The organism is Aeromicrobium sp. Root236, from assembly GCF_001428805.1.
Taxonomy (GTDB): Bacteria; Actinomycetota; Actinomycetes; order Propionibacteriales; family Nocardioidaceae; genus Aeromicrobium.
The window spans coordinates 3405470-3457620 of record NZ_LMIS01000001.1 but is presented as its reverse complement, the minus strand read 5'-3'; the positions used below and the strand labels follow the sequence as shown (position 1 = coordinate 3457620).

67 protein-coding genes and 1 tRNA gene (2 of these 68 running past the window's edge) are annotated in these 52151 nt (G+C 69.3%); 29 read left to right on the top strand and 39 right to left on the bottom strand.

Annotation, left to right across the window (positions count from 1 at the left end; all coding sequences use genetic code 11):
• On the top strand, positions 1 to 1409 hold the 3' portion of the coding sequence (locus tag ASE12_RS17400; protein ID WP_056403511.1) for a polynucleotide kinase-phosphatase. It extends 1087 nt beyond the left edge of the window; the window shows 1409 of its 2496 coding nt (coding positions 1088-2496); its start codon lies beyond the left edge, outside the window; it ends in the stop codon at positions 1407 to 1409.
• Between the two features lie 4 nt (positions 1410 to 1413).
• Here the strand turns inward: ASE12_RS17400 and ASE12_RS17395 are convergent, their stop codons facing one another.
• Positions 1414 to 1599 (bottom strand): hypothetical protein, encoded by a 186-nt coding sequence (locus tag ASE12_RS17395; RefSeq protein WP_056403508.1) that lies wholly within the window; start codon positions 1597 to 1599, stop codon positions 1414 to 1416.
• 66 nt (positions 1600 to 1665) lie between these two features.
• On the bottom strand, positions 1666 to 2478 hold the full coding sequence (locus ASE12_RS17390; RefSeq protein WP_056403505.1) for a helix-turn-helix domain-containing protein: 813 nt from the start codon (positions 2476 to 2478) through the stop codon (positions 1666 to 1668).
• A gap of 60 nt (positions 2479 to 2538) precedes the next feature.
• Between ASE12_RS17390 and ASE12_RS17385 the strand changes: the two genes are divergently transcribed.
• Positions 2539 to 2976: a DUF3224 domain-containing protein gene (locus ASE12_RS17385; protein ID WP_056403502.1), complete on the top strand. Its 438-nt coding sequence runs from the start codon at positions 2539 to 2541 to the stop codon at positions 2974 to 2976.
• Positions 2977 to 3013: 37 nt separating this feature from the next.
• Positions 3014 to 3451, top strand: coding sequence for a DUF3224 domain-containing protein (locus ASE12_RS17380; RefSeq protein ID WP_056403500.1), 438 nt, complete (start codon positions 3014 to 3016; stop codon positions 3449 to 3451).
• On the opposite strand, the gene ASE12_RS17375 is transcribed toward ASE12_RS17380, so the two are convergent.
• Together ASE12_RS17375 and mca are read right to left on the bottom strand one after the other, a co-directional pair.
• On the bottom strand, positions 3448 to 4374 hold the full coding sequence (locus ASE12_RS17375; protein ID WP_056403497.1) for a cation diffusion facilitator family transporter: 927 nt from the start codon (positions 4372 to 4374) through the stop codon (positions 3448 to 3450). The two genes, ASE12_RS17380 and ASE12_RS17375, sit on opposite strands and share 4 nt — an antisense overlap.
• A gap of 4 nt (positions 4375 to 4378) precedes the next feature.
• Positions 4379 to 5272: a mycothiol conjugate amidase Mca gene (gene mca, locus ASE12_RS17370; RefSeq protein WP_056403495.1), complete on the bottom strand. Its 894-nt coding sequence runs from the start codon at positions 5270 to 5272 to the stop codon at positions 4379 to 4381.
• Positions 5273 to 5360: 88 nt separating this feature from the next.
• Here mca and ASE12_RS17365 point away from each other — a divergent pair, with 88 nt between their 5' ends.
• From ASE12_RS17365 to greA, 3 genes are all read left to right on the top strand, one after another.
• Positions 5361 to 6206, top strand: a complete 846-nt coding sequence (locus ASE12_RS17365) for an SDR family NAD(P)-dependent oxidoreductase (protein WP_162255518.1) — start codon at positions 5361 to 5363, stop codon at positions 6204 to 6206.
• 13 nt (positions 6207 to 6219) lie between these two features.
• On the top strand, positions 6220 to 6597 hold the full coding sequence (locus tag ASE12_RS17360; RefSeq protein WP_162255517.1) for a DUF4307 domain-containing protein: 378 nt from the start codon (positions 6220 to 6222) through the stop codon (positions 6595 to 6597).
• 64 nt (positions 6598 to 6661) lie between these two features.
• Complete coding sequence (greA, locus tag ASE12_RS17355) at positions 6662 to 7165, top strand: transcription elongation factor GreA (RefSeq protein WP_056403486.1); 504 nt, start codon at positions 6662 to 6664, stop codon at positions 7163 to 7165.
• 222 nt (positions 7166 to 7387) lie between these two features.
• On the opposite strand, the gene ASE12_RS17350 is transcribed toward greA, so the two are convergent.
• Positions 7388 to 8002, bottom strand: a complete 615-nt coding sequence (locus ASE12_RS17350) for an HD domain-containing protein (protein ID WP_056403483.1) — start codon at positions 8000 to 8002, stop codon at positions 7388 to 7390.
• A gap of 35 nt (positions 8003 to 8037) precedes the next feature.
• The gene (gene ilvA / locus ASE12_RS17345; protein ID WP_235508938.1) at positions 8038 to 9165 is read right to left on the bottom strand and encodes a threonine ammonia-lyase; all 1128 of its coding nucleotides are present in this window, start codon (positions 9163 to 9165) and stop codon (positions 8038 to 8040) included.
• 109 nt (positions 9166 to 9274) lie between these two features.
• Here ilvA and ASE12_RS17340 point away from each other — a divergent pair, with 109 nt between their 5' ends.
• Genes ASE12_RS17340 through ASE12_RS17325 form a run of 4 tightly spaced genes read left to right on the top strand, consistent with a single transcriptional unit; the run spans position 9275 to position 12211 of the window.
• Complete coding sequence (locus ASE12_RS17340) at positions 9275 to 9757, top strand: nucleoside deaminase (protein ID WP_056403476.1); 483 nt, start codon at positions 9275 to 9277, stop codon at positions 9755 to 9757.
• 22 nt (positions 9758 to 9779) lie between these two features.
• The gene (locus ASE12_RS17335) at positions 9780 to 10181 is read left to right on the top strand and encodes a VOC family protein (protein ID WP_056403473.1); all 402 of its coding nucleotides are present in this window, start codon (positions 9780 to 9782) and stop codon (positions 10179 to 10181) included.
• Positions 10182 to 10226: 45 nt separating this feature from the next.
• The gene (locus ASE12_RS17330; protein WP_056403470.1) at positions 10227 to 10670 is read left to right on the top strand and encodes a MarR family winged helix-turn-helix transcriptional regulator; all 444 of its coding nucleotides are present in this window, start codon (positions 10227 to 10229) and stop codon (positions 10668 to 10670) included.
• Positions 10667 to 12211 carry an MDR family MFS transporter gene (locus ASE12_RS17325; protein WP_056403467.1) on the top strand — a complete coding sequence of 515 codons (1545 nt, stop codon included), beginning with the start codon at positions 10667 to 10669 and terminating at the stop codon, positions 12209 to 12211. The genes ASE12_RS17330 and ASE12_RS17325 overlap by 4 nt, the downstream gene beginning before the upstream one ends.
• Here ASE12_RS17325 and ASE12_RS17320 read toward each other — a convergent pair.
• On the bottom strand, positions 12208 to 12540 hold the full coding sequence (locus ASE12_RS17320; RefSeq protein WP_056403464.1) for an MmcQ/YjbR family DNA-binding protein: 333 nt from the start codon (positions 12538 to 12540) through the stop codon (positions 12208 to 12210). The two genes, ASE12_RS17325 and ASE12_RS17320, sit on opposite strands and share 4 nt — an antisense overlap.
• Entirely contained in the window at positions 12537 to 13640 is a 1104-nt protein-coding gene (locus tag ASE12_RS17315) for an AI-2E family transporter (RefSeq protein WP_157413040.1), read from the bottom strand. The genes ASE12_RS17320 and ASE12_RS17315 overlap by 4 nt, the downstream gene beginning before the upstream one ends.
• 74 nt (positions 13641 to 13714) lie before the next feature.
• Between ASE12_RS17315 and ASE12_RS17310 the strand changes: the two genes are divergently transcribed.
• Positions 13715 to 14461 (top strand): ankyrin repeat domain-containing protein, encoded by a 747-nt coding sequence (locus ASE12_RS17310; RefSeq protein ID WP_200955047.1) that lies wholly within the window; start codon positions 13715 to 13717, stop codon positions 14459 to 14461.
• A gap of 31 nt (positions 14462 to 14492) precedes the next feature.
• A complete protein-coding gene (gene msrA / locus ASE12_RS17305; RefSeq protein WP_056403458.1) occupies positions 14493 to 15128 on the top strand; it encodes a peptide-methionine (S)-S-oxide reductase MsrA in 636 nt (211 codons plus the stop codon).
• Between the two features lie 105 nt (positions 15129 to 15233).
• Here the strand turns inward: msrA and ASE12_RS17300 are convergent, their stop codons facing one another.
• From ASE12_RS17300 to ASE12_RS17285, 4 genes are all read right to left on the bottom strand, one after another.
• Complete coding sequence (locus ASE12_RS17300) at positions 15234 to 16568, bottom strand: adenylate/guanylate cyclase domain-containing protein (RefSeq protein WP_056403453.1); 1335 nt, start codon at positions 16566 to 16568, stop codon at positions 15234 to 15236.
• A gap of 157 nt (positions 16569 to 16725) precedes the next feature.
• Positions 16726 to 19278, bottom strand: a complete 2553-nt coding sequence (locus tag ASE12_RS17295) for a DUF4153 domain-containing protein (RefSeq protein WP_056403452.1) — start codon at positions 19276 to 19278, stop codon at positions 16726 to 16728.
• The gene (locus ASE12_RS17290; RefSeq protein ID WP_056403450.1) at positions 19275 to 19964 is read right to left on the bottom strand and encodes a response regulator transcription factor; all 690 of its coding nucleotides are present in this window, start codon (positions 19962 to 19964) and stop codon (positions 19275 to 19277) included. Before ASE12_RS17290 ends, ASE12_RS17295 begins: the two co-directional genes overlap by 4 nt.
• 84 nt (positions 19965 to 20048) lie before the next feature.
• On the bottom strand, positions 20049 to 20585 hold the full coding sequence (locus ASE12_RS17285) for a cysteine dioxygenase family protein (protein ID WP_056403447.1): 537 nt from the start codon (positions 20583 to 20585) through the stop codon (positions 20049 to 20051).
• A 74-nt stretch (positions 20586 to 20659) separates the two neighbouring features.
• On the opposite strand from ASE12_RS17285, the gene ASE12_RS17280 reads away from it, so the two are divergent.
• On the top strand, positions 20660 to 21520 hold the full coding sequence (locus ASE12_RS17280) for a LysR family transcriptional regulator (protein WP_056403443.1): 861 nt from the start codon (positions 20660 to 20662) through the stop codon (positions 21518 to 21520).
• Here the strand turns inward: ASE12_RS17280 and ASE12_RS20155 are convergent.
• Positions 21509 to 21664: a hypothetical protein gene (locus ASE12_RS20155; RefSeq protein WP_157413038.1), complete on the bottom strand. Its 156-nt coding sequence runs from the start codon at positions 21662 to 21664 to the stop codon at positions 21509 to 21511. The genes ASE12_RS17280 and ASE12_RS20155 overlap by 12 nt on opposite strands.
• A gap of 30 nt (positions 21665 to 21694) precedes the next feature.
• A complete protein-coding gene (locus ASE12_RS20150; RefSeq protein WP_157413037.1) occupies positions 21695 to 21856 on the bottom strand; it encodes a hypothetical protein in 162 nt (53 codons plus the stop codon).
• A 116-nt stretch (positions 21857 to 21972) separates the two neighbouring features.
• On the opposite strand from ASE12_RS20150, the gene ASE12_RS17275 reads away from it, so the two are divergent.
• Together ASE12_RS17275 and ASE12_RS17270 are read left to right on the top strand one after the other, a co-directional pair.
• Positions 21973 to 22194, top strand: a complete 222-nt coding sequence (locus ASE12_RS17275; RefSeq protein ID WP_056403440.1) for a hypothetical protein — start codon at positions 21973 to 21975, stop codon at positions 22192 to 22194.
• A gap of 20 nt (positions 22195 to 22214) precedes the next feature.
• Positions 22215 to 22766 carry a mismatch-specific DNA-glycosylase gene (locus ASE12_RS17270; protein WP_056403436.1) on the top strand — a complete coding sequence of 184 codons (552 nt, stop codon included), beginning with the start codon at positions 22215 to 22217 and terminating at the stop codon, positions 22764 to 22766.
• Here the strand turns inward: ASE12_RS17270 and ASE12_RS17265 are convergent.
• Genes ASE12_RS17265 through ASE12_RS17255 form a run of 3 tightly spaced genes read right to left on the bottom strand, consistent with a single transcriptional unit; the run spans position 22730 to position 24606 of the window.
• Positions 22730 to 23344, bottom strand: coding sequence for a TIGR03086 family metal-binding protein (locus ASE12_RS17265; protein ID WP_056403433.1), 615 nt, complete (start codon positions 23342 to 23344; stop codon positions 22730 to 22732). The genes ASE12_RS17270 and ASE12_RS17265 overlap by 37 nt on opposite strands.
• A gap of 57 nt (positions 23345 to 23401) precedes the next feature.
• On the bottom strand, positions 23402 to 24202 hold the full coding sequence (locus tag ASE12_RS17260) for an SDR family oxidoreductase (protein ID WP_056403430.1): 801 nt from the start codon (positions 24200 to 24202) through the stop codon (positions 23402 to 23404).
• Positions 24203 to 24240: 38 nt separating this feature from the next.
• The gene (locus ASE12_RS17255) at positions 24241 to 24606 is read right to left on the bottom strand and encodes a helix-turn-helix domain-containing protein (RefSeq protein WP_056403426.1); all 366 of its coding nucleotides are present in this window, start codon (positions 24604 to 24606) and stop codon (positions 24241 to 24243) included.
• 111 nt (positions 24607 to 24717) lie between these two features.
• Between ASE12_RS17255 and ASE12_RS17250 the strand changes: the two genes are divergently transcribed.
• Together ASE12_RS17250 and ASE12_RS17245 are read left to right on the top strand one after the other, a co-directional pair.
• On the top strand, positions 24718 to 25569 hold the full coding sequence (locus ASE12_RS17250; protein ID WP_056403424.1) for an SDR family oxidoreductase: 852 nt from the start codon (positions 24718 to 24720) through the stop codon (positions 25567 to 25569).
• Between the two features lie 42 nt (positions 25570 to 25611).
• The gene (locus ASE12_RS17245; RefSeq protein WP_056403421.1) at positions 25612 to 26124 is read left to right on the top strand and encodes a hypothetical protein; all 513 of its coding nucleotides are present in this window, start codon (positions 25612 to 25614) and stop codon (positions 26122 to 26124) included.
• Here the strand turns inward: ASE12_RS17245 and ASE12_RS17240 are convergent.
• Positions 26108 to 27595, bottom strand: coding sequence for a cytochrome P450 (locus ASE12_RS17240; protein WP_082582363.1), 1488 nt, complete (start codon positions 27593 to 27595; stop codon positions 26108 to 26110). The two genes, ASE12_RS17245 and ASE12_RS17240, sit on opposite strands and share 17 nt — an antisense overlap.
• 75 nt (positions 27596 to 27670) lie before the next feature.
• Between ASE12_RS17240 and ASE12_RS17235 the strand changes: the two genes are divergently transcribed.
• Positions 27671 to 28288, top strand: a complete 618-nt coding sequence (locus tag ASE12_RS17235; protein WP_157413036.1) for a TetR/AcrR family transcriptional regulator — start codon at positions 27671 to 27673, stop codon at positions 28286 to 28288.
• An 86-nt stretch (positions 28289 to 28374) separates the two neighbouring features.
• Positions 28375 to 28827: a hypothetical protein gene (locus tag ASE12_RS17230; RefSeq protein ID WP_056403413.1), complete on the top strand. Its 453-nt coding sequence runs from the start codon at positions 28375 to 28377 to the stop codon at positions 28825 to 28827.
• 3 nt (positions 28828 to 28830) lie between these two features.
• On the opposite strand, the gene ASE12_RS17225 is transcribed toward ASE12_RS17230, so the two are convergent.
• From ASE12_RS17225 to ASE12_RS17210, 4 genes are all read right to left on the bottom strand, one after another.
• On the bottom strand, positions 28831 to 29649 hold the full coding sequence (locus ASE12_RS17225; RefSeq protein ID WP_056403410.1) for an SDR family oxidoreductase: 819 nt from the start codon (positions 29647 to 29649) through the stop codon (positions 28831 to 28833).
• A gap of 59 nt (positions 29650 to 29708) precedes the next feature.
• Positions 29709 to 31595: an ABC transporter ATP-binding protein gene (locus tag ASE12_RS17220; RefSeq protein ID WP_056404942.1), complete on the bottom strand. Its 1887-nt coding sequence runs from the start codon at positions 31593 to 31595 to the stop codon at positions 29709 to 29711.
• A gap of 93 nt (positions 31596 to 31688) precedes the next feature.
• Positions 31689 to 32591: a pirin family protein gene (locus ASE12_RS17215; RefSeq protein WP_056403407.1), complete on the bottom strand. Its 903-nt coding sequence runs from the start codon at positions 32589 to 32591 to the stop codon at positions 31689 to 31691.
• Positions 32588 to 33274 (bottom strand): tyrosine-protein phosphatase, encoded by a 687-nt coding sequence (locus ASE12_RS17210; RefSeq protein ID WP_082582362.1) that lies wholly within the window; start codon positions 33272 to 33274, stop codon positions 32588 to 32590. The genes ASE12_RS17215 and ASE12_RS17210 overlap by 4 nt, the downstream gene beginning before the upstream one ends.
• 86 nt (positions 33275 to 33360) lie before the next feature.
• Here ASE12_RS17210 and ASE12_RS17205 point away from each other — a divergent pair, with 86 nt between their 5' ends.
• Positions 33361 to 34287, top strand: a complete 927-nt coding sequence (locus ASE12_RS17205) for an SGNH/GDSL hydrolase family protein (RefSeq protein ID WP_162255516.1) — start codon at positions 33361 to 33363, stop codon at positions 34285 to 34287.
• 80 nt (positions 34288 to 34367) lie between these two features.
• Here ASE12_RS17205 and ASE12_RS17200 read toward each other — a convergent pair whose 3' ends face one another.
• The 7 genes from ASE12_RS17200 to ASE12_RS17170 form a co-directional block, all read right to left on the bottom strand.
• The gene (locus ASE12_RS17200; RefSeq protein ID WP_056403398.1) at positions 34368 to 35201 is read right to left on the bottom strand and encodes a Bax inhibitor-1/YccA family protein; all 834 of its coding nucleotides are present in this window, start codon (positions 35199 to 35201) and stop codon (positions 34368 to 34370) included.
• 84 nt (positions 35202 to 35285) lie between these two features.
• Positions 35286 to 36302, bottom strand: a complete 1017-nt coding sequence (locus ASE12_RS17195) for a hypothetical protein (protein ID WP_056403394.1) — start codon at positions 36300 to 36302, stop codon at positions 35286 to 35288.
• Positions 36299 to 36625: a PadR family transcriptional regulator gene (locus ASE12_RS17190; RefSeq protein ID WP_056403390.1), complete on the bottom strand. Its 327-nt coding sequence runs from the start codon at positions 36623 to 36625 to the stop codon at positions 36299 to 36301. The genes ASE12_RS17195 and ASE12_RS17190 overlap by 4 nt, the downstream gene beginning before the upstream one ends.
• Positions 36626 to 36690: 65 nt before the next feature.
• Complete coding sequence (gene fdhD / locus ASE12_RS17185) at positions 36691 to 37518, bottom strand: formate dehydrogenase accessory sulfurtransferase FdhD (RefSeq protein WP_056403388.1); 828 nt, start codon at positions 37516 to 37518, stop codon at positions 36691 to 36693.
• On the bottom strand, positions 37519 to 37776 hold the full coding sequence (locus ASE12_RS17180; RefSeq protein WP_157413035.1) for a DUF6457 domain-containing protein: 258 nt from the start codon (positions 37774 to 37776) through the stop codon (positions 37519 to 37521).
• A complete protein-coding gene (locus ASE12_RS17175) occupies positions 37769 to 38344 on the bottom strand; it encodes a molybdenum cofactor guanylyltransferase (RefSeq protein ID WP_056403382.1) in 576 nt (191 codons plus the stop codon). Before ASE12_RS17175 ends, ASE12_RS17180 begins: the two co-directional genes overlap by 8 nt.
• A 2-nt stretch (positions 38345 to 38346) precedes the next feature.
• Complete coding sequence (locus ASE12_RS17170) at positions 38347 to 38865, bottom strand: DinB family protein (protein ID WP_056403379.1); 519 nt, start codon at positions 38863 to 38865, stop codon at positions 38347 to 38349.
• Between the two features lie 18 nt (positions 38866 to 38883).
• Between ASE12_RS17170 and trmB the strand changes: the two genes are divergently transcribed.
• Both trmB and ASE12_RS17160 read left to right on the top strand, forming a co-directional pair.
• Complete coding sequence (gene trmB / locus ASE12_RS17165; protein WP_056403376.1) at positions 38884 to 39600, top strand: tRNA (guanosine(46)-N7)-methyltransferase TrmB; 717 nt, start codon at positions 38884 to 38886, stop codon at positions 39598 to 39600.
• 4 nt (positions 39601 to 39604) lie between these two features.
• On the top strand, positions 39605 to 39991 hold the full coding sequence (locus ASE12_RS17160) for a DUF3052 family protein (RefSeq protein WP_056403374.1): 387 nt from the start codon (positions 39605 to 39607) through the stop codon (positions 39989 to 39991).
• Here the strand turns inward: ASE12_RS17160 and ASE12_RS17155 are convergent.
• Genes ASE12_RS17155 through ASE12_RS17140 form a run of 4 tightly spaced genes read right to left on the bottom strand, consistent with a single transcriptional unit; the run spans position 39988 to position 42603 of the window.
• A complete protein-coding gene (locus ASE12_RS17155) occupies positions 39988 to 40449 on the bottom strand; it encodes a GNAT family N-acetyltransferase (RefSeq protein WP_056403371.1) in 462 nt (153 codons plus the stop codon). The two genes, ASE12_RS17160 and ASE12_RS17155, sit on opposite strands and share 4 nt — an antisense overlap.
• Positions 40446 to 40772: a hypothetical protein gene (locus ASE12_RS17150; protein ID WP_200955046.1), complete on the bottom strand. Its 327-nt coding sequence runs from the start codon at positions 40770 to 40772 to the stop codon at positions 40446 to 40448. Before ASE12_RS17150 ends, ASE12_RS17155 begins: the two co-directional genes overlap by 4 nt.
• 44 nt (positions 40773 to 40816) lie before the next feature.
• Positions 40817 to 41590: an SGNH/GDSL hydrolase family protein gene (locus tag ASE12_RS17145; protein WP_056403366.1), complete on the bottom strand. Its 774-nt coding sequence runs from the start codon at positions 41588 to 41590 to the stop codon at positions 40817 to 40819.
• Between the two features lie 32 nt (positions 41591 to 41622).
• Positions 41623 to 42603, bottom strand: a complete 981-nt coding sequence (locus ASE12_RS17140; protein ID WP_056403362.1) for an aldo/keto reductase — start codon at positions 42601 to 42603, stop codon at positions 41623 to 41625.
• A 127-nt stretch (positions 42604 to 42730) separates the two neighbouring features.
• On the opposite strand from ASE12_RS17140, the gene ASE12_RS17135 reads away from it, so the two are divergent.
• The gene (locus ASE12_RS17135; protein WP_056403360.1) at positions 42731 to 43189 is read left to right on the top strand and encodes a DUF4383 domain-containing protein; all 459 of its coding nucleotides are present in this window, start codon (positions 42731 to 42733) and stop codon (positions 43187 to 43189) included.
• Positions 43190 to 43205: 16 nt separating this feature from the next.
• Here ASE12_RS17135 and ASE12_RS17130 read toward each other — a convergent pair whose 3' ends face one another.
• A complete protein-coding gene (locus tag ASE12_RS17130) occupies positions 43206 to 43778 on the bottom strand; it encodes a GNAT family N-acetyltransferase (RefSeq protein WP_056403356.1) in 573 nt (190 codons plus the stop codon).
• A gap of 546 nt (positions 43779 to 44324) precedes the next feature.
• Positions 44325 to 44942, bottom strand: coding sequence for a TetR/AcrR family transcriptional regulator (locus tag ASE12_RS17125; RefSeq protein WP_056403354.1), 618 nt, complete (start codon positions 44940 to 44942; stop codon positions 44325 to 44327).
• A 69-nt stretch (positions 44943 to 45011) separates the two neighbouring features.
• Between ASE12_RS17125 and ASE12_RS17120 the strand changes: the two genes are divergently transcribed.
• From ASE12_RS17120 to ASE12_RS17110, 3 genes are all read left to right on the top strand, one after another.
• The gene (locus tag ASE12_RS17120) at positions 45012 to 46121 is read left to right on the top strand and encodes a hypothetical protein (RefSeq protein ID WP_056403350.1); all 1110 of its coding nucleotides are present in this window, start codon (positions 45012 to 45014) and stop codon (positions 46119 to 46121) included.
• A 172-nt stretch (positions 46122 to 46293) separates the two neighbouring features.
• Positions 46294 to 46914 carry a TetR/AcrR family transcriptional regulator gene (locus ASE12_RS17115; RefSeq protein WP_162255515.1) on the top strand — a complete coding sequence of 207 codons (621 nt, stop codon included), beginning with the start codon at positions 46294 to 46296 and terminating at the stop codon, positions 46912 to 46914.
• A gap of 66 nt (positions 46915 to 46980) precedes the next feature.
• The gene (locus ASE12_RS17110; RefSeq protein WP_056403344.1) at positions 46981 to 47658 is read left to right on the top strand and encodes an SDR family oxidoreductase; all 678 of its coding nucleotides are present in this window, start codon (positions 46981 to 46983) and stop codon (positions 47656 to 47658) included.
• Between the two features lie 840 nt (positions 47659 to 48498).
• Here the strand turns inward: ASE12_RS17110 and ASE12_RS17105 are convergent.
• Together ASE12_RS17105 and ASE12_RS20145 are read right to left on the bottom strand one after the other, a co-directional pair.
• Positions 48499 to 49134 (bottom strand): Fic family protein, encoded by a 636-nt coding sequence (locus ASE12_RS17105; protein ID WP_056403341.1) that lies wholly within the window; start codon positions 49132 to 49134, stop codon positions 48499 to 48501.
• Positions 49134 to 49289 carry a hypothetical protein gene (locus ASE12_RS20145; RefSeq protein WP_157413034.1) on the bottom strand — a complete coding sequence of 52 codons (156 nt, stop codon included), beginning with the start codon at positions 49287 to 49289 and terminating at the stop codon, positions 49134 to 49136. Before ASE12_RS20145 ends, ASE12_RS17105 begins: the two co-directional genes overlap by 1 nt.
• Positions 49290 to 49727: 438 nt before the next feature.
• Here ASE12_RS20145 and ASE12_RS17100 point away from each other — a divergent pair, with 438 nt between their 5' ends.
• Complete coding sequence (locus ASE12_RS17100; RefSeq protein WP_056403338.1) at positions 49728 to 49922, top strand: AlpA family transcriptional regulator; 195 nt, start codon at positions 49728 to 49730, stop codon at positions 49920 to 49922.
• Positions 49923 to 50039: 117 nt separating this feature from the next.
• Positions 50040 to 51110: a tyrosine-type recombinase/integrase gene (locus tag ASE12_RS17095; RefSeq protein ID WP_056403335.1), complete on the top strand. Its 1071-nt coding sequence runs from the start codon at positions 50040 to 50042 to the stop codon at positions 51108 to 51110.
• Between the two features lie 105 nt (positions 51111 to 51215).
• Here the strand turns inward: ASE12_RS17095 and ASE12_RS17090 are convergent.
• Positions 51216 to 51289: transfer RNA gene (locus ASE12_RS17090), tRNA-Leu, on the bottom strand.
• A gap of 151 nt (positions 51290 to 51440) precedes the next feature.
• On the opposite strand from ASE12_RS17090, the gene ASE12_RS17085 reads away from it, so the two are divergent.
• Positions 51441 to 51782 (top strand): hypothetical protein, encoded by a 342-nt coding sequence (locus ASE12_RS17085; protein WP_056403333.1) that lies wholly within the window; start codon positions 51441 to 51443, stop codon positions 51780 to 51782.
• Here ASE12_RS17085 and ASE12_RS17080 read toward each other — a convergent pair whose 3' ends face one another.
• Positions 51783 to 52151, bottom strand: partial view of an alpha-hydroxy acid oxidase gene (locus tag ASE12_RS17080; RefSeq protein WP_056403329.1) — the 3' end only. It continues 882 nt past the right edge of the window; 369 of the gene's 1251 nt are visible here — the last part of the coding sequence; its start codon lies off the right edge, out of view — the gene reads right to left on this strand; its stop codon occupies positions 51783 to 51785.

The window sequence follows — 52151 nt, the reverse complement described above, 5'->3', positions numbered from 1 at the left end:
ACTACCGCGGCAAGGCGATGGTGCTCTACGGCCACACGCCGGTTCCCGAGACCGAGTGGATCAACAACACCCTGTGCCTCGACACCGGCTGCGTGTTCGGCGGCGCGCTGACCGCGCTGCGCTATCCCGAGCGCGAGGTCGTGTCCGTCGACGCCCACGAGGTCTACTACGAGCCCGTACGCCCGCTGGCTCCGCCTCCGCGCGATCCCGACATCCTCCGGCTCGACGACGTGCTCGGACCGCGGGTCATCGAGACCGCGCACATGGGCCGGGTGTCGCTGCGTGAGGAGAACGCCGCCGGGGCGCTCGAGGTCATGAGCCGGTTCGCGGTCGATCCGTCGCGCCTGGTCTACCTCCCGCCGACGATGGCCCCGTGCGACACGTCGGCGCTCGAGGACCACCTCGAGCACCCGGTCGAGGCGTTCACCCACTTCGCCAGGACGGGGATCGACCAGGTCGTCTGCGAGGAGAAGCACATGGGCTCGCGGGCGGTCGTGCTCGTGCGCCGCGACGCGACCGGCGTGATCCACACGCGTACCGGCCGTTCCTTCTTCGACGCCGGCACCGAGTCGGCCATGCTCGCGGCCTGCGCCGCGGCGGCGACGTCGGCCGGGCTGTGGGACGAGCTCGGCTCCGACTGGGTCCTGCTCGACACCGAGATCATGCCGTGGTCGGCCAAGGCGATCGACCTGATCCGCAGCCAGTACGCCGCGGTGGGCGCGGCCGCCCGCTCAGCCCTGCCGGCCGCCCTCGACGCCCTGGCCGCCGCCGCATCGCGTGGCCTCGACGTCGGTGAGCTCGCCGCGCGTACGGGGCAGCGCGCCGACGACGCGGAGGCGTTCGCCGCGGTCTACCGGCGCTACTCCTGGCCCGTCGACGGCACGGAGGGCCTGCGCATCGCGCCGTTCCAGGTGCTCGCGAGCGAGGGCACCACGTACGAGACCCGCGATCACGGCTGGCACCTCGGCATCGCCGACCGGCTCGTCGATGCCGATCCGGCGCTGTTCGCGCCGACCCGCCGCCTGGTCGTCGACACGGCGGACGCCACGTCGATCGCTGCCGGCGTCGACTGGTGGCAGGCACTGACCGCCGAGGGCGGCGAAGGCATGGTCGTCAAGCCGCTCGCCAACCTGGTGCGCGGTCCCAAGGGGCTCGTGCAGCCCGGGGTCAAGGTGCGCGGCCGCGAGTACCTGCGACTGATCTACGGCCCCGACTACACGACGCCGGCGAACCTCTCGCGCCTGCGCAACCGCAACCTCGGCCACAAGCGGTCGATGGCTCTGCGCGAGTACGCCCTGGGGCTCGAGGCGTTGCGGCGACTCACCACCGGTGCTCCGGTGTGGCAGGTGCACGAGTGCGTGTTCGCGATCCTCGCGATGGAGTCCGAGCCGGTCGACCCGAGGCTGTGACCGGCTAGCGGTCCTCGTGCTCCCAGGGCTGCTGCGCCTTCTTGGAGTGACGGAGGAACGACCGCGCCAGGAAGTAGGTCGCGACGCAGAGGGCCACCACGATGCCGAGCGCGAGCCATCCGGGCTTGACGTCGTCGTCGGTGAAGGCCGGCTCGGCCGTGACGAAGGAGGCGATCGCGTACACGTTCATGCCTCCAGAGTAGTCGCCGCTGGTTTCGACGCCTCGGCCGCGGGCGGCTCAACCAACGGGCAACGGTCAGGCCTGTTTCGCGTACGTCGCGGGTGGCGTGCCCACCACGGCCGTGAACGCGCGGGTCAGGTGCGCCTGGTCGCTGAAGCCGAGCTCGGTCGCCAGCGCGGCCCAGTCAGTGCGCGTGCCGGCATGCGCGGCGGCTGCGGCGTCGAGCATCCGGAAGCGCTGCACGACCCACTTGGGACCGATCCCGAGGTAGGCCGTGAACTGCCGCTGCAGCGTGCGCAGGCTGACACCGGCGAGGTCGGCGAGCTGCTCGGCGCGGATCAGCGACCGGTCGTGCTCGGCACGATCGACGAGCGCGTTGAGCTCGTCGGCGTACGGATCGGCGGTGACGTCGAGCCGGTCGAGATAGGCCTCGAGCGCCGCGACCATCCCCTCGTCGGTGACGTCCGACCCCAGGATCTCGGCGGCAGCAGGTGAGTCGTCGTGACTCACCTGGTCACCGATCGGCACGGTCAGTCCCGACACCGTGCTCAGGTCGGCGCCGAGCACCGCACGGAAGCTCGCCGGCTTGAACGCCGCGCCCAGCACATGGCCCGTGCCGGTGAGCGTACGGACGAACGGCTCGCGGGTGATGCCGTTGACCAGCAGCCTGGGCGCACCGTCGAACGGCTCGGCCGACACGTGCACGAACGGCTGCGGGATGACCTGCTGGTCGAACGGCTCGGGGCACTCCCACCGGACGATCCAGTGGTACTGGATGAACGGCTGCCAGCGCTCCGCCGGCACGACCCGGCGGATGTCGATGTGCTGCGCGGCAGCGGTCGGCCGCACGATCGCGGAGTCTCCCCTGCCTGCCGGTTCTGACGTCATGGGACCCAGTGTCGCGTTTGTCCAAGACAGTTCCGGGCGCCGCCTCCTAGCGTCGGGGCCATGAGCAGAGCACACACCACATCAGGCACGTTCACCGTCACGTCATGGGAGGAGAAGGTCGTCGTCGACATCGACGGCGAGGGCACCGAGATCAACGGTGTCACCTATCCGAAGCGCGGCTTCTCGCGCGCCGACACGACGTACACGTACTCCGGCGACATCGAGGGCACCAGCACCGTCGCGTACCTCATCTCGTACAACGAAGGCTTCGCGCCGGTCACCGGTTTCGAGCGCTTCGAGGGCTCGATCGACGGGCACGACGGCTCCCTCGTGTTCCAGCACGTCGGCGACCACGACGCCGAGGCCGTGCGCGCGACGCTGACGATCGTCGAGGGACTCGGCACCGGCGGCCTCGAGCGCATGACCGGCGAGGCGACGATCGAGCTCGCGGGGCACAGCGACGACGGCTACCCGATCACGCTGAGCTACGACCTGTGAACGTGCCGACGGCCACGATCGGGAGGACAGTGATCGCATGAGCACCGAGACGACAGGACGATTCATGCCGACCGGCTGGGACGAGTCGGTCATCGAGGACATCGACGGCGAGGGTGAGACCAAGAACGGCACCTACTACCCCAGCCGTGGCGTCACGACCGCCAAGGTCACCTTCCGGTACACCGGCGACGTCGAGGGCACCGGTGCGACGACGTACCTCTTCGCGTACCGCGACAGCAAGGCCGGTCACGCCGACATCGTCGGCTACGAGCGCTTCACCGGGACGATCGGCGGCCGGACGGGGTCGTGCGTGTTCCGGCACACCGGCTCGTACGAGGACGGTGCCGTCAGCGACCACGTCGAGGTGCTGCCGGGTCTCGGCACCGACGAGCTGGCCGACCTCACCGGCTCGGCCGACGTCTCGATGGCCGGGCCGCCGCCCGAGGGCGGCTACGAGTTCACGCTGACGAGCTAGATCGAGTCGAGGTCGGGGTTGGGCGGCTGTCCGGGACGCGACACCGTCAGCACCGCCTCGACCACCGACTCGTCGGTCTCGAGCTCGCTCTCCAGCATGCGGAGGTGGTCGGCGACGCTGGACTCGACGTCGTCGCCGACCAGGTCGACGCTCGCGACGAGATAGACCCGGCGCGGGCCGACGAACTCCATGTGGAGGTAGCCGACGCTCGACACCCCGGCCATCGCCGCGAGCCGGGCCCGAGCGGCGTCGAGGAGCATCGGCGACGCCTCCATGCCGACGAGGAAGCGGCGGTTGCGGTCGATCAGCACGATCGCGACGACCGCGAGCAGGACGCCGACCAGGATCGAGCCGATCGCGTCGGGTGTCGGCGAGCCGGTGACCTGGTGCAGCGCGATGCCGGCCCCGGCGATGAGGATCCCGATCAGCGCGGCCGCGTCCTCGGCGAACACCGCCCGCAGCGTCGGGTCGGAGGTCTGCAGGGCGTGCTGGAGCAGCTCGCGGTCGATCGTCGACGCCTCGCGGCCGACCTGCCGGAACGCCTGCGCGAACGACACCCCTTCGAGCACGAACGCGATGCCCAGCACGACGTACGCGACGACGAAGTCCGACGCCTCGCCCGGGTCGATGAGCTCCTGGACACCGTGGGTGATCGACACCGCGGCGCCGGCGACGAACAGGCCGAGCGCCGCGAACATCGACCAGACGTACGCCTCACGGCCGTAGCCCAGCGGGTGCGAGTGGTCCGGGCGGCGCTGCGACCGCCGGTCGGCGACAAGCAGGAACACCTCGTTGCCGGCATCGGCCCACGAGTGCGCCGCCTCGGCGACCATCGACGCCGAGCCGGTGAACATCGCCGCGGCCGACTTCGCCAACGCGACGAGCGCGTTGGCGAGCAGGGCGATGACGACCGTGAGGTTCATGCGCCTAGGGCAGCGAAGCGTCCGTCTCGCGCAGCCCGGCGAACAGGTCGTCCTCGGGGACGCTCGTCTCGACCTTGGAGTCGACGAGCTGGTAGTCCTCGGTCGGCCACGCCTCGGCCTGGATCTCGTGCGGGATCGCGAACCAGAAGCCGTTGGGGTCGATCTGCGTGGCATGGGCCAGCAGCGCCTGGTCGCGGACGCCGAAGTAGTCGGCGCACTCGACGCGGGTCGTCAGGCGTGCCTCGTCCTCGGGCTTGCGCTCCCAGTCCTTGAAGCGGTCCTCGTAGGGGTTCTCGAGCCCATGGGCCACCATCGCGTTGGCGATCGCCTCCATGCGCTTCCAGCTCCAGCCCAGGTGGTAGTAGAGCTTGGACACCTGCCACGGCTCGCCGGCGTCGGGATAGCGGTCAGGGTCGGCGGCCGCCTCGTACGCGTAGACGCTGATCTCGTGGCACTTGATGTGGTCGGGGTGCGGGTAGCCGCCGTTCTCGTCGTACGTCGTGAGGACGTGCGGCCTGAACGAACGGATCAGGCGTACGAGCGGCTCTGCGGCCTCCTCGATCGGCACGAGAGCGAAGCAGCCCTCGGGCAGCGGCGGCTTCGGGTCGCCCTCGGGCCAGCCGGAGTCGACGAAGCCGAGCCAGTCCTGCTTGACGCCGAGGATCTCGCGGGCGCGCTCCATCTCCTCGCGGCGGATCTCCGTGATCAGCTCCGGGTTGTCGACGATGCCGGGGTGCTCGAAACCGGGGTTGAGGATCGAGCCGCGCTCACCGCCCGTGCACGTGGCGACGTGGACGTCGACGCCCTCGGCGACGTACTTCGCCGTCGACGCCGCTCCCTTGCTCGACTCGTCGTCTGGATGGGCGTGTACGTGCATGAGGCGCAGCTGGTCGACCACGGTTCTCCTTCGAAGGCTCGAGCAAAATCCTCGCACTGTCTCCAACATCGTGTGCAGCCCGGGTTGTTCCATCCGCCATACTCACGGAATGACAACTCCCGATGCCGTGATCGTGACCGGCGCCTCGACCGGGATCGGCAAGGCCATGGTCGACAACTTCGCCGCCAACGGCATCCGTGTGTTCGCCGCGGTGCGCGACCTGACCACGGTCGACGAGCACGCGCTCGTCACGCCCGTACGGCTCGACGTCACGTCGGCCCAGGAAGCCCTCGACGCCGCCGACCTCGTCCGCGGAGCGCTGGGGCCAGACACCCGCCTGCGCGGCATCGTCAACAACGCCGGCATCGCGGTCGGTGGCCCACTGGAGTTCCTCGACCTCGACGACCTGCGCCGCCAGCTCGAGGTCAACGTCGTCGGCCAGCTCGCCGTGACCCAGGCCTTCCTGCCGCTGCTGCGCGAGCACGGCAAGGGTCGCATCGTGTTCACCAGCTCGATCGGCGGACGCGTCGCCGCGCCGTTCATCGGGCCCTACGCCGCGTCGAAGCACGCCCTCAACGGCATGGCCGAGTCCCTGCGCCGTGAGCTCAAGCCGTGGGGCATCGGCGTCTCGGTGCTCGCCCCCGCGACGGTGTCGACCCCGATCTGGGACAAGGCCGGCGCCGACATCGACGAGATCGAGGGCAAGCTGCCGGCCAAGGCGCTCGAGCTCTACGGCGAGGCGATCACGGCGATGCGGTCGATCTCGGCGGACGCCCGGCACAGTGGCATCCCCGCGTCGAAGGTCGCCGAGGCGGCGCACCACGCGGTGTTCGCGCGGCGGGCCAAGGCGGAGTACCTCGTCGGCACCGAGGCCAAGATGATCGCCACCGCGTCGAACGTGCTGCCGTTCCGCACGTTCGACAAGGCCGTACGGAAGCAGATGTTCGGCTCCTGAGACAATGGCAGGCGTGACCGACCTCAGCTCCCGCTATGGCACCCGGACCCGACCCCGGTGGTTCTGGCCCGCCATCGCGGCGATCGGCATCGCGATCGGCGTCTCGTTCGCGGCGTGGGTGGGCTTCCAGGACGAGCCGGTCAAGGGCCGCCTCTGGGGATACGACGTCAAGAGCGACCACCTGGTGACCCTCAAGGTCGACGTGATCCGCCCCGATCCCCTCGCCGTGCGCTGCACCGTCTACGCCCAGGCGGCCGACCACTCGATCGTCGGCGAGAAGACCGTCGACGTCGCCGCCGGCAAGGCCGAAAAGACTCGCATCACGATCGATGTGCAGACCGAGCGAAAGGCCGTCACCGGCGTCCTGAAGACATGTGAACCTCGCGGTTGAGTGCTAACGTTGGAGGTTCACCCCGGGCGTACGCCTGGGGTGCAGCACGTAGAGGAGCGCTCACATGACTCAGCCCACAGAGACCGACACCATCTGGGTGACCCAGGAGGCTTACGCGCGTCTGCAGCAGGAGCTGGAGCACCTGAAGGGCGACGTACGCGCCGACATCACGGCCAAGATCGCCGCTGCCCGCGACGAGGGTGACCTCAAGGAGAACGGCGGCTACCACGCCGCACGCGAGGAGCAGGGCAAGACCGAGGCCCGCATCCGCCAGCTCGAGGACATGCTGCGGCGTGCCGAGGTCGGCGACAAGCCTGCCGACGACGGCCTGGTCGAGGCCGGCATGATCGTCACGATCCGCTTCAAGGGCGACACCGACACCGAGCAGTTCCTGCTCGGCTCGCGCGAGCTGCTCAGCATGGACTCGAGCGTCGACATCGACGTCTACTCGCCGACCTCGCCGCTCGGTGCCGCGATCCTCGGCAAGCACAAGGGCGACGAGGCGACCTACGAAGCGCCCAACGGCAAGAACATCACCGTCGAGGTCGTCGACGCCAAGCCGTTCTGACCCCGTGGCCGCTGGAGCGGTGACTCAGGTCGAACGTCGCGACGGTGCCGGTGACCTAGGTCGAATCGCGGACCAGAACCGGTGGCTGTGGTCGAACCTGGGCGCTGCCGGTTCGACTCAGGTCACCGCCCCTGCAGGACCGGTGACTCAGGTCGAACCACGCCGCGGCGCCGGTGACTCAGGTTGAACGAGAGACCTGCCGGTTCGACTCAGGTCACCGCCTCACCAGCCGAGGTCGCGGGCGGCGATCTCCATGCCGGTGATGCCATGCACCTCGCGCTCGTGGATGACGACGCCGGCCATCCCAAAACGCGGCGCTGCGGCCGAATCGTTGACCCGTTCGATGATGTGGTCGACCAGGACCGTCTCGAGGTTCAGCCGGGGCCATTCCGCGTGGACGGCGTCCTGGAGCTCCCGCTGCGGTTCTTCGGCCCGGCCGAAGTCGGCGACGATCCCGGCCCGGACGACCCTCGGCAAGGCACCGCGACGCTCCGCCAGGCCGCCAGAGGTGTGCAGGGCGATCGCGTCCCACACCTGCTCGGTGTCACCCTCGCTCACCCCCAGGCCGAGCAAGGTCTCGGCGGCGATGTCGGCACCCTCGATCTCGAACCGCTCCCGACCCGGGGCCAGTGCACTGGCGCCCAGCTCGTGCAGCAGCGTCGCCGCGAAGATGAGGATCTCCGGCGCCTGATCCAGGAGCCCCGCGGACTCGGCGTACGAGCGGGCATGCCAATAGCTGCGCATGCTGTGGTTGAACAGCGACACGTCCTGGCTGTCGCGCGACGTCGTGAGGATCGCGGCAGCGATCGGGGTGGCCGGCAGGTCGAAGGTACGCACAGAGGTCGCCTTTCGAGTGTCAAGCGGTCGTGGGTTCAGACGAGCTCGTAGCCGAGCTCGACCAGGCGGTCGTGGATCTCGGCGCGGTGCTGGGGCCCGCGCGTCGCGACCTGGACGTCGACGTCGACCTGGCCGACGCCCAACGTCTCGGAGGCCCGGTCATGGTTGACGTTGAGCACGTTGACCTGCATCTCGGCGAGATCGGTGAGCAGGCGCATCAGCTCGCCGGGCCGGTCGGAGATGCGGGCGCGGAACAGCAGGAACCGACCCGCCGCCGCCAGGCCGTGACGGATGACGTCGAGCAGCACGAGGGCGTCGATGTTGCCGCCCGACAGCACCGCGACGACCGGCCCCTCGAACGCGTCCGGCTGCTCGAGGATCGCCGCCACGGCAGCGGCGCCGGCGGGCTCGACCAACAGCTTGGCGCGCTCCAGCAACGAGATGAGCGCACTGCTCATCGACTCCTCGCTGACCGTCAGCACCTCGTGGCACAGCGACTCGAGGATCCCGTACGGGATGTCTCCCGGCATCGCGACCGAGATGCCGTCGGCCATCGTGATGCCCATCGGCGACGTGACCGGCTTGCCGGCCGCGAGCGACGGCGGATAGGCGGCGGCGTCCTTGGCCTGCACGCCGACGATCCGCAGGTCGGGCCGCTCGGTGCGCAGCAGCGCGATCCCGGCCGCGAGTCCCCCGCCACCGAGCGGGACCAGGATCGTCTTGACGTCGGGCAGCTGCTCGAGGATCTCGAGCCCGAGCGTGCCCTGGCCGGCGATGATGTCCTCGTGGTCGAAGGGGTGGATCAGCACGGCACCCGTACGCTCGGCGAACTCGCGAGCGGCGACCAGCGCCTCGGTCACGCCCGTGCCGTGGAAGTGGATGTCGGCGCCGTAGCCCTCGGTCGCCGCGACCTTGGGCAGCGCCGCGCCGATCGGCATGAAGATCGTGGCCTTGATGCCGAGCAGCGACGCCGCGAGCGCGACGCCCTGTGCGTGGTTGCCGGCACTCGCAGCGACGACGCCGCGGGCGCGCTCGTCCTCGCTGAGCCGCGAGATGCGGACGTACGCTCCGCGGATCTTGAACGAGCCGGTGCGCTGGAGGTTCTCGGCCTTGAGGAACACCTGCGTCGACGTCCGCGAGCTGAGCCAGCGCGAGTGCGCCATGGGGGTCACCTCGGTGACTCCTTGGAGTAGCTCGCGGGCGGCCCTCACATCATTCAGATCCACCTCTCCAACGTAGTGGCTGCGCCGGGGCGGCGGTACGTTCGACCCCATGGTGAATGACGACGACCTGCGACACCTGCGACGCTGCATCGAGCTCGCCGCCGAGGCCATCGAGGCCGGCGACGAGCCCTTCGGCTCGGTCCTCGTGGGCGGTGACGGCACGGTGCTCGCCGAGGACCGCAACCGCGAGACCTCCGAGCGCGACCAGACCCGGCATCCCGAATTCGCACTCGCGCGGTGGGCCGCCGGTCACCTGGACGCCGAGCAGCGTGCAGCCGCGACGGTCTACACGTCGGGCGAGCACTGCCCCATGTGCGCCGCGGCGCACGGCTGGGTGGGCCTCGGCCGGATCGTCTTCGCCAGCTCGTCCGCCCAGACCAGCGCCTGGCTCGGCGACCTCGGCGTCGGCCCCTCACCCGTCAGGGCGATCCCGATCCAGGACGTCGCGCCCGGCGTCGCCGTCGACGGCCCGGTGCCCGGTCTCGACGAGGAGGTCCACGAGCTGCACCGGCGCTACCGGCAGCGCACCTGACCCCCTGGCCTAGGCTCGCGCCGTGCACATCGAGCTCTTCACGATCGTCGTCGACGACTACGACCCTGCGATCGACTTCTTCGTCCGCGTCCTGCAGTTCGAGCTCGTCGAGGACACGCCGTCCCTGACGAACGACGGCCGCGAGAAGCGATGGGTCGTCGTACGCCCTCCGGGCGCCCAGACCGCGATACTCCTCGCCCGTGCCGATGGCGAGCGCCAGGCAGCTGTGGTCGGCGACCAGCTCGCCGGCCGCGTCGGGTTCTTCCTCCGCGTCGACGACTTCGACGAGGCGTACGAGCGGATGGTGGCCCACGACGTGAGGTTCGTGGGCGAGCCCCGCGACGAGGCGTACGGACGGGTCGCGGTGTTCCAGGACCTCGCCGGCAACCGTTGGGACCTGCTCGGACCTGCGGCGGTCCAGTAGCACCACCATTTGGTTGCACCACACAACCTGATATATGGTTGCAGCATGCAAACACAGACCCCGGAGGTCGGCGCGACGGCTGAGGACGCCCTCATGCAGCTGATGATGGCGGTCGGCCGGCGGTTCCGCTCGCGCATCGACGGCGACGGCGTGGACCCGTCGCAGGCCGCGCTGCTCTACACGCTGAAGTGCCGCGGCGCGATGCGGCTCGGCGACATCGCCGAGGTCATGCAGCTCGACGCCTCGACCGTCAGTCGCCACGTCCAGCAGCTCGGTGACCGCGGATTCATCGAGCGCGAGCCCGATCCGGTCGACGGGCGGGCCCGCATCATCGCCCTGTCGAGCACCGGGGCCGCCACCCTCAAGAAGACCTTCGACCAACGACGCGCCTTCCTCACTGCGGCCCTCGCGGACTGGGACGACGCCGACCGCGAACGCCTGCGCCACGACCTGACCCGCCTCACTGCCTCACTCGGAGCCACTTCATGACCGACGCAACACCTGCAACCGTCACACCCACCTACCTCTCGCACCGCCAGATCCTGGTGATCCTCGGCGGCCTCATGACCGGCATGTTCCTCGCCGCGCTCGACCAGAGCATCGTGGGCACCGCACTCCCCCGCATCACGTCGGACCTCAACGGGCTCGACAAGCTCAGCTGGGTCGTCACGGCGTACCTCCTCGCGTCGACCTCCTCGACTCCCCTGTGGGGCAAGATCTCCGACCTCTACGGCCGCCGGCTGATCTTCCAGATCGCGATCGTCACGTTCGTGGTCGGCTCCCTGCTGTGCGGCTTCTCGCGCAACATCGAGGAGCTCATCGGCTTCCGTGCGCTGCAGGGCGTCGGCGGTGGCGGGCTGATGGCCCTCGCGTTCGCGACGATCGGCGACGTCATCCCGCCCCGCGAGCGTGGCCGCTACATGGGCTACATGGGCGCCGTCTTCGGCACCTCGAGCGTCGCCGGCCCGCTGCTCGGCGGCTGGCTCGCCGACGGACCCGGCTGGCGCTGGATCTTCTGGCTCAACGTGCCGATCGGCATCGTCGCGCTCGTCGTCACCTCGTACGCGCTGAAGCTGCCGCACACCCGCCGCGAGCACGTCATCGACTGGCTCGGCGCCTCGGTGCTGGTCAGCGGCGTCTCCTCGATGCTGCTGTACGTCTCGTGGGCCGGACCGGACCACGGCTGGGGCTCGCGCCTCGGACTCGGCCTGCTCGCCGGTGCGATCGTGCTGACCGCGCTGTTCATCCTGGTCGAGCTGCGGGCCGCCGAGCCGATCATCCCGATGGAGCTGTTCCGCGGCTCGATCTTCCGCACGACCAACGCGATGTCGGTCGTCATGGGCATGTCGATGTTCGGCGCGATCATCTTCGTCCCGCTCTACCTGCAGATCGTCATGGGCATGTCGCCGACCAGGTCGGGCCTGGGCATGCTGCCGATGGTCACCGGCCTGTTCTGCACGTCGATCCCGTCGGGCAACTGGGTGACCCGCACCGGCCGCTACCGGCCGCTGCCGATCGCCAGCACCGTCGTGGTGTTCGTCGCCCTCCTGGTGCTGTCGACCGCCGACGCCGACAGCCCCTACTGGCGCATCGGCCTCGGCATGTTCATCCTGGGTGCCGGGCTCGGCCTGACGATGCAGCTCCTCACGGTGATCGTGCAGAACTCGGTCGACCCCCGCCACATGGGCATCGCGACGTCGACGATCACGTTCTTCCGTACGCTCGGTGGCGCGTTCGGCGCGGCGATCTTCGGCGCGGTGCTCAACACCCGGCTGACGCATCACCTCGCGGCGACCGTCGGCACCGGCGGCGATGCGCCCAAGATCAACACGAACGACGCCTCGGCGATCCACGCCCTGCCCCAGCCGTTGCAGTCCAAGGTCATCGAGGCGTTCGCCGACTCGCTGCACGACGTGTTCCTCGCGGCGCTGCCGATCGTGACGATCGCCTTCGTGTTCGCCTTGCTGATCAAGGAGATCCCGCTGCGGACGCGCGACACCCCGGTGCCGGCGGAGGCGACCGAGCTCTAGGGCCGGTCGCGGGCGGGGAGGTTGTCGACCACCAGGTCGTACGAGTCCTCGACCAGCTCCTCGACGAGGCCGGGCGGCAGCGCGCCGCCGACCTGCACGGTGATCCAGTGCTTCTTGTTCATGTGATAGCCGCGGGTCACCGCGTCGTACGTGTCGACGAGTCCGGTCACCTCCTCGGGCTCGGCCTTGAGGGTGACGTGGGTCGGTGACTCGGCAGCGGTGATCGCGAAGACCTTGCCGCCGACCTTGAACACCGCCGTCTCCTCGCCGAACGGGAACGTCATCGATGCTCCGGGCAGCGCCAGGCACACCGCGTGGATGTCGGTCATGCGAGTCCGGGCAGGGCTTCGCCGCCGTCGTCGGGTGGCTCGTCGTCGAACTGCTCGGCGACCGTGGCGAGGTGCCGCACGACGCCGTTGAGGCACGCCGCCAGCGGCACCGCGATGAGCGCGCCGACGATCCCTGCGACGACGACGCCGGCCGCGATGGCGAAGATGATCGCGAGCGGGTGCACCGCCACGAGCCGGCCCATGAGGAACGGCTGGAGCACGTGCGACTCGATCTGCTGGATGATGATCACGACGATGAGCATGAACAGGGCCGTCCACGGCCCCTGCGCGACGAGGGCCACGAGGACCGCGACCATGCCCGACAGCAGCGCACCGATGATCGGGATGAACGCACCGAGGAACACCAGCACGCCGATCGCGAACGTCAGCGGCACCCCGAGCACCCACGCACCGAACGCGATGCCCAGCGCGTCGGTCAGCGCGACGATGACGGTCGCGCGTACGAACGCCGTCAGCGACGCCCACGCGGTGTGACCCGACGAGTTGACCCGTTCACGCGCCGCGCGGGGGAACAGCGCGACGACCCAGCTCCAGATGCGGTTGCCCTCGTAGAGGAAGAAGAACGTCGAGAACAGTGCGATGAAGAACCCGGCGAACAGGTGGGTCAGCGTCGTGCCCACCTCGCTGACGCGGGTGATCACCGAGGTGTCGCTCGACTGGATCGACTCCTTGGCGTTGTCGATCCAGGTCTGGATCTGGTCGTCGCTGAGCTTGAGCGGGCCGGTCTTGGCCCAGTCCTGGATCTTGGAGATGCCGTCGACGACGCTCGAGCGCAGGTCGGTCGCCTGGGTCGCGAGCTGCTGGCCGACGAGCGTCAGCATGCCGAAGAACGCGACGAGCAGCGCGATGACGACGATGAACGTGGCGGCGAGGCGTGGCACGCGATGCGCCTCGAGCCAGTCGACACCGCTGACCGTCAGCGCCGTGACGAGCACCGCCACGGCGATCGGCACCGTGATCTCGGAGAAGTAGCGCAGGAAGAACACGCCCAGCAGCACGGCCGACGCGATCACCAGGATGCGCCAGGCCCACTGGGTGGCGATCTCCATGCCGATCGGCACCTGGTAGCGCTCCCTCACGACCCACACCTCATGCGGAGGAGCCTAGGCCATGCCGTGCGGAACCTCGCGGCGCTCCGAGGAGTTGAACCGGCGTGAACAAGGTCCTGGCCGCGGCGCCCGTGGTGGTCGCGCTGGCGGTGACCGCGTGCTCGTCGTCGCGTCCCTCGCCGGAGCCCGCGCACCCGGCCACGTCCCACTCGATCTCGACGCCGACACCCACCCCCAATCCGTACGCTGCGCTCTCCAAAGCCGAGCAGGGCCGACGCCTGCTGTCGGCCGTGACGAAGGGCCGGGCCACCGAGGTCGGCCAGCTGCTCGAGGCAGGCGCGGACACCGAGGTCCGCGATGCGCGGGACCGCACCCCGCTCCTGCTGGCTGTGACGCACGATCGCGTCGCGGCCGCTCGCGCGCTGATCGCCGCCGGTGCCGATCCGGATGCCTTGGACGATCGTCACGACACCCCGTGGCTCGTCACCGGCGTCACCGGCAGCGTCGCGATGGCCGAGGTCGTCCTGGCGGCGGACCCGGACCTCACGATCCGCAACCGGTTCGGCGGGCTGTCGCACATACCGGCGAGCGAACGCGGCCACGCGGACTACGTGGCGTACGTGCTGGACCACACCGACATCGCCGTCGACCACGTCAACGACCTGGGCTGGACGGCCCTGCTCGAGGCCGTGATCCTCGGCAAGGGAACAAGACCGTGGCAGCGCATTGTTGAGTCATTGGTCGACCACGGTGCGGACGTGTCGATCGCCGATCGCGCCGGCGTGACTCCCCTGGAGCATGCACGGCGTCACGGCTTCGTCACGATCGCTCGAATCCTCGAGCGGGCGTGAATCCGTAGACTCGACACGAGAGGTGGAACGCATGATCTTCAACCGCAGCAAGTCAGAGCTCCCCGGCGCCGAGAGCGCCCTCCCCGGCCGTGAAGGCCGTCCCTACCAGGTCGGCGGCACGCACCTCACGCTCGGCAATCCCGTCGAGACCCAGGCACCCGAAGGATTCGGTGTCGCGGTGTTCGGCCTCGGTTGCTTCTGGGGCGAGGAGAAGACGTTCTGGGAGGTTCCCGGCGTCTGGTCGACGTCCGTCGGGTACGCCGGCGGCGTCACACCGAACCCCACGTACGAAGAGGTGTGCACGGGTCGCACGGGGCACGCCGAGGTCGTACGGGTGATCTTCGACCCGGCCAAGGTGACGTACGAGGACCTGCTCAAGGTGTTCTGGGAGAACCACGACCCGACGCAGGGCATGCGCCAGGGCAACGACCGCGGCACGCAGTACCGCTCGGTGATCCTGACCACGACCCCCGAGCAGCAGGCCCAGGCCGAGGCGTCCCGCGAGGCCTACCAGGTACGGATGACGGAGGCCGGCTACGGCGAGATCACCACGTCGATCCTGCCTCTGGAGACGTACTACTACGCCGAGGACTACCACCAGCAGTACCTGGTCAAGAACCCCTTCGGCTACTGCCCGCTGCACGCCACCGGTGTCTCGTACGCCTGATGTTGCTGCGGGAGCGGTGACTCAGGTCGTACCCGCGAGGTTGCGGTTCGACCTGACTCACCGCTGCCTGGCCTGAAACCTCGGCGTCTCACCCGCCTGTTGGGCTCAGCCTCCCGCACCTGACGGGGAGTAGACCGGCACCGGGTAGTGCACGCCCTTGCACTGGACCTCGCCGACCGGCTCGCACGAGATGCGGTCCTTGACGAGGTGCCAGCAGTAGTCGCTCAGCAGGATCCGTCCCGGCTCGCACTGCGCCTGGAGGCGGGCCGCGATGTTGGTGTGCAGCCCGATCGCGGTGTACGTCATCCGCCCCTCGGAGCCGAAGCTGCCGACGCTCAGGACACCGGTGTCGATGCCGATCCGCATCCGCATCGGCCCGCTGACACCGAGCCGTCGCCACTGCCCGTTGAGGGCCGGGAGACCGTCCTGCATCGCCTGGGCCGCCAGCACCGCGCTCGACGCCTGTTCCTCGACGTCCATCTCGTCGGGCGCCCCGAACAGGGCCATCAGGCCGTCGCCCGCGAACTCGTTCACCAGACCGCCGTGCTCGTCGACGAGCTGGCTCATGGTGGTCATGTAGTCGTTGACCACCTGCGTCAGGATCTCGGCCTCGACCCGGTCCGCGAGATCGGTGAACCCCACCAGGTCGGCGAACAGCACCGTGACCCGTCGCCGGGTGGGCACGTCGATGCCGACGGTGTCCCCGCTGACGATGTGCTCGAACACGGGGCGCGGGACGTAGCGGCGGATGGTCTCCCTGCTGTGGCGCAGCTCCCGCTGCTGTGCGTCGATGATCTGGTCCTTGCAGAACGCCCGACGCTCGACGATCTCGATGACGACGCAGACCATGAGGCATCCCAAATAGGCGATCCACTCCGCAGCAGCCAGCGACGCGGACTCGACGCCGTTGAGCTCCCCGTCGTTGTAGTTCTGGAGCAGTTGGTACGAGCCGAACGCCGCATACGGCGTCACGGCAGCCATGGCCACCCCGGGCGGGATGCGGAAGATGCCGTAGCCGAAGAACATGACGACGAGCAGGCCCGCGATCATGACCCCGGCCCGCGTCTGGGTCACCTCGCCGGCGAGCGCGACCTCCGAGGTCAGCCACACGACCAGGAAGCCGGCCAGGCAGTTCGCAGCGGCGGCCAGCGGCATCACCGTACGGCGCAGCCTGGGCGGCACGGTCAGCCAGGTGAGCACGAGGAGCAGGAGGATCCAGCCGACGACCCAACCCGCGGCGCGGTGGGCGGCATGGGGATCCAGGAAGATCATGGCGATCAGCAGCAGGATCCAGCTCGGCGCCGAACCGATGTAGCCGATCCGGACGAACGGCGTCACGGTGTCGATCCGCCAACGCCGGTAGGCCCGTTCGGTGTCGCGGCTCTCGAAACGCAGTCCCCCGAGGAGCAACGCGTGGGCGGGATCGCGTGTCCGGGTCATACCGTCCCCTGCTCGGTCGCCCCGAAAAGATCACGGGCTTCCTTGACCGGCAGTCGCTGGCCAGGGTGCCGCCCGCGCTCCTTCCCACCTCCATGAAAGCAGCCAATCGGCGATACGTCATGCCCTTTCAGGGTTATCGGCTGTCACACACCCCGTCTCAGTTGTTGGTCTGGCCGGGGCAGGCCGGATCCTGCTGCCACTCCCCGGCATGGTCGGCGATCGCGGAGCGGGCCCGCGAGCGGCCGAGGTTCCACTCGAGCCAGTCGTCGTGCGTACGACCGTCCAGCGAGACCGCGCACTCGACGAGGTCCGGGGGCAGCGTCGCCAGGACGGGGAGCGCGTCGTCGGACAGCGATCGGAGGTACGTCCAGTCGACCTTGCCGCTGGTCTCGTAGCGATCGATGTTGTGCCGCGCGACCCACGCATCGGGGTTGATCGCGGCCAGGCCGACCAGCAGCACCACCCCGCTGAACAGGGCGAAGCGCGGCAGCCACACCGCCCGCAGCGCCACGCCACCGGCGAGGGTCGCCACCACCAGGATGCCGAGCCAACCCTCGAACACGTCGACGAGCAGCCGCAGGCCGGTGAACCCGTACGCGTCCTGATAGACGTGCATCCGGTGGAGCGCCGACGCCACGACGACCAGCGTCAGGCCGCACAGCAAGCCGAGCGACCCGCGGATCCACGCCCTGTCGGCCGGTGTCTCGCGCGGCGCCTTGCGCGACGCTGCCCAGACGACCAGCAGCGTGAGGGCGGTCGCGACGGTGAGCTGGCCGAATCCTTGGTGCACGTACTCGGCATAGGTCAGCCCGGTCGTACGCCTGAGGTAGTCGTGGCCGCCGAAGATGACCGCAGCCTGCGCGATCAGGAACACCGCGAACACCGCGTCGACCACCAGCACCGGCGCGAGCCACTCGAACCGGTGCGCGACCGGACGCGGCGCCCGCTCGGCACGATTGACCTCGGGGGGGTTCAGGCCGAGGTACGCACCGGCGAGCACGACCCCGCCGACGAAGAACGCGACGAAGGCGCGCAGCGCGAACTCGGCCGAACCGACGTTGGGCACGACGGCGCCGACCCACTCGGCGAACAGCGGGTCCGCCGAGGCGAACAGCAGGGCGAACACCGTGACGCCGACGACCGAGAGGACGGCCGTACGCACGAGAGCCGCGCCGCCGCCCATGCCCGTGATGCGCCGAAGCGTGCGGCCGAGCCACGGCATGCCCCGCAGTCCGGCGAGCGGCCAGGCGATCCCGGCGAGCACGAACGACAGGAAGGTGCGACCCCGCACCAGCCCGATGATGCACAGGCCGGCGCCGGCGAGCAGGCACAGCATGACGATCCACTCCGCGTCCCGCAGCAGCACGACCACCGACAGCAGCCCACAGAGCCCGGCGCACGCCAGGGTGAACGGATCCCGCCGGTTGCGGCTCGTGCCGAGCAGCAGCGCACCAGCGGCGAGGAGCACGAGGAACACGCCGAGGCCGTGGTCACGGAACGGGATGATCGCTCCCGCGAGCACGCCGACGCCGAGCGCGCCGAGCAGAACGCGCACGTTGCCCGGCACGCCGTCATCGGGCCAGAAGTCGCCGAACGTGCTGTCCGTCAGCGACGGCAGGGCCGGTTGCGGGTAATGGGGATAGGCCGGCGGGCCCATCGGTGCAGCGGTCGACTCGGTCATCGGGCTCTCCTTCGTACGCATGAGGGTGGGGTTGAGCGGGAGGTCGGCCAGGACGCGTGCGCCCGACTCCCCGGGCTCGGGGTTCGCGAAGCCGATCGTTCCGCCGTGCAGGTCGGTGACCCAGCGGGCGATCGCCAGGCCGAGGCCGGTGCCGCCGCCTCCGTCGACCTCCGAGAGCGTCCCGAAGCGTTCGAAGGCGCGTTCGCGGTGCACCGGCGCGACGCCCGGGCCCTGGTCGGCGACCACCAGGTGCCAGTGGTCGCCGAAGACATCGGCGCGAACCGTCACGGTGCTGCCGGGTGGGCTGTGCCGCGAGGCGTTGTCCAGGAGGTTGGCGACGAGCTGCCGGAGGCGGGCGGGGTCACCCTGCACCACGAGCTCGGGCGGGTTGACCTGCACGGCGAAGGTCACGTCACGGTCGCTGACCCGCAGCTCCGTGACGGCGGCCACCAGCAGCGGTGCCACCTCGACGTCCTGCAGCTCCAGCGGCGCCTTGCCGGCGTCGACGCGTGACAGGTCGAGTAGGTCGGTGACCAGGGCGGTCATCCGTTCGCCCTGGTCGAGCGCGGCGCGCAGGGTCTCCGGATCGGGCTCGGCGACACCGTCGGCGAGGTTCTCCAGCAGGGCGCACAGCGCAGCCAGCGGCGTGCGGAGCTCGTGGCTGACGTTGGCCACCAGCTCGCGGCGCTGCCGGTCGACGCCGGCCAGCTCATCGGCCATGCGGTTGAAGGCACGAGCCAGCTCGCCGACCTCGTCGCGGGACGTCGCCGACACGCGCACGGCGTGGTCCCCCGTCGCCATGCGCTTGGCCGCGGCGGTCATCTCGCGCAGCGGCGACGTCATCCCGACGGCAAGCAGCTGGGTGACGGCGAGTGCGAGGGCGATCGTGACGGGGATGCTGAGCCAGATCGGCACGCCACCGGCCGAGCCGATCGTCGCGACGATCGAGGCCACGGCGACGCTCGCAGCGACGAGCAAGCCGAGCTTGACCTTGACCGACTGGACCTGGTCGAGCGGACGGGTGGTCATCGGTCGGCCCCGGGCTCGAGGGCGTAGCCGACGCCGTGGACCGTGCGCACGCGCTCGGCGCCGATCTTGGCGCGCAGCGCCTTGACGTGGCTGTCGACCGTACGCGTGCCCGAGGCGTCGGACCAGCCCCAGACCTCGGCGAGCAGGTGCTCGCGGGTGAGGACGACACCGGGGCTCGCCGCGAGGCACAGCAGCAGGTCGAACTCGGTCGGCGTCAGGTGCACCTCGTCGTCGGCCGTCCACACCCGCCGGGCACCCGGGTCGATGCACAGGTCACCGAGGTCGGCGATGCCCTGGCCGGCCAGCTCGGCCGCCCGGTCGACCCGGCGCAGCAGGGCCGCGACCCGCGCCACGAGCTCGCGCATCCTGAACGGCTTGGTGACGTAGTCGTCCGCGCCGACCGCCAGCCCGACGAGGATGTCGGCCTCGTCGTCGCGAGCGGTCAGCATCAGGACCGGCACGGGTCGCACGGCCTGGATGCGCCGGCAGACCTCGTGCCCGTCGAAGCCCGGCAACATGACGTCGAGCACCACCAGGTCCGGCTCGTGCGTGCTGAACGCCTCGACGGCGCCAGGCCCGTCCCAGGCGCGGACGACGTCGTAGCCCTCGGCGACCAGCCGGTCGGTGACCGCTCCGTTGATGATGGGCTCGTCCTCGACGACGAGGATGCGACGGGGTGCGGTCATGCCCTCAGCGTAGGAGCGCCGTTGGTCGGAAATCGGGGTCGACTCGTGAAGATCCTGTGCAGGTTGTCAGGGCGTACGGGCTGGTCAGCTCACCGGCAGGTCGTACTCCCGCCGCACGCTCGCACCCTCGGCGCCCAGGTCGGCGCCATAGACGTGCAGGGAGATCGCCGTGACGTCGCCGGTGTTGTGCACGCGGTGGATGTCGCCAGGCGGGGCGAATCCGCTGGCGTCGCCGACACCGTTCGCCGCCCGGCCGATCTCGGTCAGGTGGTCGCCGTGGTCCCGGTAGAGGGTCTCGTACTCGACCCCCTGCAGGACCACGAACGCGCACCAGGCCAGGTGGTCGTGGATCGCGGTGAGCTGTCCGGGCTGCCACACCACGGCCTTGACCGAGAACGCCGACTCGGTGTGGAGCACGTGGCTCACGAGCTCGTCCGGGGCGCCGAGGCGCTCCTCGGGCGTGAGCAGCTCGACGCCGGGGGTGTGCTCCCTCAGGACGTCGGCCACCGCCAACGCCGTACGCCGCGGATCGAGGCCGCGACTGGTCTGGGCCCGGATGCCGTCCAGGAGCTCGGGCAGGCCCACCCGGGCCTGCTGTGTCGGGGATGTCGTGGAGTTCATGACTTCAGCATGCGTCCGCTGATTCATCACGTCTAATGCCAGTTTGATGGCAAAAACATCGATAGAGTTGATGAATGCTCGACCTCAACCGGCTCCGCGTGCTGGCCGCCGTCGCCCGGCACGGCTCGGTCACCGCGGCCGCCGCCGAGCTCCACTACTCGCAGCCGTCGGTCAGCCACCACCTCGCCCGGCTCGAGGCCGAGACCGGAGCGCAGCTGTTCCAGCGCGCCGGCCGCGGCATCAAGCTGACCGAGGCCGGGCTCGTCCTGGCCGAGCGGGCCACCGAGATCCTGGGCCGCGTGGAGTCCGCGTCGGCCGAGCTCGAGGCCCACGTCGGGCTGAGCGCCGGCCGGGTCCGGGTCGCGGTCTTCGGCTCCGCGCTCGTCGCCCTCATGCCGGAGGCGTCCGCCGAGCTGGCCGCCAGACACCCCGGGTTGCGGCTCGACCTGGTCGACACGCACCCGCCCGAGGCCATGGCCATGCTGCGCGCCGGCGAGGTCGACGTGGCCGTCGTGTTCCGCTACGACGAGACCGAGCCCGATCCCCCCGGCATCCGGTTGACCCATCTGGTGGACGACCCGACGTTCCTCCTCACGACGGACGACCGCGACACCATCGCGCAGCACCGGGACGGCCGCTGGGTCGCCGGCTGCGTCCGCTGCCGGGCCCATCTGGTGGAGCTGTGCGATCGCGAGGGCTTCGAGCCAGAGGTCGCCTTCACCACCGACGACATGGTCGGGATCCAGGCGCTCGTCGCGTCCGGCATGGGAGTCGCGACGATCCCCGGGCTCGCCCTACGAGGGCACCGCAACCCGGCCGTCAACGCGTACGAGGTGCCGGGCGCACCGCGGCACGTCTACGCGGCGACGTACGGCGAGCCGCCCGACCCGCCACCGACGGCTGCGCTGCTCGACGTGCTGACGTCACTCGCCTGAGGTCTCGTACGCGTCGCGCATGCGCAGGTCACGGCGCGGGTCGGCGACGGTGCAGCAGGCCGACATGCGGACCCGGCCGGTGAGCGCACCGACGACCAGGAAGGTGAGGAAGCCGATGGCGAGCGCACCGATCACGTAGGGCATCGCGGGTCCTCTCGGGCTGGTCCGCCAAGCCTAGCGCTGGGGGGTGGTCTCCGGGTCCGACACCGGATGGGTGAACGGCTCCGAGCCCGGACCGGGTTCACCGTCGGGCTCTGCGGGAGTCGGGGCTCCGGGGTCGAGGCTCGGCTCACCGTCCGGAGGCGTCGAGACCGGATCGTCGGGGATCGTGGTCATGAGGTGCTCCTCTCGTCGCCCACGGCGTACCCCTCGGCACCTGCGCATACGCGCCACCGCGCATACGCCGCACACCGGCGGGTACGCCTCGGGAGTCACCGACCCCAGGAGGAGACATGACCGTCCCGCCCACAGGACCGGACCCCGACCTCGGCGTCCCCGGCGACGTCCCGGAGGTGCCGAACCCGGACGTGCCCGACGAGCCGGGCGATGCCGCCGATCTGGTGCCCGACGGCGACCGCGCCGCCCAGGCGGAGAGCGCATGGCCCGATGACGACGACCAGGGCATCGTCCCGGACGCGGACCGCGTCGTCCCCGGTCTCGACGACGACGTGTGAGCCCCTGCTAGTTTCGCGCGATGGGCTACACCCGCGAGGAATTGCTCTCGTACGCCGGTCGCACGATCCCGGACCTGGTCGGCGACGGCCTCCGACTGCTGTTCGTCGGCATCAACCCGGGCCTGATGAGCGCGGCGACCGGGCTGCACTTCGCCCGGGCGGGCAACCGCTTCTACCCTGCGCTGCGGCTCGCCGGCATCCTCCCGGCCGACGTCATGACGCCCGAGGCGGCCAGACCCGTCCTGGTGAGCCGGGGCGTCGGCATCACCAACATCGTCGCGCGGGCATCGGCGCGCGCCAATGAGCTCGACACCGCGGAGCTCGTGGCGGGTCGATCACGGCTCGAGGCGTTCGTGGACGAGCACCGGCCACGCGTGGTGGCGATCGCGGGCATCACGTCGTACCGCATCGCGTTCGGGCGCAAGGCGGCCCGGGCCGGCCGGCAGGACGAGACGCTCGGCAGCGCCCAGTTGTGGATCGTGCCCAACCCCAGCGGGCTGAACGCGCACGAGACCGTGGAGTCGCTCGCCGCGGCCTATCGCGAGGCGGCAGTCGCCGCCGGCGTCGTCTGACCCGGCACGTCCGGCCAGTGCGGGTGGCGCCCAGACAGTCCGATGGCGCGGTGCAGCAGCGGCGCGGTCTCGGGCACCGCGACGACGGGTCCGAAGATCGGCGAGGGCGCACCGTCGGCTCGCGACTCGGCCAGGAACGCGTGCACCGCGGCGCTCGCCTCGTCACCCGGGTCGAAGTCCTGCCCGGTGGCTCGCGCCAGGTCCCAACCGTGCACGACGACCTCGTTGAGGGCGACGAGCCCTGCGACGTCACCGGGAAGGGTGACGCCTCCAGCCTCGGTCGTGCCCGTCCACGCCTCCGGCTCACGCCACGCCAGCCCGAGCGCGTTGAGGTACTCCGGCGTCGACTCGCGCCAGTCCTCGGGCAACGGGTTGGCCTGGGGCTGGCCGCCGGTCAACGGCCCGAGATCCTTGCGGGCGGTCGCGGTGAAGACCTGCGCCAGGCCGTGGATGTGCGTGATCATCCCGGCGACGGTGTAGTCCGGGCACGGCGTCGGCCCAGCCAGGTGCTCGTCGCGTACGTCGTGCAGCAGGTCGGCGACGGCCCACGCGGCGGGGGCAAGGTCAGGTCGGGTCATGTCGGCTCCTCGAAAAGTGTTCCTAATAGGAACATAGCGCACGGGCCCGACACACCGTCACCGCTTGTCGCGCTGGCCCTCGACCATCGACTTGGAGACCTTCTCGCCGCCGCCGAGCTTCTGCAGCGTCGCGGAGATCGTCGGGAACGAGGCACCGAACGAGGCTCCAGCGCGCAGCTCGATCGGAGCCACCACGACCTCGGCGCTGTCGTGCCGGATCGCCCTGACGACCTTGCGGGCGACCGCCTCCGGCGTGACGGTCCGCAGACCCTTGGGCAGCGTGCCGCCGGACTCGACGAACATCCCGGCATCGCGTACGAAGCCGGGCTCGACGAGGGACAGGCCGACCCCGTGCCGCGCGAGGTCCTGCCGGAAGCCGAGCGAGAAGCCGCGCAGCCCGAACTTGGTCGCGTTGTACATCGCCGCGTCCGCGGAGGCGATCTTGCCGGACACCGACCCGATCATCACGATGTGTCCCCGCCCGCGGGCGACCATGGCCTCGGCCGAGTCGCGAGCCATCAGGATCGGCGCCTCCAGGTTGACGGTGATGCTGCGGAGGATCTGCTCGTGCGAGTACTCGAGCACGTCACCCGATCCGGGCAGTGCGGCATTCGCGACCAGGATGTCGACGTCACCTGCCTCCGCGAGGAGTCGGCTGACCTCGGCGAGGTCGGAGAGATCGGCTGCGATCGCGGTGGCACCGAGCTCGGCGGCCAGCGGCTCCAGCACCTCGAGCCGGCGCCCCGTGAGCACGAGGTCGGCACCTTCGGCGGCCAGCGCCCGGGCGATCGCCTGACCGATGCCGCCGGTCGCGCCGGTGACGAGCGCGCGGGCTCCGCGGATCTCGAACCTGGGCATGGCTGGTCCTCTCGACGTCGTGCACCGAGAGTAGTGCGTCAGGCCGACGTGGCCTTGGCCTGCATGACGTCGGGCATCACGGCGTACAGCGCGAGGATCAGGTCCTTGACGGCCACGGCGACCTGTTCGCCGTTGGGCGTCAGCCGGTAGTCGACGTGCGGCGGCAGCGTGGACTTCACGTGCCGCTCGACGAGCCCGTCGGCCTCCAACGCCTTGAGGGTCTGCGACAGCATCTTGTCGCTGACGCCGTCGACGCAGCGGCGCAGCTCGCCGAACCTCGCCGGCTCAGGGCTCAGCGCCGCCAGCGTCAGGGAACCCCACCGGCTCGTGACGTGCTCGAGCACATCGCGTGACGGGCATGCGCCACTGAACACGTCGAACGGGCGTCGCGGGTCTTCAGCCATGGTCGTCCTCCTGTATCCCTCATACTAGCAGTTCGTTAGTGCTAACCCTGAGTTTGTGCTTTCGTTTGGTTAGTGTACGTTCGAGACACCGCCAACCACGAAGGAATCACCATGACCATTGCCGTCACCGCCGCCACCGGCCAGCTGGGCACGCTCGTCGTCGACGCGCTGCTCGAGCGCACGACCCCCGACCAGGTCGTCGCGGTAGTCCGCGACGCCGCCAAGGCCGAGCCCCTGGCCGCCAAGGGTGTCGCCGTACGCGTCGCGAGCTACGAAGACCCGGCCGCCCTCAAGGACGCGCTCGCCGGCGTCGACCAGGTGCTGCTGATCTCCGGCAGCGAGTTCGGCCAGCGTGCGGTGCAGCACCGCAACGTGATCGACGCCGCGATCGCCAACGGCGTGTCGCGCCTCGTCTACACGAGCGCGCCGAAGGCCGACACCTCCACGCTGCCGGTCGTGCCGGAGCACCTCGCCACCGAGCAGTACCTCGCCACCGCCGGCATCGACCACGTCCTGCTGCGCAACAACTGGTACAACGAGAACTACGGCCAGACGCTCGAGACCGCCCGCCAGACCGGATCGGTCCTGACGAGTGCCGGCGACGGCCTCGTCGCCAGCGCCGCTCGCGCCGACTACGCCGAGGCTGCCGCCGTCGTGCTGACGACCAAGGACCCCGTCAAGCAGGTCCACGAGCTGGCCGGCGACGTCGCCTGGAGCCAGGACGAGCTCGCCGCTGCGCTCAGCGAGGTGCTCGGCACCACCATCACGGTCAGCCAGGTCAGCACTGAGCAGCAGGCCGCGATCCTGGTCGGGGCCGGTCTCGACGAAGGCACCGCGGGCTTCGTCGCGGCGATCGACACGGCCACCGCCCGGGGCGAGCTCGCCCTCACGAACGGCGACCTGCGCGCGCTCATCGGTCGGCCGACGACACCGCTCGTCGAGTCGCTCCGCGCCCTCGCCTGACAGATTCCGAGACGAATCGCCGACGTACCGACATCATGAAGCATGCGGCCCGCGTCCCGGTTCCTCGTCCTGGTGGCTCTCGGCATCCTGCTGTCGACCACCTCGCCGGCCGTCGCCTCGTGCGCGGCCGGCGCCGGGCCGGCCGGCTCGCCCACGATCTTCGTCGGCGTGGCCGGCCCGACCTCGGGCGGCTACACGACGATGCGGGTCGAGGAGGTCTGGGCCGGCCGCGATCTGCCCATGAGGGTCCACGTCCTCTCCGGACAGACCCAGCCCAACGTGTCGAGCTCGATCGACGCCGACCTCGAACGTGGTCACCGCTACGTGATCGGCGCGGACACCAAGCTGCGCACGAATGCGTGCTCGATCACTGAGGTCGACTCGGCCGAGGTCACGAAGGCGTTGCGACCCGATCATGTGCGTCAGCCGTTCTCACGCGCTGACGGGGACTTCGGCGACACCGATTCCCCGGACACCACGGCCATCGTCGCGATCGGGCTGTTGCTTGCCCTGACGACGGCGCTCGGCGTGGCGGTCGTCAGGTCCCGGCGCTAGCGTCGGAGGTCGAGACCGGGCACACCTCCTCCGTGTCCGCCCGAGGCGCCGGTTCTCCCCCTGACCCGGCCGTCGGAGTGCGCGGCGAGAGGGTCAGCTCGAAGCCCCTGGGCATCAGCGTGAGCCGCTCGGCGATCTCCAGCTCGTACGCGGGATCGCCCGCGATGTCGTAGCGGTGCAGCAGACGAGCCAGGACCAGGATCGCCTCGTGCAGCGCGAACTGCCGGCCGATGCACGACCGTTCCCCCGTGCCGAACGGCTTGTAGGAGTGCGGCTGCCGGCCTCGGGACCTCTCCGGCAGGAAGCGGTCGGGGTCGAACTCCTCGGCGTCGTCGCCCCACACCGACGGGTCGCGGTGCATCAGCGGGAGGATCACGATCGCCCAGTCCTCGGGTCGCATCGTGTGACCCGTGCTGAGCACCGTGGTCTCGCGCGGGCTGCGGGTGAACGCCGGCGCCGTCGGCCACAGTCGCAGGCTCTCGTCGAGCACGCGGCGCAGGTAGCGGAGCTTCGCGACCTGCTCGAACGTCGGCTCGGCATCCGGGTCCGCCCCGAGGACCTGGTCGACCTCGGCCTGCGCCTTGGCCAGCACCTCCGGGTCGCGGGACAGGTAGTAGAGCGCGAACGACAGGGCACCTGACGTGGTCTCGTGCCCGGCGACGAGGAAGGTGAGGATCTGGTGCCGGATGTTGAGGTCGTCGAGCCGCTCCCCCGTCTCCGGGTGCGGCGTGTGCAGCATGATGCCGAGCAGGTCGCTGTCGTCCGCCTCGTCGGCGCTGCGACGCTCCGCGATGATCTCGTCGAGCAGCGAGTCGACGTACGCCTGATGGTGGGCGTTCTTCTTGTCGATCCGCTTGGCCATCAGCCCCGCTCCCGGCATCGCGTTGAGCGATCCCTTGCGCTGCCCGGCCTTGAGCGCCGCGATCATCGCGGGAATGAACGGATGCGGCTCGGAGCGGCTGAACGAGCCGAAGTCGGTGCTGAACGCCGTACGGCTGATGGTCTCCATCGTCAGCTTCGTCATGTCGGCGGACACGTCGACCGGGCCCTCGCGGTCGTCCCAGGTGTCGAACAGCTCCTGGGCGGCCGCGAGCATGATCGGGTGGTAGCGCTGCATCGCCGCCTTGGTGAACGCCGGGCGCAGCAGGTCGTGGGCCAGCGCCCAGTTGGTCTCGTCGTTGTAGGCCGTGAACAGCCCCTGCCCGGCGAACTCGCGCAGTGCGACGAGAGCCGGCGACAGCCCCTTGGCGAAGCGCGACTCGTCGGCCAGCTCGGCCGCGAGCTCGGCGCCCGTCACGAAGACGAACTTCTGGTCGAACACGTGCAGCTCGAAGATCGGACCGAGCCCCTTGGCCCGGCGCATCGTGCTCTGCAACGGTGCCCGCATCTCCGCGCCGAGCGCGTCGCCCACGACGGGCCGACGCCCCGGCGGGTGGGGGAACGTCTGACCTGACCAGTCGTTGCGCACCATCACTCCCTTATTGGACTGCAATTCAGTAATGCGAGCCTAGTCCTTGCTGAATCGATGTCAAGTAGTCTGGCGCGCATGGCCACCCGTACCCGACTCAGCCGCGAAGCGCGGCAGGACCAGTTGCTCGAGCTGGGCGCCGAGCTGTTCGCCGATCGGTCCTACGAGGACGTCCACATCGAGGAGCTGTCAGAGGTCGCCGGGGTCTCGCGCGGGCTGCTCTACCACTACTTCCCGACCAAGCGGGCGTTCTTCGCGGCGATGGTGCGACGAGAGTCGAGCCGGATGATGGAGCTCACCGCGCCGGACGAGTCACTGCCGATCCTCGAACGACTGCGCCACGGCATCGAGACCTACCTCGACTACTGCCAGGACCACAAGATGGGCGTCAAGGCGATCTTCCACGGCGCTGCCTCGGCGGATCCGGAGATCCAGGCGATCGTCGAGGAGGACATCCAGCGCCAGCAGGACCGGATCACCGCCGGCGTCGAGCCGAACGGCCAACCCTCCGAGCTGATGCAGATCGCTGTCCGCAGCTGGCTGCACTTCATGCGCAACGCGTGCCACCAGTGGCTCGACTCGACCGAGACGAGTCGCGACGAGGTGCGCGACCTGTGCGCCCAGGCCCTGGTGGGCACCCTGCTGGCCCTGCCCGAAGGATCCCGCCCGTCAGCCCTGGCCGAGCTGACCGGCTAGTTCTCCCGGCATTTTGCCGCGCGAACCGATCGCCGCCGATAGCCTCGGCGCATGACGAATGCCGACACGATGTCTTGGGTCACGCGATGAAGGGCGTCGAGGAGCTCGTCGGCGCACCGGTCGAGGCAGGGTGCGTGGTGAATCCGCCCGGCAGCGCCGGCTCCATCGCACGGGGCGCCGCAGCCCGCAACCTCGGCTCCGGCGCTGTGGGCGTCACAGCCGACGGCGACGTCGCCCGCAAGTCCGCCGACGCGTTGCCGGTGGCGACCGGCTCGTGGGTCGCCGCCTATCTCGCGCTGACCCCGGAGGTCGTGGTCCTCGTCCGCGTCAAGCAAGGGCTGGTCCGGCCGAAGCTCGACGGCGAGATCGCCCGCATCCCGCGCTCCGCCGTCACCGGGTTCACGCTCGACGAGGGTGGACTGCAGTCGCCGTTCTCCCTGCAGCTGTCGGACGGCACGTCGTGGGAGTTCGGCCTGCCCAAGCTGTACGTCAAGAAGGCCAAGGAGCTGCTCGACCGCCTGGGCGTCCAGCCGTCGTGAGGTCTAGAGGCCGTTGCGCTTGCTGAACGCCGACACCGCGCGCTGGTAGCCCGAGCCGGTCAGGCGTACGAACTTGTCGAGCACCCACGCGTCGGCGCCGATGAGGACGCGCGCCTTGTTCTTCTCGACGCCCTTGAGGATGACCTCGGCAGCCTTGGCCGGCGACGTCCGTGCGAGCTTGTCGAACGAGCCGGCGAGCCTGTCGTGGTCGAGACCCTCGACCTGCTCCGCGTTGCGGGCGATGTTGGTCTTGATGCCGCCGGGATGGACGCAGGTGACCTTGACCGGCCGACCGTTGATCGCCATCTCCTGGCGCAGCGACTCGGTGAAGCCACGGACCGCGAACTTGGCGGCGTTGTAGGCGCTCTGGGTCGGCACCGAGAACAGCCCGAAGATGCTGGAGATGTTGACGACGTGACCGTCGCCGGACTCGACGAGGTGCGGCAGGAACGCCTTGGTGCCGTTGACGACGCCCCAGAAGTCGACATCCATGACGCGATCGATGTCCTTGAACGACATTGCCTCGACGTCACCCGTGAAGGCGATTCCGGCGTTGTTGAACACCAGGTTGACCCGGCCGAAGTGCGCCACCACGTCGTCGGCATAGGCCAGCACGAGCTCGCGCTGCGAGACGTCGAGGTGATCGGCCTTGACCTCGGCACCGGCCTGCGTGACCAAGGCCTCGGTCTCGGCGAGACCGTGCGTGTCGACGTCGCAGATCGCGAGCTTGGCGCCGCGTCGGGCCAGCTCGACGGCCAGCGCGCGACCGATGCCGGAACCGGCACCGGTGACGACGGCGACCTTGTCGGTGAAGTGGGTCATGGCGTCCTCTCGCATTCAGATACTGAAGGTATCTGGATCGAGGCTAACAGATAATGCGATTAGCCGGGAAGGGGCTGCTCGACCGTGCCGGCATCGAACTGCGTGCGGTGCAGCTCCTCGTAGCGCCCGCCCAGTGCGAGCAGCTCGTGGTGGGTGCCCTGCTCGACGATGCGGCCGTCCTCGACGACGAGAATGCGATCCGCCGCTCGTACGGTCGACAGCCGGTGGGCGATGACCACCGACGTACGCCCGGCCAGCGCGACAGCGAGTGCCTCCTGCACCGCGGACTCCGACGTCGAGTCGAGGTGCGCGGTGGCCTCGTCGAGGATCACGACGCGAGGATGCGCGAGCAGCAGGCGGGCGATCGTCAGTCGTTGCCGCTCACCACCGGAGAGCCGGTAGCCGCGCTCGCCGACGATCGTGTCGAGTCCGTCAGACAGCGAGGCGACGAGGTCGTCGAGCCGTGCATCACGGAGCGCGGACCAGAGCTCGTCGTCGGTCGCCTCCGGTCGGGCCAGCCTGAGGTTGTCGCGCACGGACTCGTGGAACAGGTGACCGTCCTGCGTCGCCATGCCCAGGGTCTCGCGCATCGACGACATCGACAGGTCGCGCACGTCGACGCCGCCGAGGCGGACCGAGCCGGCGTCGACGTCGTAGAGGCGTGGGATCAGGCTTGCGATGGTCGACTTGCCGGCGCCGGACGTGCCGACCAGGGCGACCAGCTGCCCGGGCTCGACACGGAACGACACGTCGTGCAGGACGTCGACTCCCCCGCGGTTGTCGAGCATCGCGACCTCTTCGAGCGAGGCCAGCGAGACCTTGTCGGCCGAGGGATAGGCGAACGTCACGTGCGAGAACTCGACCGACACCGGCCCGTCGGGCACCGCGACTGCATCGGGCTTCTCGCGGATCAATGGCTGCAGGTCGAGCACCTCGAAGACCCGCTCGAAGCTGACGACGGCGCTCATGATCTCGACCCGGGCGCTCGCGAGCGCGGTCAGCGGTGCGTACAACCGGGTCAGCAGGAGCGCGAGCGCGACGACGTCACCGGGGTCGAGCGAGCCCTTGAGCGCGTAGAACCCGCCGAGCCCGTAGACCACGGCGAGGGCCAGGGCCGACACCGTCGTGAGCGCCGTGACGAAGACCGACTGCAGCATCGCTGACTTCACGCCGATGTCGCGGACCCGGTCGGCGCGGGCGGCGAACTCGACAGACTCCTCGTCGGGGCGGCCGTAGAGCTTGACCAACGTGGCGCCCGGCGCCGAGAACCGCTCCGTCATGCGGGTGCTCATGACGGCGTTGTGGTTGGCCGCCTCACGTGACAGCGCGGCGAGCCGGCTGCCCATGCGGCGGGCCGGCACGACGAACACCGGGAGGAGCACCAGAGCCACGGCGGTGATCTGCCACGAGATGCTGACCATCACCACGAGGGTCAGCGTCAGGGTCACGAGGTTGCTGACGACGCCCGACAAGGTGCCGCTGAATGCCCGCTGGGCGCCGAGCACGTCGCTGTTGAGCCGGCTGACCAGGGCGCCGGTGCGCGTACGCATGAAAAACGCGATCGGCATGCGCTGCACGTGGTCGAACACCGTGGTGCGCAGGTCGAGGATCAGCCCCTCACCGATCGTCGCGGACAGCCAACGGGTCCAGATCGCGAGCGCCGCATCGGCGACCGCGATCAGGGCGATGAGCCCGGCGAGGCCGAACACCGTGCTGCGCGAGTCACCGTTGACGATCGCGTTGACGACGTGACCCGCGAGGACGGGCGTCGCCACCGCAAGGCAGGCCGACACGACGCTCAGCACGAGGAACTGCACCAAACGGCGCTTGTGCGGCGCGGCGAATCCCGCGATGCGCCTGAGCGTCTCCTTGGTCAGTCGCTGAGGACCGTCCTGCGTGTTCATCACGCGGTGCAGCGAGTTCCACGCTGCGGCATCCATGCTCATGTCGTCCTCCTGATCGGCGTACGCCTTGCCCAGTGTCCACCTCAGGCACGACAAACCTAGGACCTCAATCGGAGTTGAGGTCAATCCGAGGAGCTAGGCGACGGTGCGGCGACGCGGCTTGAGCCGCAGCTCGGGCATCGGCGGGGCGGGGATGCGCTGCCCCTTGTGCCCGGCGACCTCGCCGAACCGCTCCGACTGGGCCTCCCAGTCCGTCCGCGCCTGCACGATGTCCTCGTGCGACCGGCCGATGAAGTTCCACCACATCACGAGCTCCTCGTCGAACGGGGTGCCGCCGATCAGCAGGAGCGTCGTCTCCGCAGGGACGAACAGCTCGACCTCCTCACGGCCCGGGGCGAGATAGCGCATCTGCCGGTGCACGATCTCGGTGCCGCCGACGAGCGCCTCACCGGTGACGGCGAGGATCGCGTGCTCGAACTCCAGCCGTAGGGGCACGACCGCACCGCCGGGGCGCACCGTCAGCTCCGCGCCGACCATCGGTGAGTACGTCGTGGCGGGCGACGCCGCGCCGTCGAGCTCGCCCATGAGGACCTTGGCGGACCAGTTCCTGCCGTCGGCGACCGGCAGGTCCGGGTGGTGCTCGAAGCCCGCCGCGCCCGTACGCCGGAGGTTGGGCAGGGCGACCCACAGCTGGATCCCGTGCATGGGACCGCCGGTGTCGCCGACGGAGAACTCCGAGTGTGCGACGCCGTCGCCCGAGGTCATGAGGTTGAGCTCGCCGGGCTTGAGCACGACGTCGCTGCCGAGGTTGTCGCGGTGCCGGATGTCACCGGCGAGGGGCCAGGTCACGGTCTGCAGCCCCGTGTGCGGGTGCGGGAGCACGTTCATGTGCTCACTGGTCGGACCGAAGTGGTCGACGAAGCACCACGGGCCGACCGTCGGCAGGCCGCGATGGGGAAGCGTGCGGTGCACCGTGATGCCGCGGACCCCGCCGAGCGGAACCTCCCGCGCATCCAGGGACAGGTCGAGCGAGGTCATGTGAGAAGCGTACGTCTCAGCTGCTCGACCAGGTCCTCGCTGCCACCGATGTCGATGAACCAGCCCTCGATGCCGCCGTCGTGCGAGTCCCAGAGGTCGAGCACACCTTCGATCGCCTCGACCGGCACGGCGAGGAACTCCGGCGGCAGGGCGGCCCGGTGATGACGACCCGGCAGCTTGCGGAGCCGCGAGGAGATGGCCTGCTCGGCGTGCTGGGTCTCGAGGAAGTCGGCGACGACGTGCTCACGCTCGACACCGACGAGGCGCAGCAGCATCGCGACCGAGACACCGGTGCGGTCCTTGCCGGCGGCGCAGTGGATCAGGGTCGCTCCGCGGGCGGTGCCGACCTCGCGCACGAGCTCCACCAGGTACATCGACGCGTGGTCGAGCATCAACAGGTAGAGGCCCGCCAGGCTCTCGGCGGGTGCGGTGCCGGGACGGAGGGCGCTGAGCAACGGCAGGTTGACGATGCGCGCGCCCGACCGGGCGAGCGGGTGGATGGGCTCGGACTCGTTGGCCGATCGCAGGTCGATCACCAGCGAGGGGGGCCAGACGATGCCGTCGGGCGCGATGTCCTTGTGGGACGGCATCGCGCTCCGCAGCACCCGGCCCCGCTGGACCAGCTTGCCGTCGGCCGTCTCGACTCCGCCCACATCTCGAAGGTTGGGGACGAATTCGCGCACGCAGCCACCCTAGGCGTACGGAAGGCCACACCGCTGACCAGCCCTTTTCGTGTGTTTCGGTCGTACGGCCGACGTAAAATGACATAGTGCCTCGCCCCCGTCGTATCGCTGCCGCCACCCTGATCGGCGGCAGTGCCACACTCTCGGGCTTCTACGGATTCCTCATCGGCGAGGCGATCCTGGCCCGTCGAGCGATCGGCACCACCGACGACCGGCCCCCTTCGCCTGACGGCATCTACGGCGACGACCTCCCGGGACGTACGATCCGGGTGCTCGTGCTGGGCGACTCCGCCGCCGTGGGCTACGGCGTCACCCGCGCCGACGCCACCCCGTCCGCGATGATCGGCGTCGGCCTGGCCCACGTCATGGACGCGCCGGTCGAGGTGCAGTGCCGCGCCGTCGTCGGCGCGCAGACCTCCGACCTCATGGGCCAGATCGACCTCGATCCCGACTGGCACCCCGACGTCGCGGTGATCGTGATCGGCACCAACGACGTGACGCACCGGGTCACGCCACACGCGTCCGCTCGCATGCTGGGCCAGGTCGTCCGCCGCCTCGTCGCCGACGACTGCGACGTCGTCGTCGGCACCTGCCCCGACCTCGGCACCGTGCAGCCGATCCACCAGCCCCTGCGCGCCGTGGCTCGCCGGTTGAGCCGCGCGCTGGCCCGCAAGCAGACCATCGCCACGGTCGAGGCCGGTGGGCGTGCGGTGTCGCTCGGCGACCTGCTCGGCACGTTGTTCGCCGAGAAGCGCGACGTCATGTTCGGCGCCGACCACTTCCATCCGTCGGAGACCGGCTACGCCAACATGGTGTCGGTCCTGATCCCGGCGGTCTCCGCCTCGTTGCGGCAGAAGCAGACCTCGCTGGCCTACGCCGGCCAGACGCGCGACCTCGTCGCGGTCGCAGACGCCGCGGCGGTCTCGGTCGAGCATCCCGGCACCCAGGTCGCGCCCGACGCCGGCCCCGGCGGGCGGTTCGCGTCGGTCCTGCGCCGTCGCCGCGCCTCCTGAGAGATCGTCTCGCCAGGCCCTCAACGACGAAACGGCCGACCCCCGAAGGGATCGGCCGCTCGTATGTTCAGCGCTGGAGATCAGTCGCCACGCAGGATCGCGAGGATGCGCAGGATCTCGAGGTAGAGCCACACCAGCGTGACCGTGAGGCCGAACGCCGCGCGCCAGGACTCGCGCTCCGGCAGGCCGGCCTCGACGCCGCGCTCCACCTGGTCGAAGTCGAGGATCAGGAAGAACACTGCGAGCACGACCAGGCCGCACGACACCAGGAGTCCGAGGGTGTCGAAACCGCGGAGTCCGCCGTTGTCGAAGACACCCGTGAGGCTGAGCACCATGTTGAGGAGGAGCACACCGACGACGGCGATGCCGGCGATCGACACGATCCGGCGGAACCGGTCCGTGACCTGGATGTTGAAGAACTTGTAGGCCGCCAGGGTGCCGGCGAAGGCGACAAGCGTGCCCAGCACCGCCTGGAAGACGATCGACGGTGCGTCCACGTAGGCGGCGATGACCTTGGAGAACGCGCCGATGAAGGCGCCCTCGAACACGGCGTAGGCCAGCACGAGCGGCGGGCTCACGACCTTCTTGAACGAGTTGACCATGGCCAGTGCGAAGCCGACGATCGCGCCGATGGCGGCGAACGTCGCGGCCTTGCCGTAGCTGGCCTCGCCGGTCGTCGGGTCCACCAGGTCGCCGATCGCGAACCAGGTGATCGCAGCGGTGATCGTGAGGAGGCCCAAGGTCATGGCGGTCTTCTCGACGACCGTGTCGATCGTCATGCGGCCGGCACCGCGCTCGGTGTGCGTGGGTGATCCGCTCAGGTCGACCTGCCACTGGGACGGGTCGCTCGCGACGGCACCGCCGCGGCCGTTGAACTCGGCGCTGCGGGCGAAGACGGGATTGCTGCTCTTCATGATTCCCTCCGTGGGATGGCTCCGAAGATGGAGTCGTTGTCGTTCACCCTATCCAACGTTGCAGACACCCCGTTTGATCCCGAGTCACTCGTTGGAGTTCGCAACCTTCTTGGGCGTGAGCACACCGGGAACCTTGAGGAACGGCGCCTTGGGGACGACCGTGGTCGCACCCGGCTTCGGGACGGTCTGCTGCGCCTGGTCGTCCCACTCCGCGGCGACGGTCCCCAGAGGGAACACGTTGAAGACCGGCTGCCCGGTCTCGAGCTGCCTCGACTGCCACACCGTCGAGCACTCGTTGGCGGCGCACGGGACGTCGTCGGACTGCGAGGCGTAGGGCTCGAGCGGCTTGCCGTCAGGAGTGAACAGCTGGACGTCCCGCAGGGGCTTGCCCGAGGCGTCGTACGCGAAGATGTTCGCCACCGGGTGACCACGGAACGTCAAGCCGTCTGGTGCGGGGTCATTGACCGTGGCGTCGACGCCGGACTGGAAGCCCCGGTCGAAGTCACCGGCGCTGCTTCGTGGGTCGTCGGTGGCCGCCAGGACCGGGAGGAATGCGATGACGGCGATGACGTTCCCGATGGCGATCAGGGCCGGCACTCCCCTGCCCTGCCACCGACCGCGGCCCCACTGCACGCTGATGACGGCGAACGCGGCGAACACCAGCCACCACGTACCGGCCATGCCGTAGCCGCGCTCGTTGCCGAAGAACCACGCGACGAGCCACGCCGCCAGCCAGGCGCGGACGATCCACCACGCCGGCCGGAGCTCGACGAGGAAGTCCACGGCGCTCGCGAGAGCAGGGTTGCGGCGGCTCGCGACCGCGAGATCCGCGCGGGTCTCGTGCCAGCTCGAGGCCAGCCCCGCGAGCACGCCGGTCTTGACCGTCGTACGCATCGGCAGTCCCGCCGCGGCGCGCAGCTCGGTCGCGTACGCCGCGGGGTCGGGCAGCTCGCGCTGCAGGTCCTCGGCGTAGGCCTCGGCGAGATCGGCCTCGAGGCCTTCGGTCAGGTCGTCGACCTCCTCGGCGGGCAGGTCGGCCAGCGCGGCGCGGACACCTTGGGCGAACGCGACGATCTCGGGCGTGACGGTGGACGTGGTCATGCTGCCTCCCCTGTGAGCAGGTTGTTCATCGTGGTGGAGAACTCGGTCCAGACCTTGCGCTGGAGATCGAGCATGGCCCTCCCCTGGGCGTTGATGCCGTAGTACTTGCGGTGCGGCCCCTCCTCGGACGGCACGACGTACGACGTGAGGGCGCCGGCGGTGTACAGCCGGCGCAGCGTTCCGTAGACGGAGGCGTCTCCGACTTCTTCGAGGCCGGCCGCACGCAACCTGCGCACGACGTCGTAGCCATATCCGTCCTCGTCCTCGACGACCGCGAGCACCGCGACGTCGAGCACGCCCTTGAGCAGCTGGGTTGCATCCATGGATGGGACAGTACCACGCAATACGCACTACCGCGCGTCATGCACAACGGCCCTGCGTGTCGAGCTCAGGTGACGCGGTGCGGCCCGGCGTACGCGTTGAAGGCGCCGTCGCGGCTGAAGCCCAGCAACGTCATGCCAGCCGACTCGGCATGCTCCACCGCGAGCGAGGACGGCGCCGAGACCGCCGCGAGCACGGGGATGCCGGCCATGTGGGCCTTCTGCACGAGCTCGAACGACGCCCGGCCGGACACCTGCAGCACCGTGCCCGCCAGCGGCAGACGGCCCTCGCGGAGTGCCCAGCCGACGACCTTGTCGACCGCGTTGTGCCGGCCAACGTCCTCGCGCAGGCACAGCAGCTCGCCCGACACGTCGAACAGCCCGGCGGCGTGCACTCCCCCGGTGCGGTCGAAGACCTTCTGGCCCTCACGCAACCGGTCCGGCAGCGTGCCGAGCAGGTCGTGGGTCCACGAGCTCGCGTCGTCGAGGTGCCCGAAGTGGGCGGCCTTGTGCACCGCGTCGATCGAGGCGGTGCCGCAGATGCCGCACGAGCTCGAGGTGTAGACGTGGCGCTCGAGCGAGACGTCCAGCGGCGGGGTGTCGGCGCTCAGCTCGGCGTCGATGACGTTGAACGTCTGCAGGCCGTTGTCGTCGGTGCCGGCGCAGAACCGCATCGAGACGAGCTGGTCGGCCGACCAGATGACACCTTCGGACACCAGGAAGCCCGCGACCAGGTCGAAGTCGTCGCCCGGCGAACGCATCGTGACCGACAGCGACGTGCCGCCGACGCGGATCTCGAGCGGCTCCTCGACCGCGAGGGCGTCCTCGCGGACGGTCGACGAGCCGTCCGGCGCGAACCGGGTGACCTTGGTACGCCTCGTCAGCCGTCCGGCCATCTACGCGGACTCCTCCTCGATGCGCTCGCACAGCGCCGTGGCGGTCTCGATCGCGTCCTTGAGGTCGGACTCGGACCCTCCCGCCATGCCGGCGGCGAGGCCGGCGAGGAACGTCGTGAGGGGCGCGGCCGGGCGTACGACGGCATGTGCCGCGTCCGCCGCGAGGTCGAGCACCGACTCGGTGTCGAGGTCGAGCTCCTTGATGCCGAGCTCGGTCGCCACCATCACGACCCAGTCGTCGAGGGACATGTCAGCCATCGTGGTTCCCTTCTGCCAGCGCCTTCTCCTGATCGTGCCACGTGTCGATGTCGAGTGCCGCACGTACGGGGATCGGGATCTCCATCAGCTCCAGCGGCACCAGCAGAGCGCGTACGGACAGGTCGACCAACGTCGGCTGGGCGGCGATCGAGGCCCGCAACGCCGACGAGTCGAGGACGCTCATGAGGTACTGCCGCCGGCCGCCGTCGTCGATCGCGATGACCCCGTCGCCGGACGCCGAGTCGAGGAGCAGGTCGACCGCGTCGGCGAGGAACGGGTGGTCGCAGCCGGCCAGGAAGACGTAGGGCGCACGCACCTCGGCCATCGCCGCACCGATCGCTGCAGCAGGCCCGGAGAAGCGGGGCTCCTCCTGCACGACGACCACATCTTTGGGCACCGGTCGCGGGTCACCCGCGACGATGACCCGGCCTGCACCGTCGACAGCGCGGAGCGTACGGGCGAGCAGCGTCTCACCGTCGAGCTCGAGCGCTGCCTTGTCGACGCCGCCGAGCCTCGACCCGCGGCCGCCCGCCAGCACGATCGCGTCCCAGTCGGCGGTCGGCGGCATCGTCAGCCTCGTACGTCGTGGAGGTGGTGGACGATGTCGTGGAGGTAGTACTGCGACAGCGTCGCGACCGTGAACTCCGAGCCGTCGCTGCGGAAGCCCGTGCGGTCCCAGGCGTCGTCGGGGATCGATCCGAGGAGCTCGACCATGCCCTCACCGGCCTCGACGAGCTGAGTCGCGACGGTCGCGGGGTCCTGCGAGGCGTAGTCGTCGGCGAGCGCGGTCTCGTCCTGGTCCCAGTTGGCGAAGTGTGGCCCGTCCTGGTCGAGCATGAGGCGCATCCGCTCGGCGAACAGGACGTGGACGTCGCGGACGTGGCAGGCGTACTCGGTCGGCGACCAGGTGCTGGGCGCGGGACGCTCGCGTGCATCGGCACGCTCGAGGACGGCCGACCAGCGCGGCAGGTCGGCCTGCACCCGGTGCGCGACCTCGGCCGGGGGCACGTCGCCGGCCGCGAGACCGCACTCCGGGCACGCCTGGTCGAGGACCCAGGTCCAGTCCTTGGTGTCAGGTTCGATGTCCACGCGTCTACGCTAGCGCGAGTGGAGCCCACGCCGTACCGGACCGAGCCGGTCTCGTTCACCCGACGCGGAGGCCGCCTGACCGAGCGCCAGCAGGCCGCGTGGGACGCGATGTCCCGGACGTACGTGCTGGAGGTCCCGCGCCACGGCCCGAGCACGTCGGTCGACCCGTCGTACGTGCTGGACACGGAGCAGGCGTTCGGGCGCATCGCCCCGCTCGTCGTCGAGATCGGCAGCGGCCGCGGCGAGGCGCTGGTGCAGGCCGCGGCGGACCACCCCGAGCTCGACTTCCTCGGCCTCGAGGTCTACGTGCCCGGCGTCGCACAGACCCTGGTGACGATGCGGCACGTCGGCGTCACGAACGTACGACTGATGGTCGTCAACGCGGCCGAGGCCCTGACCACGATGTTGGCGCCCGGATCGGTCCACGAGCTGCGCATCTTCTTCCCGGATCCGTGGCACAAGAAGCGGCACCACAAGCGCCGGCTCGTGACACCGGAGTTCGCCCGCCTCGCCGCCCGCGTGCTCGAGCCCGGCGGCCTGTGGCGCCTCGCCACCGACTGGGAGGACTACGCCGAGCAGATCCGCGCCGTCGTCACCGAGTCCCCCGACTTCGACGGCGGCGAGTGGGGACCGCGGTTCGAGGGGCGGCCCCAGACGCGGTTCGAGGGCAAGGGTCTCGGTGTCGGGCGTACGATCCGGGACGTCACGGCCGTCCGCCGCGTCCACATAGGATGACGACATGACGGAGACGACGAACGCCGAGAAGCTCAGGATCGGCGACGGGTTCGTCGTGTGGATCATCGGCGCGAGCGTCGAGGAGACGTCGCTGCTGGACCCGTTGCCCGAGGGCGCGGAGACGATCGAGGTCCGCGACGAGGACGAGCCCGAGAACGTCGACGCGGCGATCCTGGTCACCGACGACCGCACGGCGCTGACCGACGACTTCGACGAGGTGCTGCCCCAGCTCGGGTCGATCCCGATCGTGTGGATCACCTATCCCCTCACCGGTCACTCCGACCTCGACGAGGACACGCTGCAGGACCTGATCGGCGACTACGGCTGGTCGGCGGTCGAGAGCATCGCGCTCGACGAGACCTGGGCAGCGATGCGGATCCTCCAGAGCTAGCCCTGTCCGGCCCGCCGCAGCCGCGTGATCCAGATGCCGGGCGGCACCTGCTCGTCACCCTCGACGCGGAAGCCGTGCTTGGCGTAGAGCGACACGGCCGGGGCGTTGGCGCGACCGGTGGCCACGACGATCTCGCGACCCGACGCGCGCCCGAGCACCTCACGGAGCAGCGCGCTTGCAATGCCTCGCCGCGTCGCAACCGGGCTCACCATGACCTTCTCGATGTCGATGCGGTCGTCGTCCTCCCACCACGCGATCGCCCCGACCAGGTCGACGCCGTCCCACGCGGTCAGCCACCGGCCGCGCCAGGCGGTCAGCTCGACCTCGTCCTCCAGCAGTGGCGGGATGCGGTCGTCCCCGATCAGCTCGGCCTCCAGGGCGTACGAGGTCTTCTGCAGGCGCAGCAGGGTCACCGCGAAGTATGGGTCGCTGGCCGGATCCGGCGACGAGAAGATCACGCGGCACCCCCGAGTGCATCGAGGCCGGCTTCGGCCAGGCGTCCCCACGTACCGGACTCCTCCGCAGGCACCGCCACCCAGTCCTTGAACGGTCGGCCCTTGCCGGAGGGATCGAACAACGACGCCCCGGCCAGTGCGAGAGCGTCGGTGTGCGCGACGGTGCCGGCGCCGAGCCTGACGGCCAGCTGACCGCCCTTGAGGCAGGCGAATGCCGTGCCCTCGACGGTCATCGACCGGGCACCGAACAACGCTCCGGGCAGCACGCCACGAGGCGCCAGATCCTCGACGATCTCGTCGAACCGAGCCTCCGCGTCCATCCTCACCTCGCTGCGCGCCAGCCTAGTCCCGGTGCGTCCTGCTCGAACGGCTATTCGGCGATCGTCCACGGCTCGAGGGCCAGGCGCTTGCCGGTGCGGCCGTCCCCGGACGAGCGGCCCCTCAGGCGCCGGCCGATCCACGGACCCGCGAACCCGGCCCACCACTGCAGCTCACCGACGACCCGGCGGACGGGCGCCGGTTTCGGGCCGGGCACCAGCGGCTCGTCCCAGGCGGACTCGGTCGGCAGACCGAGCGTGTGCAGCATGGCCAGCGCGAACCGCGTGTGACCCAGCGGCGAGAGGTGGAGACGGTCGCTGCTCCACGCCTCCGGGAGCCCGAACACGTCTCGCGGCGGGAGCGGGGCCAGGATGGCTCCCCGTCGCGCCGCGACGTCGGTAAGCGTGCCGTTGAGGGCGTCCACCCGCCCCTTGAGCCTCGCACCGATCGGCAGCAGCCCGGTCATGTCCGGGAGCGGGACGAGGACCGTGACGATCCCTTGGTCGGTCAGCCGCTGAGCCATGTGGTCGAGATCGGCTCCGACGGTGTCGATGTCGACCTTGGGCCGCATCAGGTCGTTCATGCCCGCGGTGACGGTGACCAGGTCGGGCTCGGCAGCCAGTGCCGCCGGCAGCTGGGTGGCCCGCACCTGCGCAGCCTTCTGCCCACGGACCGCGAGATTGGCGTAGTGGACGGGGCGACCGGCCTGGTCCGTGAGGTGCTGCGCGACCCGGTCGGCCCAGCCACGGGGAACGTCGCCCGGCCACGGATCGTCGCCGAGGCCCTCGGTGAGGCTGTCGCCGATGGCGACGTACCGGCTGAACATACGAGCTCCTGGTTGGTGTGAGGGGCGGGTGGCTACCAGCGCGGGTGGATCGCGTCGCGCAGGTGTCGGTCGTAGATGTCGTGCACGGTCTGGTCGAAGCCGTCGGGCAGCACGACGTCAGCCGCCGCCGCGTTGGAGCGCGACTGGTTGACGTTGCGGGCACCGGGGATCGCGGCCGTGACGCCGTCCTGCGCGAGGATCCACGCAATGGCGGCCTGGGCCGGGCGCACGCCCTCCGGGACGGCCGCGGCGAACTCCTGGGCGGCACGCACGCCGGTCTCGAAGTCGACGCCGGAGAACGTCTCGCCGACGTCGAACGCCTCGCCGCCGCGGTTGTAGGTGCGGTGATCGTCCGGTGCGAACGTCGTGCTGGTCGTGTAGCGACCCGACAACAGGCCGCTCGCGAGCGGCACGCGAGCGATGATGCCGACGCCGGCCTCCTTGGCCGCGGGCAGCACCTCGTCGAGAGGCTTGAGCCGGAACGCGTTGAAGATGATCTGGACGCTCGCCACGTTGGGCCGGGCGATCGCGGTGAGCGCCTCGTCGACGGTCTCGACGCTGACGCCGTACGCCGCCAGCACGCCCTCCTGCACCAGCAGGTCGAGGCCGTCATAGACCTCGTCGCTGGAGAACACCGGCGTCGGCGGGCAGTGCAGCTGCACCAGGTCGAGCGTCTCGACGCCGAGGTTGGTGCGTGAACGGTCGGTCCAGGCACGGAAGTTGTCGAGCGTGAAGTTCACCGGGTCCTGGTCGGCTCGTCGTCCCATCTTGGTGGCGACGAAGACGTCGAGCTCCGGACGGTCCTTGAGGTACTCGCCGATCAGCTGCTCGCTGCGGCCGTCGCCGTAGACGTCAGCGGTGTCGAAGAACGTCACGCCGGCCGCCGTCGCGCTGTCGAGCACGGCGATCGCCTCGTCGTGCGTCACGTCGCCCCAGTCCGCGCCGAGCTGCCACGTGCCGAGTCCCACGACCGAGACCTTGCGTCCCGTGCGACCCAGTGTGCGAACGTCCATCGTGGTGCTCCTTGTGCGTGGCGGAAGGCCAGCCTACGACCCGGTCAAGCACGCTCGACGGGCGACCGATTGACCCCGGCATTCCGTGGGTATGTGCTCGGTAACCGTTCGACGAAAGGACTGTTCGATGAGCACGTCACGCAGCGTCGGCACCGATGCGGAGCGGCTCGCCAGGACGGCAGCCGCGGCCGTCGGCGCCGTGTTCCTCCTGGTCGGTGTCCTCGGCTTCATCCCCGGCATCACGACCGACTACGACTCCCTGACGTTCGCCGACCACGACAGCGGCGCCCAGCTGCTCGGCATCTTCCAGGTCTCGATCCTGCACAACCTCGTGCACGTCCTGTTCGGCGTCGCCGGACTGGCCGCTGCCCGCGAGGCCCGCCTCGTGCCGCCGTTCCTGTTCGGCAGTGCCGCGATCTACGCCGTGCTGACGATCTACGGCATCGCGATCGACAAGGAGAGCGGCGCCAACTTCGTCCCGCTCGACTCCGCCGACAACTGGCTGCACCTGGTGCTGACGGTCGCGCTCGCCGGGCTGGGGTTCTACGTCAAGCGGCAGCTCGAAGGCCGGCGTACGACGGCATAGCGCCGGTCGATCGAGGTCAGCCCAGGTCGAGGCGCATCAGCACACGCGGGAAGCCATTGAGCACCGACTGGGTGGCGGCCGCTTTGGTGAACCCAGCACGCTCGAACAGTCGCCGCGTGCCGACGTAGGCCATCGTGAGGTCCACCTTGCGATCGCCGTTGTCGACCGGATAGGCCTCGATCGCCGGTGCGCCGTTGGCACGGGCGAAGTCGACGGCGCCGGCCACGAGAACGTGCGAGATGCCCTTGCCGCGGTGCCCTGGGCGTACGCGGATGCACCACAACGACCACACGTCCAAGTCGTCGACGAGCGGGATCTTGCGGTTGCGGGCGAAGCTCGTGTCGGAGCGCGGATGGACCGCCGCCCAGCCGACCACGTCGTCACCGTCGTACGCCAGCACGCCGGGCGGCGGGTCCTCGCGCACCAGCTCGGCGACGCGTTCGCCGCGGGCCGGGCCGCGCAGCTCGACGTTCTCCTTGGAAGGGATGCGATAGCTCAGGCACCAGCAGACGTTGGCATCCGGACGCTTGGGCCCCACCATCGTGCGTACGTCGTCGAAGCTGCTCGCCGGCCGCACCTCGATCGCCATGGGGACATGCTGCCACCGGCGACCGACAGGACCGGTCCACGTGCTCCCGGTGGGGGTCGAACCCTATTCGGCCGCTTTGCCGACCTGCGGAGATGTCATTTTCTCCGGCAATTTCAATGAATGCGTCTCACGTGAATCACGGCAATCGCAGGTAGATCACGAGCGTTTGTGCTCAAAATGTGCTCACGAATGTGTCTGCCGACCTCCAGCCGAGGGGGAGAGGTGTGGCGTTGACGTAAGTCGTCTGGCCAATGACCAATTTACCTGGCCAAGCGACAGGGAGACCTGGCTTCCACTTCCGCTGGCGTGAAAACGATGACCTCCTCACCCCTAGTGACGCAGGCCTGAGCAGAGCCGCATGAGCGGCAGCGAATCGATATGAACCGACGCTCAACGGCCAGTCGTCCGGATAGTGAAGAAGCGGATTGTGAGCAAGCTCGCCCCCGCGCCGGTGCTAGCACGACGGCCACCGGGGACGCTTTGTCGCCCTTGACAGCCGGCATGCACCGGTCCCGGCCATGGGCGCCACGCTGACCTGCGAGGGCCTCAAGTCGAAGCGGCGGCCGCAACGGCGGCCGCGAATGCTCGGAGTGTCGCGACTTGCTGAGTCGTACTCGGCGGGGTGTCCGCCATCTGCCACGTGGAGACGAGCGCCACCATGCCACCTATCGCGAAGACGCGCCCATCGTCGGTGAGCACAATCTCTGATCGATCGTGACCGCCACTCGACTCCGTCAGCCAGGTGGTCACGGCCGCCGCGAGGATCTCGGCGACACGTTCGCCACGTGGGATGGCCCGAAGCTTGTCGAAGAACTCACGGTTGTCCCGCCCTGCGGTGAGCAACGGCTCGATTCCGCGCTCTCGGACCGCTCCGGTGAGCGCCTGGACGAGGTCAGAGGCACTCTCGTCCAAGGACAGCCGGCTGTCGAGCAGCCGGCTGATCCAGACGTCCGTCGCAAGGTCGCCGACGCTGTCGTAGTGGTTATGCAGCGCCTGCCTGCTCAGTCCTGCACGGTGCGCGACCGCGCTCATCGAGATCGACTCGCCCTTCGGCGACTCGGACACGATCGCCGTCAGTGCGCGGATCAGGGCCGCGCGGGTGCGGGTGACTCGCGGATCGACGCGCTGTCCCCTAGGTGGCGACGTCCTCATCTCCTCAGGCATGCATCCATCTTGCCACCACCAGGGCACTGATGTACATTCGTCTTATAGTTTACATCTGTAAAGGACATCATGACGCAGCCTGAACAGCCGGCATCCCTCCACGACGCTCCGGTGCACCCAGACTTCGAGGCTGCGGCAGCAGGAGGCTCACTGACCTCCGAGGGGCCGGGATCCGCTCACCGCTACCGGAACGTGGTCCTCGGCGGTATCGCGATCCTGCTCCTGGCCATGGCGATGCTCACGAGCTACTCGAGCGCGTTCGGCAACCCCAAGCCCAACAACGTCCAGCTCGCCGTCACCGGCGACGCCAGCACGGTCGCGGCTCTCGAGCGGCAGGACTCCCTCGACGTCAAGGTCGTCGCGTCCGCGGCCCAGGCGCGAGCCGCCGTCCTTGATCGAGAGGCGGACGGGGCCATCGTCCTGCCCACACCGGGCAACGACGCCGGCGTCACCACCTACGTCGCCAGCGGCGGCGGCCGTGCCCTCGGTCAGGCGATCGCCGGCATCGGTGAGTCGCTCGCGGCACGGCTGAACGTCGCCAACACGACCTCTGACGTCGCACCGTTGCCCGCGACCGATCCCGTCGGATCGATCGAGTTCTACGCGATCCTATTCGCCGGGCTGGGCGCAGCACTCGGCGCGACCGTGTTCGGTCGCGTCCTCGGCACGGTCGACACCGTGAAGAAGTTCGCCGAGCGCAGCGTCGTCCTCGTGCTGTACGCGGGCGCCCTCGCGGGACTCATCACCCTGTGGATCGACGTCGCCCTCGATGCCGTGACCGTCGGCCCCTGGGAGGTGTTCGCGATCTTGTGGTTGACGGCGCTGGCCATCGGAGGCGCGGTGACCGGCGTCGCCGCACTCGGCGGCACCATCGCCGCGCTGGGCGTGACGATCACTCTGGTGATCCTCGGCAACACGTCCTCCGGCGGCCCCCTCGGCGTCCACGTGATGAACGACTTCTTCCAGACCCTCTACTACGTCTTCCCGCAGGGTGATGCTCTCGACCTCCTGCGGTCCGTCCAGTACTTCGACGGCGCGGCCGTCTCCGGTCCCATCGTCCGACTGAGCATCTGGGCGGTCGCAGGCATCCTCCTCACCCTGGCGGCGATGCTCCTGCGAAGCCGTCGAGAGGTTGCGGCTCGAGCGGCGAGTGCCGCCCACCTCGCCTCGCGGTCCTGACGCTGATGACGCCGACCCACAGGACGCACGTGCACCTCGGACCCCGGCTCGTGCGAACGGTTGGACGACGTCGGGCACGTCTCGATCATTGACGATCCCCATCTTCGCGGACGCCATTAGCCGATCAGTCGCAGTTCCGAGTCGATGGGAAGTGCGGCGATACGCTGTGACGGTGTCATCCCCACGGCTCCCCGGCGAAAGCTCCCTGCGAGCCGATGCTGCGCGCAACCGTGAGCGTATTGCTCAGGCGGCCCGGTCGGCCTTCGCCGAGCTGGGAGCAGACGCTCCGGTCGCGGAGATCGCGCGGCGCGCCGGTGTAGGGTCGGCGACCCTGTACCGGCGCTTTCCAACGAGGGAGGACTTGCTCGAGCTGGTGTTCGCTGACCAGATTGTGCGGTGCGCCGAGAAGGTCGAGAGCCTCGTCGAGCGCGCCGACCCGTGGGAGGCCTTCGCGGACTACATGACCTTCCTTTTCGAGCTGCAACGAGACGATAGAGCCTTCACGACCGCACTGCTCCGATCCTTCCCGCAGGACGGTCGCCTAGGACGGGAGCATCGGCGTGCCGACACCGGCCTCGAGCTTCTCGTCGATCGAGCACGCGAGGCCGGGGCCTTACGCTCCGACTTCACGGGCGTCGATGTCGTCATCCTCTTGCAGGCACACGAAGGCGTTATCGCCCCCCTGGCCGCTGCCGATCGGGATTGCATCGAGGCGGCGTCGGCGCGCGTGTCGGCGATCCTCCTCGACGGCTGCCGGCCACACGGGGCAGAGGTCCGAGCACACCCCGACTAAGTGGAGAGTGCCGCCCATTTGTGTGTATCCTCTAAGTGAACATAGATCCCCACTTAGGAGCACGCCATGAGCACCATCGCCATCGTCGGAGCCGGTCCCGGTCTGGGTCTCGCCATCGCCCGCGTCTTCGGACGGGAGGGCTTCTCCGTGGCACTCATCTCCCGGACGCAGAGCCGCCTCGACGAGCTCGCCCGGACGCTGCGCGACGAGGGCATCGAGGCGCGCGGCTTCGCCGGCGACGTGATGGACCGTGACAGCCTCACCGCCGCCCTCGCCGCCGCCAAGAAGATCTTCGGCTCGATCGACGTGCTCGAGTTTTCGCCAGCGCCACACGCCCCGGTGCCGGGAGTCGAGATGGTCGGGGCGTTGGACCTCACGGTCGACTCCATGGCCCCTCAACTGGAGTTCTACCTGTACTCGGCCATCACGGCGGTCCGCGAGGTGCTGCCCGAGATGCTCGAACGCGACTCGGGGACGCTGCTGTTCACAACGGGCGGCGGGTCCATCAGCCCGATCCCGATGATGGGCAACATCAATGCCGCATCGGCGGCTCTGCGCAACTGGGCCATCAACCTGAACGGCGCGCTGGCCGACACCGGAGTTCACGCGGCGTACGTCGCCATCAACCTGCTGATCGACTCCGGGCCCGAAAAGGCGTCTGCCGCAGCCATCGCGCCCCTCTACTGGACAGCGCATGAGGCGCGCGACACCCCTGAGTACGTCTACGCTCTCGAAGCCGACTGAGAACAGGCAGCTGTCCGCGCTACCCCAACCAGTGCCAGGCAGCGGGCTGGAAGCGATTCAGAAGACCGCGTCAGGACGTTGGTTCGGCCTGGATCACGACCACGCCGCGTTTCTCAAGCGACCACCCCTCGTTGCATTCATGACCAGCTCTGCAATCTGCGAGTGATTGTGCGATCGACGAAGGCCCTCACTGAAATTCAGTAAGAGGCTCCGATTGGTAGCGGAGACAGATCAGATTGTGTGATCTCCACCGATACAAACGATGCGTCAGAGCGCCTACATTCCCCGTCCAAGAACGCTCTCCTCCAACATCCACACACCTCTTGCATTCTCGGTGTCCCCTTGCGTCCGTACGAAAGGCCTTAGGGGTCATGAATGCAGAAAAGAAGCGCGATAAGCGCGAGGAAAGTGGCCGAAAAGTCGCGGAGGGAACATGCCCTCGATGCGGCAGGCCGACGCAGAGCAAGCCGATCGGGCGACCACCGATCTGGTGTTCACAGGCGTGCCGGAGGGCCGCGTATGAGGAGCGGCGCGCAGCCACCCACGGAGCGATCGCAGTTGAAGTTGTCGAACGCGTCGAGACTCTCGAGCACCCAATAGGCACTTGCGTCGACCGCACCTTGGCGTCACCAGCTGGGTGCCGACGGGTCGTCTACGAGTTGGCCCGACTTGCTCGCGAACGAACCTTGCAGTCAGATCCCAGATGGGAATCGACCTACAACGCCTTACACAACGGACTCATGGACGCCCTACACACGCCGTTCGACCGGCGCCACTAGACCGAGGGGTGGTGCCTGAGTCGAGAGCATTTCGCCCCGAAGGGGCTACCTGTCGGGGCGCCTATTCCGTCGCTTCGAGGTTGATGACGGTGATGAACTCGGCGAGTGCGCGGGGGTCGCGGGTCACGTCGTACTCGCGCCGGAGCCGGATGTAGGTGGCGCGGTCGACTTCCCAGTCGTAGGTGTGTACCGGCTCCCAAGCTGTTTGCCCCGCGAGATACACAAGTTCCGCCAGCAGTCGGGTCACGCGACCGTTGCCATCTACAAACGGGTGGATGCGGACCAAGGCAGCATGAGCGGCGATGCCCAGCATTCGCGCGTCCATACCCGTCTGGTGCTTCCAGTGATAGTTGAGGTCGTCCAACGCGTTGCGCATCTCAACGGCGATGTGCTCCGGGGCGATGCCAATGTTGGTTTCCCGCCGGCGCTGGCGCCCTCCCCACTCCCAGACCGGCGCATAGAGACGGCGGTGGAGGTCACGCACGAAGTGGTCGTCGAGCAGGTCGCGCATCGGTACGTTGAAGTTCAGCAGGTTTCCCCACCACTCGTCGGCGACCTCCACCTGGATGCGCTGCTCTAGGTCGTACAGGTCGGCCTTGCGGATCGGGTTGCCCAGCAACTTACGAGCTTCGGGCGTGAGTGCTTCGGCCTCTTCGTAGTTGAGGAGAGTCTCGCCGTAGTCAGGTTCGAGAGCCATCAGGCCTTCGAGCGTAGCGACTCCACGAACTTCTCGACCTTGGCCGAGCGGACATGCTCATCGGGAACGTCGCGGTGCTCCAACCGCGCCGACGCCTTGGTCGAGCGCGCGACGAACTGGCGGCGCGTCTTTTCCGACACAGTCCTTTTGGTCATCGCTGCTCCTTCCCTCTTTCCAACGGTAGCGCACCTACGCCGGGGCAGCTGCGCAGATGGGCGACACTCTTGCTTGACCTCGGGATGCCAGATCCTCATCTCTGTCGAGCAAATCTACACCTGAGGGACATCGCGGAAGAGTGGAGATTCACGGTCTCACCTTGCAGGGTAAAGAGTCGCCGGACGACATATCCCGCACCCCGCCTCCACCGCGGAAGTGGGTCGTTCCGCCGATTCCTCGTTTCGCGGTCTCAGAGGTCTGTACCGGGTTGGCACGCGCCGGGGAACCTGGCCACCTAGTCGTCCCGATCTACGTTCCCCCCACGTCTCCCGAAATGTTCCCCCAATGTTCCCCCGATTCTTTAACGCTCCCTGGCCCTTCGAGCGCACCTGAGCGGCCTTAGGTGGGTGTGATGCCAACGGATACGGAGGAAGCAGATGACTGATCAGGTGATGGAGCGCCTCGTCGCGCCAGAGGATCTCGCCGAGCTGCTCTCGGTGACAACAGGGCAGCTGGCGCAGATGCGCTACCTCGGGACCGGCCCTGAGTACGTGAAGGTCGGCACGCGGGTGCGGTATTCGCTGTCGGACGTACGGACCTGGCTCGACGGGCAGCGACGAGTTCGAACATGAGCAGAAGGCGGCCGTCCCCACCTGCCTCGGCCACCGCGCTTGTCCACAACTCCGTGTCGCGCACTGGTGCCGAATTTGCTGACCGCGATAGGCCCAAAGATGAGGCGGTGATCAACAATGGCGACCATCGAGGCGTACGAGACGGCGAGCGGTAGGCGCTACATGGTCCGCTATCGGAAGCCCAACCGGCGACAGACTTCGAAGCGGGGGTTTCGCACGAAGCGAGATGCCGAGCGGTTCGCTTCGGAGATCGAGGTCGCGAAGGATCGCGGACAGTACATCGATCCCCGCTCGGCGCGGGTGAGCGTCGGCGAGCTCGGGCCGGCATGGCTGTCCCGTCAGACCCATCTCAAGCCGTCGTCGTACCGCCCTCTCGAAATCGCCTGGCGTGTTCATGTCGAGCCGACCTGGGCCGGGCACCGCCTCAGCGACATCACCCACACCGAGGTACAGGACTGGGTCTCGACGATGAGCGAGACCCGCGGTGCCACGACCGTTCAACGAGCACTGGCGGTACTCACAGGGATCCTCGACGAGGCGGTGCGTGACCGTCGTCTGTTTGCCAGCCCGGCAACCGGCGTGAAGACGCCACGGAAGGTCAAGAAACCTCGGACGTACCTGACGCACCTGCAGGTCCAGGCACTCGCTCGCGAGGCCGGTCAATACGGCCCGGTCGTGCTCGTGATGGCCTACTGCGGTCTTCGGTGGGGCGAGATGGCCGCTCTCCGGACGAAGGACATCGACCTCGCACGACGTCGCCTCAGTGTCGAGCAAAACGCTGTCGAGGTCGGGCACAAGTTCATCGTCGGCACTCCCAAGAGCCACGAGCGACGGACCGTGCCATTTCCCGAGCTGCTCGAAGCAAGCCTGCGCGAGGCGTGCAAGGACAAGCCGCCCACAGCACTGGTGTTCCCCGCCCCAGACGGGAACTTCATGCACAACAACACGCGCGGATGGTTCGCCGGCGCCGTGGCTCGCTCGGGTGTCCCCCGGCTGACACCACACGACCTGAGACACACCGCGGCGTCCCTTGCGATCTCGGCCGGCGCGAACGTGAAGGCGGTCCAGAGAATGCTCGGACATGCTTCAGCGGCGATGACACTCGACACCTACGCCGACCTGTTCGATGAGGATCTCGACGCCGTAGCCATCGCCCTGCATGCCGCCGCAGAGCCCTACATCTCATGAAGCATCGCCAATGTGTGCTCAAAATGTGCTCACGCGGGGTGTGAGCCACTCCTCAAGTCCCGCGTAAACGCTGCAATAACAGGAGAAACGCGACACCCCTCCACGTGCTCCCGGTGGGGGTCGAACCCACACTGTGACGGGTTTAAGCCATCTGCCTCTGCCGGTTGGGCTACGGGAGCCTCGGCCAGCCTATCGGCGCATCTCGTCGGCCCAGGTGGGTCCAGGCCCACCGGCAAGAGGCAGGTTGAGCCCATCGTTCCGCTGCTCCGGGATCACTAGCGTCGAAGACATCGATCCCCGGCCTTCGGGCCACGAACCCAGGAGCACCCCATGAACGACATCAACCCCCTCACCAAGGCCCTCGGCCACCTGTTCTGGCCCAACCAGATGACGCCCCGGCCGGCCGGCGCGCCGACCGACTGGCTGCGCTTCGCCCGCTGGGCCGCCGCCGCGTTCACCGCACTGACGACGGGCATCCAGCTGATCGTCTGGGCGATGATCGGCGTCGTCACCCAGTCGATCGACTCCCCGTGGTGGCTGTGGTCGGCCGTGCCCGGCTTCCTCGTCACGGCGTTCCTCACGTGGATGATCAACACCCGCGACCAGCTCGGCATCGAGCCGCCCGCGACCACCGCGCCCGAGCGCCGGCCGGCCGCGAGCCCGCTGGCGTGATCAGCCCCGAGGGGCGAGTCGCTGGAGCTGGGTCACGTGACCCGGCTCCAGCTCGGCCACGGAGCTGACGCCGAGGAGCCGCATCGTACGTTCGATGTCCTTCGTCAGGATCTCGATCGTACGATCGACGCCCCGGCGGCCGCCTGCCATGAGCCCGTACAGATAGGCGCGGCCGATCAGCGTGAAGTCCGCACCCAGCGCCAGGGCGGCCACGATGTCCTGGCCCGACATGATGCCGGTGTCGAGGTGGATCTCGACCGAGTCACCGACGGCCTTGCGCACGTCGGGCAGCAAGTGGAACGGCACCGGTGCCCGGTCGAGCTGACGGCCACCGTGGTTGGACAGCAGCACCGCGTCGACGCCGAGATC

Excerpts from the sequence above, each read along its gene's own strand:
- ASE12_RS17295 (WP_056403452.1), bottom strand. The coding sequence starts at position 19,278 with ATGACCACCCGTCCGCTCGACCAGGTCCAGTCGGTCAAGGTCAAGCTC.
- ASE12_RS17255 (WP_056403426.1), bottom strand. The coding sequence starts at position 24,606 with ATGGCTGAAGACCCGCGACGCCCGTTCGACGTGTTCAGTGGCGCATGC.
- ASE12_RS17390 (WP_056403505.1), bottom strand. The coding sequence starts at position 2,478 with ATGACGTCAGAACCGGCAGGCAGGGGAGACTCCGCGATCGTGCGGCCG.
- ASE12_RS17175 (WP_056403382.1), bottom strand. The coding sequence starts at position 38,344 with ATGCCGCCGACCGCCGACTGGGACGCGATCGTGCTGGCGGGCGGCCGC.
- ASE12_RS17105 (WP_056403341.1), bottom strand. The coding sequence starts at position 49,134 with ATGGCTCTCGAACCTGACTACGGCGAGACTCTCCTCAACTACGAAGAG.
- ASE12_RS17215 (WP_056403407.1), bottom strand. The coding sequence starts at position 32,591 with ATGACCTCGCTCGACCTGTCCCTGGATGCGCGGGAGGTTCCGCTCGGC.
- ASE12_RS17085 (WP_056403333.1), top strand. The coding sequence starts at position 51,441 with ATGAACGACATCAACCCCCTCACCAAGGCCCTCGGCCACCTGTTCTGG.
- ASE12_RS20150 (WP_157413037.1), bottom strand. The coding sequence starts at position 21,856 with ATGACCACGATCCCCGACGATCCGGTCTCGACGCCTCCGGACGGTGAG.
- ASE12_RS17250 (WP_056403424.1), top strand. The coding sequence starts at position 24,718 with ATGACCATTGCCGTCACCGCCGCCACCGGCCAGCTGGGCACGCTCGTC.
- ASE12_RS17265 (WP_056403433.1), bottom strand. The coding sequence starts at position 23,344 with ATGACCCGACCTGACCTTGCCCCCGCCGCGTGGGCCGTCGCCGACCTG.
- ASE12_RS17125 (WP_056403354.1), bottom strand. The coding sequence starts at position 44,942 with ATGCCTGAGGAGATGAGGACGTCGCCACCTAGGGGACAGCGCGTCGAT.
- ASE12_RS17290 (WP_056403450.1), bottom strand. The coding sequence starts at position 19,964 with ATGACCGCACCCCGTCGCATCCTCGTCGTCGAGGACGAGCCCATCATC.
- fdhD (WP_056403388.1), bottom strand. The coding sequence starts at position 37,518 with ATGGCCGGACGGCTGACGAGGCGTACCAAGGTCACCCGGTTCGCGCCG.
- ASE12_RS17160 (WP_056403374.1), top strand. The coding sequence starts at position 39,605 with ATGACGGAGACGACGAACGCCGAGAAGCTCAGGATCGGCGACGGGTTC.
- greA (WP_056403486.1), top strand. The coding sequence starts at position 6,662 with ATGACTCAGCCCACAGAGACCGACACCATCTGGGTGACCCAGGAGGCT.
- ASE12_RS17280 (WP_056403443.1), top strand. The coding sequence starts at position 20,660 with ATGCTCGACCTCAACCGGCTCCGCGTGCTGGCCGCCGTCGCCCGGCAC.
- ASE12_RS17395 (WP_056403508.1), bottom strand. The coding sequence starts at position 1,599 with ATGAACGTGTACGCGATCGCCTCCTTCGTCACGGCCGAGCCGGCCTTC.
- ASE12_RS17100 (WP_056403338.1), top strand. The coding sequence starts at position 49,728 with ATGACTGATCAGGTGATGGAGCGCCTCGTCGCGCCAGAGGATCTCGCC.
- ASE12_RS17260 (WP_056403430.1), bottom strand. The coding sequence starts at position 24,202 with ATGCCCAGGTTCGAGATCCGCGGAGCCCGCGCGCTCGTCACCGGCGCG.
- ASE12_RS17200 (WP_056403398.1), bottom strand. The coding sequence starts at position 35,201 with ATGAAGAGCAGCAATCCCGTCTTCGCCCGCAGCGCCGAGTTCAACGGC.
- ASE12_RS17180 (WP_157413035.1), bottom strand. The coding sequence starts at position 37,776 with ATGGCTGACATGTCCCTCGACGACTGGGTCGTGATGGTGGCGACCGAG.
- ASE12_RS17320 (WP_056403464.1), bottom strand. The coding sequence starts at position 12,540 with ATGACCGACATCCACGCGGTGTGCCTGGCGCTGCCCGGAGCATCGATG.
- ASE12_RS17325 (WP_056403467.1), top strand. The coding sequence starts at position 10,667 with ATGACCGACGCAACACCTGCAACCGTCACACCCACCTACCTCTCGCAC.
- ASE12_RS17340 (WP_056403476.1), top strand. The coding sequence starts at position 9,275 with ATGGTGAATGACGACGACCTGCGACACCTGCGACGCTGCATCGAGCTC.
- ASE12_RS17225 (WP_056403410.1), bottom strand. The coding sequence starts at position 29,649 with ATGACCCACTTCACCGACAAGGTCGCCGTCGTCACCGGTGCCGGTTCC.
- ASE12_RS17135 (WP_056403360.1), top strand. The coding sequence starts at position 42,731 with ATGAGCACGTCACGCAGCGTCGGCACCGATGCGGAGCGGCTCGCCAGG.
- ASE12_RS17095 (WP_056403335.1), top strand. The coding sequence starts at position 50,040 with ATGGCGACCATCGAGGCGTACGAGACGGCGAGCGGTAGGCGCTACATG.
- ASE12_RS17230 (WP_056403413.1), top strand. The coding sequence starts at position 28,375 with ATGAAGGGCGTCGAGGAGCTCGTCGGCGCACCGGTCGAGGCAGGGTGC.
- ASE12_RS17240 (WP_082582363.1), bottom strand. The coding sequence starts at position 27,595 with ATGGTGCGCAACGACTGGTCAGGTCAGACGTTCCCCCACCCGCCGGGG.
- ASE12_RS17245 (WP_056403421.1), top strand. The coding sequence starts at position 25,612 with ATGCGGCCCGCGTCCCGGTTCCTCGTCCTGGTGGCTCTCGGCATCCTG.
- ASE12_RS17365 (WP_162255518.1), top strand. The coding sequence starts at position 5,361 with ATGACAACTCCCGATGCCGTGATCGTGACCGGCGCCTCGACCGGGATC.
- ASE12_RS17330 (WP_056403470.1), top strand. The coding sequence starts at position 10,227 with ATGCAAACACAGACCCCGGAGGTCGGCGCGACGGCTGAGGACGCCCTC.
- ASE12_RS17275 (WP_056403440.1), top strand. The coding sequence starts at position 21,973 with ATGACCGTCCCGCCCACAGGACCGGACCCCGACCTCGGCGTCCCCGGC.
- ASE12_RS17130 (WP_056403356.1), bottom strand. The coding sequence starts at position 43,778 with ATGGCGATCGAGGTGCGGCCGGCGAGCAGCTTCGACGACGTACGCACG.
- ASE12_RS17270 (WP_056403436.1), top strand. The coding sequence starts at position 22,215 with ATGGGCTACACCCGCGAGGAATTGCTCTCGTACGCCGGTCGCACGATC.
- ASE12_RS20145 (WP_157413034.1), bottom strand. The coding sequence starts at position 49,289 with ATGACCAAAAGGACTGTGTCGGAAAAGACGCGCCGCCAGTTCGTCGCG.
- msrA (WP_056403458.1), top strand. The coding sequence starts at position 14,493 with ATGATCTTCAACCGCAGCAAGTCAGAGCTCCCCGGCGCCGAGAGCGCC.
- ASE12_RS17300 (WP_056403453.1), bottom strand. The coding sequence starts at position 16,568 with ATGACCCGGACACGCGATCCCGCCCACGCGTTGCTCCTCGGGGGACTG.
- ASE12_RS17120 (WP_056403350.1), top strand. The coding sequence starts at position 45,012 with ATGACGCAGCCTGAACAGCCGGCATCCCTCCACGACGCTCCGGTGCAC.
- ASE12_RS17195 (WP_056403394.1), bottom strand. The coding sequence starts at position 36,302 with ATGACCACGTCCACCGTCACGCCCGAGATCGTCGCGTTCGCCCAAGGT.
- ASE12_RS17375 (WP_056403497.1), bottom strand. The coding sequence starts at position 4,374 with ATGAACCTCACGGTCGTCATCGCCCTGCTCGCCAACGCGCTCGTCGCG.
- ASE12_RS17140 (WP_056403362.1), bottom strand. The coding sequence starts at position 42,603 with ATGGACGTTCGCACACTGGGTCGCACGGGACGCAAGGTCTCGGTCGTG.
- ASE12_RS17285 (WP_056403447.1), bottom strand. The coding sequence starts at position 20,585 with ATGAACTCCACGACATCCCCGACACAGCAGGCCCGGGTGGGCCTGCCC.
- ASE12_RS20155 (WP_157413038.1), bottom strand. The coding sequence starts at position 21,664 with ATGCCCTACGTGATCGGTGCGCTCGCCATCGGCTTCCTCACCTTCCTG.
- ASE12_RS17110 (WP_056403344.1), top strand. The coding sequence starts at position 46,981 with ATGAGCACCATCGCCATCGTCGGAGCCGGTCCCGGTCTGGGTCTCGCC.
- ilvA (WP_235508938.1), bottom strand. The coding sequence starts at position 9,165 with ATGGCGCACTCGCGCTGGCTCAGCTCGCGGACGTCGACGCAGGTGTTC.
- ASE12_RS17190 (WP_056403390.1), bottom strand. The coding sequence starts at position 36,625 with ATGGATGCAACCCAGCTGCTCAAGGGCGTGCTCGACGTCGCGGTGCTC.
- ASE12_RS17380 (WP_056403500.1), top strand. The coding sequence starts at position 3,014 with ATGAGCACCGAGACGACAGGACGATTCATGCCGACCGGCTGGGACGAG.
- ASE12_RS17145 (WP_056403366.1), bottom strand. The coding sequence starts at position 41,590 with ATGTTCAGCCGGTACGTCGCCATCGGCGACAGCCTCACCGAGGGCCTC.
- ASE12_RS17220 (WP_056404942.1), bottom strand. The coding sequence starts at position 31,595 with ATGAGCATGGATGCCGCAGCGTGGAACTCGCTGCACCGCGTGATGAAC.
- ASE12_RS17385 (WP_056403502.1), top strand. The coding sequence starts at position 2,539 with ATGAGCAGAGCACACACCACATCAGGCACGTTCACCGTCACGTCATGG.
- ASE12_RS17235 (WP_157413036.1), top strand. The coding sequence starts at position 27,671 with ATGGCCACCCGTACCCGACTCAGCCGCGAAGCGCGGCAGGACCAGTTG.